The sequence below is a fragment of the Candidatus Baltobacteraceae bacterium genome, from assembly GCA_036559195.1.
Classification (GTDB): domain Bacteria; phylum Vulcanimicrobiota; class Vulcanimicrobiia; order Vulcanimicrobiales; family Vulcanimicrobiaceae; genus JALYTZ01.
In genome coordinates this window covers 1-56,636 of record DATBTN010000009.1, presented here as the reverse complement: position 1 = coordinate 56,636, position 56,636 = coordinate 1, and the positions used below count along the sequence as shown (strand labels likewise).

The following is a 56,636-nucleotide window of genomic DNA, read 5'->3' as shown; positions in this document are numbered from 1 at the left end:
TGTACGTGGTTGCGGGGCCAGGATTTGAACCTGGGACCTTCGGGTTATGAGCCCGACGAGCTACCGGACTGCTCCACCCCGCGTCGCGGTCATGTATATACGGAGAACCCCATACCGTTCTCCTGCTGCTCGTGTAAACTGCGGGAGCCGAGCAAAAGGTTGCGAAGGTGGTTTGCCGATGGCTACGAGCGAGTTCATACGCGCGCTTCCGAAGGTTCAGTTGCATTGCCACCTTGAGGGAACGCTCCAGGCTGCGACGTTTCTCGAATTGGCCGCGCGACATGGGGTGGCGACCACGTACCGGCCCGTCCTTCGACAAGCTCCTGTCCTTCGACAGGCTCAGGATGACAGCGTGTATGCGTTTGGGGATTTTTCGGAGTTTTTGTTGACGTTTGCGGCGGTGAGCCGGGCGCTGAAGGAGCCGGGCGATTATGCGCGGTTGGCGGCGGAGTACGCGCTCGATGCGGCGGCGCAGAACGTCGTGTATGGAGAGATCTTCATCTCGCCGTCGGTTTGGCTGTTCTTTCATCCCGAGCTCGACGTGCGCGCCTGCGTGCGGGAGATTCGCTCGGCGTTCGAAGCACAGCGCGAGCGTAGCGGCATCGAGTTGCGATTGATCGTCGATCTGACGCGCAACTTCGGTCTCGAGAGCGCGATGCGAACCGCAAAACTCGCGATCGGCCTCACCGATTTGGGGGCGATCGGCATCGGACTCGGCGGTGACGAAGCGCGCTTTCCGGCTGGGGATTTTGAAGAGCCGTTCGCGCTCGCGCGCGCGGCCGGGCTGCACTGCGTGGCGCACGCAGGCGAAGCGGCCGGGGCGACGAGCGTTCGCGATGCGATCGAACGTTTGCACGTCGAACGGATCGGGCACGGCGTGCGCGCGCTCGAAGATCGCGACGTCGTCGAGCTGCTGGCGCACCGGCAGATTCCGCTCGAGATTTGCCCGACCTCGAACTTTCTCACCGGCATCGCCTCGCGCGAGCACCCGCATCCGCTGCTCGAACTGGATGCCGCGGGCGTCGTCGTCACGATCGATGCCGACGATCCGGCGCTCTTTCGAACGAGCATCACGCAAGAGTACGAGTACGTCGCGTCGATCGCCGGCGAGACGACGCTCCTGCGCCTGATCGGGAACGCGATCGACGCGTCCTTTGCCGCCGATTCCCTCAAGGCGAGCATGCGCGAGTTGCTGCGGGCGGCGAGCGTGATGGAACCGGGCCGCAGCGCGTCGAACACCAGTACGCATGTCCGGCCATAGTCATTTTGCGGAGTCGACCGAGGAGTATCTCGAGGGCGTCTACCGGCTCGAACGCGAGGGTCCGGGCGTTACGACCTCGGGGCTCGCGTCCGAATTGGGCGTCGCGCCGGCTTCGGTTTCGGGCATGCTCAAGAAGCTTGCAAGCGAGGGCTACCTCGAACAGGTTACACGCGGTGAAGTGCGCCTCACGCGCAAGGGCCTCGAGGTCGCGGTCCGCGTGCTGCGCCGGCACCGGCTCGCCGAACGTCTGCTGACCGACGTGCTCGGGATGTCGTGGGACGAGGTGCACGCCGAGGCTTGCATGCTCGAGCACGCAATCTCCGACAAAGTCGAAGCCCGGCTCGTCGAGATCCTCGGCGATCCGCAAGTGTGCCCGCACGGGCACCCGATTCCGCCGAAAGATTTGAGCGACCCGATTCGGACCGGGCTTCCGCTCGCGCAACTCGACGAAGGTTCGCGCGCCGTCGTGCAAGGCGTGACCGACGAAGTGCCGGAGATTCTGCGCTACCTCGGCGAGATGGGATTGCGTCCCGGCGCCAAAGTCCGGATTCACGGGAAGGCACCGCTCGGAGGCCCGATCACCGTCGAGATCGGAAAAGCCTCGCACGCGATCTCGCTCGAACTCGCGCGCATGGTGATGGTCACCGGGAGCGAGTCCTGAGCCAACGCGCAACCGTCACGCGGGTGCTGATCATCGTCAACGTGCTCGCATTTTTGTACGAGATCGTGAGTTCGGGCGGCGGCGTGTTGAGCGGCAACATTACCAACGGCACGATCGTGCGCGATGGCGCGCTCGTACCGTTTCTCGTCACGCAGGATAACCAGTGGTGGCGTATCGTCACGAGCGGATTCTTGCACGCCAGCATCATTCACATCGGCGTGAACATGATCTCCCTCTACTCGCTCGGGCGATTCATCGAGAGCGCCGTCGGCGGCGCGAAGATGGCCCTCATTTATGCCGTCTCCTTGCTCTGCGCGGGGCTCGGCGCCGTCTATTTCTCGCAGCCGGATATTCCGACGCTCGGCGCCAGCGGCGCGATCTTCGGTCTCTTTGGGGCGCTCTTCGCAATCGGATTCAAACTCGGCAAACCCGGCATGCAGCTGATCAAAGCGAACATTGGATTGCTCGCGATCAATCTGATCATCACGTTCGCGGTGCCGATGATCTCGAAGCAAGAACATCTCGCCGGGCTGATTGCCGGATTCGTGCTGACGCTCGTGCTATTCTGGCCGCCCAAGCCCGTGCGCACGCGCGTCGTCGATGCGCGGACCGGCGCGGAACTCGAATCGCACATCGAAGCATGATCGCCATCGACGACGTCTTCGCACCGGACGGCCCGGTTGCGGGCGCCCTGGGTGGTTTTGAGGCGCGCCCCGGACAAGTGCAGATGGCGCATCTCATCGAGCGCGGGTTTCTCGAAGGGATGCACACGATCGTCGAAGCCGGAACCGGTGTCGGCAAGTCACTCGCCTACCTCATTCCGGCGCTGCGAAGCGGCAAGAAGATCGTCCTTTCGACCGGCACGATCGCGCTGCAGGAGCAGCTGTACACCAAGGATATTCCGCTTGTCGTGCGCGCGCTCGGGCTTCCGGCGCGGGTCACGCTGCTCAAGGGGCGTAGTCATTATCTCTGCCGCCAAAAGCTCGAACGTATGCGGGCGGATCGACTCGTCGCACCGTCGCGCGGAATGCAAGAGCTCTGGGAATGGGGGGCGCGCACCCGAACGGGCGATCGCTCGGAACTGCCCTTCACCCCGAGCGGCGACGATTGGGAGCAACTCGACGCCGACGCCGACGATTGCGTCGGCGAATTTTGCGAACACTTCCGCGAGTGTTACTTCTTCAAGAAGCGCGACGAGGCGAAGTACGCCGATATCGTGGTCGTCAATCACGCGCTGTTCTTTCTCGATCTCGCCATGGGCGGCGGCCTCTTACCGCCGTACGATCACGTCATCCTCGACGAGGCACATCAGTGCGAACGCTGGGCGACCGCCGCCCTAACGGCGACGCTCTCGCGCGCGACCGTCGGGCGCATGCTGCGAAAACTCCATCGAACCTACCACTTGCCCGCGCACTTCGAACGCGACTTCGACGCCGGCGTTCGCGGATTGGAATCGGCGCTCGCGCAAGTGCCCGGCGACCGGTACCCGTTGCGCGCGAACGATCACGCGTTGCCGGCGCTCGCGGATCTGCGCGACACGCTCTTCAAGCTCGAGAACTGGCTCTACGCAAACTGGCATGGAGCGCTAAAGAAAAAACCGCAGAACGATGCCGAGGCCGAGCGCCGCCGCGATCTCTCGATGCGGGCGATCCTCGCGCACGAGGCGACGATCGATCGGGCGCACATGCCCGGCGACGAAGCGATCGCGTGGGCGGAGCGCGCCGAGAACGACGGGCGCTACGAGGTCAACAGCGCGCCGCACGATGTCGCGGAGTTCCTACGCCTGCATCTCTTCGAACGCACGTCGAGCGTGGTTCTCACGAGCGCGACGATTGCCAACGGCCGATCGTTCGAATTTCTGCGGCGATCGCTCGGCGTCGTCGACGCGCAGGAATTGATCGCTCCCTCACCCTTCGACTATCCCGCGCAGGCGCGTTTGTTCGTCGCTCCGCCGCAGCTCAATCCCAAAGCCGTCAATTTCGCGCTACTTGCGGCCCCGTTGATCGAGGAATGTTTGGATCGCAGCCGCGGCCGGGCCTTCGTGCTCTTCACGTCGTACCTGCGACTTCGCGAGGTCTACGCGTTGGTGCGCGAGCGCATCCCCTATCCGATTCGCCTGCAAGGCGAACTGCCGCGCACGCGCCTGCTCGAGTGGTTTCGCGCGACACCGAACGCCGTGCTTTTTGCTACCGGAACGTTCTGGGAAGGCATCGACGTGGTCGGCGATCAGCTCTCGTGCGTCATCATCGATCGTCTGCCGTTTCCGTCGCCGGCCGATCCGCTCGTGCAAGCGCGCGTGGAAGCGCTTGAAGCACGCGGTTATAACGGCTTCGAACACTACATGATTCCCTCGGCGATCGTCCGCCTGAAACAGGGCTTCGGCCGGCTCATTCGCAGCAAGAGCGATCGCGGGTTGGTCGCGCTGCTCGACGGTCGCGCCGCCTCCTCGCGCTACGGCGCCACGATTCTCGACGCGCTGCCCCCGGCCAAACGCGTGACAAACCTCGACGAGCTAACGGAGTTCTTTTGATGGCACGACCGATATCCGCGCTGCTTGCCGGCGCGCTCGTCTGCGCGACGGCGCTACTCGCGACGAACGAACCCGCGCTCGCGTGGGGAACCAAGGGACACACGATGATCAACCGCTTGGCGGCGGCGTCGCTGCCTTCGCGCCTGCCGGCATTCATGCGAACTGCTGCGGCCGCCGACGAACTGGCGTTTCTCGGCCCGGAAGAAGACGCGCTCAAAGGCTCGGGTCGGGCGTGGGATGCGCAGTACGATCCCGGCCATTACCTCGACGTACTCGACGACGGCACTATCGCCGGCGCGCTGAAGCTGGGCGCGCTGCCCGAGACGCGAGAAGCGTACGACACGGCGCTGCGCGCTGCGGGCAGCGATCAATACAAGACGGGCTATCTGCCGTATGCGATTCTCGACGGGTGGGAGCAGTTGCGCATGGACTTCGCGTATTGGCGCGTCGATGCGTACCGCGCGACGCACGATGCGAGCGCCGCACGCCGCCGGCGCGCGGCAAGCGATCGCGCGATCGAAGAGCACCTGATCCTTCGCGACGCCGGTGTGTGGGGCCACTTCGTCGGCGATGCGTCGCAACCGCTCCACGTCACGGTGCATTTCAACGGGTGGGGCGAGTATCCCAATCCGAAGGGCTACTCGACGTCGCGCGACATCCACGCGTTTTTCGAGAGCACGTTCGTGAATCGTTACGCGCAAGAGCGAGCCGTAGCCGGCCTGATGGCAGCTCCCGCCCCACGGCAATCCGCGGCGCTCGCGACACAAGAAGAAGCGCTCGGTGCGATCGAGAGCTACCTGCAGGCCACGAACGCAACCGTCACCCAACTCTATTCGATCGACAAAACCGGCGGCTTCGTTCGCGCCACGCCGCAAGCCGTAACCTTTTGCGACGCGCGTCTCGCCGCCGGCGCCGCCGAACTGCGCGACCTCACCGCCTGGGCCTGGGACGACAGCATCAACGAAAGCGTCGGCTACCCCGCCCAACCCGTCCGCACCATCCTCAACGCCACCCACTAGCCAAAGACGCATCGCCACGCAAACCAAACGCAGATCCTAAGCGTACGTCGCCACGCAAGCAAACGTAGATCATAAGCGTGCATTGTCACGCAAACAAACGCGGAGACGAAGTTCGTTTGTCATCCTGAGCCTGTCGAAGGACGACGCATGTAGCGCACGTGTCCCGACAGGCCCGTCCTTCGACAAGCTCAGGATGACAAGAAACGTGCGCGTTGTCACGCGAACAAACGCCGAGCCGAAGTGTGCGGTTAGCTCTCTTCTTTGCTGGACTCTTGGGTGGCTCGGGTTTGGAGTTCTTTGACTACGGCGGCGTCGGCGAGGGTGGTGGTGTCGCCGAGGGTGCGGCCTTCGGCGACGTCGCGCAGGAGGCGGCGCATGATTTTGCCGCTGCGCGTTTTCGGGAGTTCTTGCGTGAACGTGATGTACTTCGGGCGCGTGAATTTGCCGATTTGTTCGGCGACGTGATCGCGTAATTCATCCGCCAGGGCCGCGCTGCCAGGATCCGCGCCGCGCAACGAAACGAAGGCGTAGATCGCTTGACCCGTGATGTCGTCGAGTTTTCCGCAGACGGCCGCTTCGGCGACCTTCGGGTGATCGACGAGCGCGCTCTCGACCTCCGTCGTCGAGATTCGGTGGCCGCTCACGTTCATGACGTCGTCGATGCGGCCCATGAACCAGTAGTTCCCTTCCGTATCGCGCCGGCAGCCGTCGCCGGCTAAATACATGTGCGGAAACTTCGACCAATACGTCTGCTTGTAACGCTCGTCGTCGCCGTAGATGCCGCGCAGCATGCCCGGCCACGGGCGCGTCACAACCACGTAGCCGCCGCCTCCGAGCGGAACGGATTCGCCCAGATCGTTGACGATATCGGCGGCGATGCCGGGTAACGGCTGCGTCGCGCTTCCCGGCGGCGTCGAGGTGATGCCCGGAAGCGGCGAGATCATGATTCCGCCGGTCTCCGTCTGCCACCACGTGTCGACCACCGGAGCGCGGTTGCCGCCGATGTGTTCGCGGTACCACATCCAGGCCTCCGGATTGATCGGTTCGCCGACCGAGCCCAAGAGACGCAGCGAACGCAAGTCGTGTTTTTGCGGATACGATTCGCCCCATTTCATAAACGTACGAATCGCGGTCGGCGCGGTATAGAGGATCGTGACCTTGTATCGCTCGACGATCGACCAGAGGCGATCCTTGTCGGGGAAATCGGGCGTGCCCTCGTAGATAACGCTGCTCGCGCCGTTGGCGAGCGGACCGTAGACGATATACGAATGCCCCGTCACCCAGCCGATGTCGGCAGCGCACCAATAGACGTCTTGGTCTTCCTTCAAATCGAAGACCAGTTTGTGGGTTGCGGTCACGTGCGTGAGATAGCCGCCGGTCGTGTGTTTGATACCCTTCGGTTTTGCCGTGGTGCCGCTCGTGTAGAGCAGGTAGAGAAGATCTTCGGCGTTCATGCGCTCGGGCTCGCACTCGGTCGGCTGACCTTCCACCACGTCCGCATACCACACGTCGCGGCCGGGTTTCATCTCGATCGGCTCGCCGACGCGCTTTGCAACGATGCAATGCTCGATCGACGGCGTCTGCTCCATCGCGATATCGCAATTGTGTTTGAGCGCAACGTGGTTGCCGCGACGCCAGCCTTGATCGGCCGTAATGAGCGCGACGCACTGCGCGTCGTTGACGCGATCGACGATCGAATCCGGCGAGAATCCGCCGAAAATGACTGAGTGAGCGGCGCCGATGCGCGAACAGGCCAGCATGGCGATCGGCAACTCGGGAATCATCGGCATGTAGATGGCGACCCGGTCGCCCTTTTTAATGCCGAGTTTGCGCAGTCCGTTTGCGAACCGGCAGACTTCATCGAGCAGGGCTCGATACGTGATCGTCCAGCGATCGCCCGGTTCGCCTTCGTAATAATAGGCGACCTTGTCGCCTTTGCCGGCGCGCACGTGACGATCGAGACAGTTCACCGAAACGTTAAGCTCGCCATCCGAAAACCATTTCGCGAACGGTTCGTTCCATTCGAGCGTCTTGGTAAACGGCGTCATCCATTCGAGCTTGCGCGCCCACGAAGCCCAGAATGCGAGGTAGTCGCGTTCGGCTTCTTCGTAAATTTCCGGTCGCGCGTTGGCGTTTTTTGCAAACTCCGCCGGGGGAGGAAAGCGACGGCTCTCTTGGGAGAGCGCTTCGATTGCATCGGCGTTCTTCATTCGGGCGATGTACCGGGGAGTGAGTATCCATGCCTGCCGAATGAGTCGGGGTGAACGTCGTCCACGTCTTACTGCTTGCGGCAAGCGCGTCGACCGGACTCGCGAACATTCATTTCGGCGCGCCGCCGCCCGCGTTCGACATCCCAACCGCGCGCGGTGCCGTTCCGCTTACGACGTTGCGCGGCCGCCCGGTGGTGATCAATTTTTGGGCAACCTGGTGTCCGCCGTGCACGACGGAGTTGCCCTACTTCGGCCGCCTCAAGCAGATCTACGGCGATCGGATCGCGCTAGTAACGATCTCGTCCGAGCCCGCCGGCGTCGCGCGCAGCTACCTTACCGGCCACCACGAGGCGCTGCCGCTGCTGGAAGACAGCACCGGCAAACTCTCCAAAGCCTACTCCATCGCCGAGGTGCCCGACACGCTGGTCCTCGACTCGGCCGGAAACGTGGCATACGTCTCGGTCGGCGGGCTCGATTGGTCCGAACTCCAAGCAGCCGTCGAGGCAGCGCTGACGCGACCGCCCAGAGGCGGCGCGTTAAAAGCTATTGGCAGTCCGGGCCGTAGATTGCTAAGATAGGCTTTGATGAAGAACGGCCCGGGCGATCTCGACAAGCGAAAGGCGTATATTCTGGCGACCGTCGTCTACGAATATATCGCCACGGCCGAGCCCGTCGGCTCGCAGAGCCTGACCCAGAAGTACAACCTGGGCGTCAGCGCGGCCACCGTGCGAAACGATATGGCGGAGCTCGAGGCTGCGGGCTATCTGGTTCAGCCGCACACCTCGGCCGGGCGCGTGCCCTCCGACAGCGGGTACCGAACCTACGTGGACGATCTCATGCAGCCGGAGCTGCTCGCGACCGAAGACCGCCACCGTATTCGCGACGAACTGCGCGACGCGAGCCGCGAACTCGACGAGATCATCGACAACACCACGCGCTTGCTTGGCCGGCTCTCGAGAAACGTGGCGTTCGTCACCAAACCCTCGCCCGATTCGCAGTCGTTCCGCCACGTGCAACTGATCTGGCTTTCCGCTCGCACCGGCGTCGCGATCGTAGTGACCTCACTCGGCGTCTCGGCTCAGAGCATGTTCGAAGTGGGCGCCGACATCTCACCCGACGACCTCACGCGACTTTCGAATGCGCTCAACGTTCGGCTGTCCAACCGGATGCTTCGCGAAATCGGCGAGGCCGATGTGGCGGGGGCCGTCGCGGAGCTCGGGCTGCACGACGACCTCAAGCACGCGGTACTCGCCGCGCTGCGAAACGCCGGCTCGGCGGAAGCGCCGACCGTCTCGGCGGCAGGCGCGCAGAACCTCCTCGATCAACCCGAGTTTCAAGATCTTCGCAAGCTGCGCTCCATTCTGCGAATCGTGGAAGAACAGAAAACGCTCTACGATCTGGTCGCCGATTCGATGGTGAGCGATGCGACCAGCGTGAAGATCGGCCACGAACTCGGCTCTGACGAAATGACGGACTTTAGCATCGTGACGGTTCCCTATCGCTTTGGCGAACATGCCATCGGCATGCTCTCGATTCTCGGGCCGCGGCGCATGCCGTACGCGCGCTTGATGGCGCTCGCGTCCGGTACTGCCGAGACGCTCTCCGAACGGCTAGCGGACGTAGAAATTAAATAACATTCATGCCCACTAAAGACTTTTATGAGATTCTCGGCATTAGCCGCGATGCGAATGCCGATGCGATCAAACAAGCCTATCGCGCACTCGCGCGCACCCACCATCCCGACGTCGCCTCCGACAAAGTGGAGGCGGAGCACCGCTTCAAAGAGATCAACGAGGCCTACGAGGTGCTCTCCGATCCCCAAAAGCGCGCCCATTACGATCGCTTCGGTTCGGCCGGTGCCAACGGCGGCTTCGGCGATTTCGGATTCGGCGCGCAGGCCGGCGGTTTCGGCGACATCTTCGACATGTTCTTCGGTGAGACGCGCTCGGGCGGTCAGCAGGCGCGCCGCAACGCGCCCACGCGCGGATCGGATCTGCGCTACGATCTCGAGGTAACGCTCGAAGAAGCGTTCGCGGGAACCACGAAGGATATTGCCTTCAATCATCTCGCGCAATGCGAGACCTGCAAGGGATCCGGCGCCGCACCCAACACCCTTATCGTACCGTGCGATCGCTGCTCGGGCAGCGGCGTCATGCGCATGGTTCGTCAGACACCGCTCGGACAATTCGTTACGCAATCGGCCTGCACCAAGTGCGGCGGCGACGGTCAAGTGATTCAAGATCCGTGTCCGTCCTGCAGTGGGCGCGGCCGGCGCGAAGTCGAGCGCAAGCTCACGGTGAAGGTGCCGGCGGGCGTCGACGACGGAAGCCGCATTCGGATCACGGGCAGCGGCGAAGCCGGGATTCGCGGCGGCCCGGCGGGCGATCTCTACGTGTACCTCAATCTCGCACGCCACCCGCTCTTTCGGCGCGAAGGCAACGACACGTTCGTCGACGTGGCGGCCAGTTTTCCGCAAGCGGCGCTCGGCGGCGTGGTCGCCGTACCCTCGCTCGACGGCGAACTCAGTCTCAACGTCCACGCGGGTACGCAAAGCGGCACGATCTATCGCATGCGCGGTCACGGCATGCCGACGGTGCGCGGCACGCAGCGCGGCGACCACGTGGTCACCGTGCACGTAGTCGTACCCTCGAAGGTGAGCAAACGCCAGCGCGAGTTGCTCGAAGAATACGCTCGCGTAAGCGCCGATCGCGTTGACGAGAAATCGTTCGTGGACAAATTCAAAGAGGCGTTCAAACCCGATTGAGCGCGCCGCGATTTTTCGTGGAAGGCGTACGCGCGCCGGGCGATATCGTTGCGTTCGGGGGTGCCGACGCACGTAAGATCGCAACGGTTTTACGCCTGCGCGAAGGCGATGCGGTCGCGGTGATCGATTCGACCGCGACGCTCTTCGCGGCCACGCTCGATCGATCGCTTCACGCGGTGCTCGGCGCGCGCGTTGCCGGCGGTGAATCGGAGCGGGGGCTGCGCGTTACCGTCGCCCAAGGCATTCCGAAGGGCCAGAAGATGGACTTCGTGGTGGAGAAACTCACCGAGCTCGGCGTAACGGCCCTATTGCCGTTCGAATCCGAACGATCGGTCGTCATCGGAGCCGGCGGCAATAAAGTCGAGCGCTGGCGCCGCCTCGCGAAGACCGCCGCCGCGCAGTGCGGGCGGCGCGAGATTCCGGCCGTCGAAAGCCCGCTTACGTTTGCGGATGTAATCGCGCGCTTCGAGGGCTACGATTGCGTGCTCTTTCCCTGGGAGCTCGCGCCGCGCGCGTTGCTGCGAGACGCGTTGCCGGCCGCCGTGGCTAACGCGCGCGACGTGCTGGTCGTGATCGGACCGGAGGGCGGTTTTTCGCATGCCGAAGCCGAGGCCGCAACCGCGGCGGGTGCGCGCGTGCTCTCCCTCGGATCGCGGATATTACGCACGGAGACCGCCGGCATCGCACTCCTAGCGATTCTAAACTACGCAACGGAAGGGGACGCATAAGCCGATGGATTTCGATACGCTGCTCCAGCACTCGGACCCAGCCTCCGATGCGCTCGTTGCGCCGATCTATCAAACGGCGACCTTCCGCGCGAGCGACGCCGCGCAATTCGACGAGATGGCTCGCCGGCCGCGTCACGAACGCTTTTACACGCGATACGGCAATCCCACGCTCGGCCAAGTCGAGAATCTGCTCGCGCAACTGGAAGGAACCGAGTCCGCCTTAGTCACCGCATCGGGCATGGCTGCAATCTCGGTGGCCGTGCTCTCGCTGGTACGCGCCGGGGATCACGTGATCGCGCAACGCAGCCTCTACGGCGGAACGACGGCGTTTCTCGAAACCTGGCTGTCGCGGTTCGGCGTGGAGACGACGTTCGTGGATCAAACGCAGCCGCAAGCGTTCGCGCAAGCGATTCGTCCCAATACGCGTGCGATCGTATTGGAGACGCCGAGCAATCCGCTGTTGCAGGTCACCGATCTACGCGCGATCGCGGGTCTCGCGCGCGAGCGCGGTATCGTGACGATCGCCGACAACACGTTCGCGACGCCGTACAATCAACGGCCCACGGAGTTCGGTATCGACCTCGTGGTGCACAGCGTGTCGAAATATCTCAACGGACATTCCGACGTCATCTGCGGCGCGATCGCGGGATCGCACGAACGCATCGAAGCGTGCTGGGAAACGTTGATCGTGATCGGTGCGGTGCTCGGACCTTTGGATGCGTTCCTGGTTCTGCGCGGTCTGCGGACCCTCGCGGTCCGCATGGAGCGGCACAACCGATCGGCGTTGCTCGTGGCGGAGATGCTCGCGCGGCATTCGGCGGTGGCCGCCGTCCACTACCCCGGACTGCCGTCGCATCCGCAACACGAGTTAGCGCGCGCGCAGATGCGAGGGTTCGGAGGCATCCTCAGCTTCGAGGTCGCCGGTGGATTCGAGGCCGCCGAGCGAGTGCTCTCGGCGGTAACGCTCCCACAGCGCGCGGCGAGCGTCGGCGGCGTCGAATCGCTCATCGTGCATCCGGCCGCGATGTGGGGCGGCATCATGAGTGCCGACGCGCTCGCGCAGGCCGGCATCTCCCCGTCGCTCGTGCGCCTCTCGGTGGGGCTGGAGAGCGAGCGGGATTTGCTCGCCGATCTGGACCGCGCGCTGCGAGCCGGCCCCAGCGGCTCTTTTGGGTAAGAAGCGGCATGGCCAAGTTACTGAGGGACCTCGATCCCGGCACGCCCGTCCGGTGCGGCCACGAGCCGGTTGGTGAAGTGCGCGCCGTTTACGCAACGGGCGACTCTCGCGTGCCGGAGTATCTCTGCATTTATTGGACGCTGCGAGGCGAGGAGACGCTCGTCGAGACCGACGAGGTGCTCAACATCGAAGACGACATCGTCGTACTGCGCAGCAGCCGGGAGGCCTACGCCGACCTCATCGCGTTCGATCCGGCGCAGGATCCGCTCCTGTGGCGCCTCCATTAGCGGACTCTGCTCCGGTCGGAGCAACCGGCGGAAAGAGGCTGCGAGGCGTCGTATAGAGCCGGGTTGGCTATGGGTAAACTGAAATTTTCAATCGTCATTCCGACCTACAATGAGGCCGGGGGCATCGAGCGTCTCATTCGCGCGCTCGACGGGGTTTTCAAAAAGAACGAACTCGACGGCGAGTTGATCGTTGTCGACGACAACTCTCCCGACGGGACCGGCGCGATCGTGGATCGGCTCGCGCTCGAGTTTCCCGTTCGCGCGCTGCATCGTTCGGGCAAGCTCGGACTTTCGAGCGGCGTTATCGAAGGGTGGCGCTTCGCGCGTCCCGACTCCGCAGCGCTCGGCGCCATGGATGCCGACTTTAGCCACGATATCGAGATTCTGCCGCGCATGGTTGCGGCGATCGAGTCGGGCGGCTACGGCCTCGCCGTGGGAAGCCGTTACGTCAAGGGCGGCGGCATCACGAATTGGCCGCTCAAGCGCAAAGTCACGTCGCGAGTTGCGTGCATGCTGGCCGCGCCGCTGACGCCGATCAAAGATTTAACCAGCGGCTATTTCCTGGTACGGCGCGAAGCGCTTGACGGAATCGAACTCGATCCGATCGGCTTCAAGATCGGGCTCGAAGTTATCGCCAAAGGTCACTACGGGCGCGCGCTCGAGGTACCGTACGTGTTCACCGATCGGGTCGCCGGCGAATCGAAGCTCAACGAGAAAGAGATCTTTAACTACCTCAAACAGCTGCGCAAACTGTACGGCGGGCGCTTCTTTCCAGGTTCGGGTAAGGCGTAAGCCATGCCGATGCCAGAATGGCTGCGCCGCCGGCGCAGCAAGACCGAGTCGAGCGAGGACGCGGCGCTCTGGACGAAATGTTCGAAGTGCGGCGAAGTGCTCTACCGGCGCGATCTCGCGGCGAACCTCTACGTGTGCACGAAATGCGGCAACCATTTCCGCATGAGTGCCTACGATCGTATCAGCACGCTCGTCGATTCCGATTTTAGCGAGATCGGCAACGAGGTTCAGCCCGGCGATCCTCTGCAGTGGGTCGACAAAAAATCCTATCCCGACAAGCTCGCGGAGTCGCGCGAAAAAACGCAGTTGAGCGAAGGCATCGTCTGCGGATTCGGGAAGCTCGGCGGGTTCGACGTGGCGCTCGGCGTGATGGATTTTCACTTTCGCGGCGGCACGATGGGTACGGTCGTCGGCGAGCGGATCGCGATGCTGCTCGAAGAGGCGCGCCGGCGACGCGTGCCCTGCATCATCTTTACCGCTAGCGGCGGTGCGCGCATGGAAGAGGGTATGCTCGCGCTCATGCAGATGGCGAAGACGACCGCTGCGGTCTCGCATTTTATGGAGGAGGGGAACTTCTTCGTAACCGTTCTCACCGATCCGACCACCGGCGGCGTCTCCGCGTCGTTTGCCTTTCAGGCCGACGTGATCGTTGCCGAGCCGAAGGCGATGATCGGTTTTGCCGGCCGGCGCGTGATCGAGCAAACGATCCGGCAGAAGCTGCCGGACAATTTTCAGACTGCCGAATTCTTACTCGAGAAAGGGCACATCGACATGGTCGTCGACCGCCACGATCTCAAACCGATGCTCGCGCGTCTGCTCGATTACGCGACCCGCGGTGAGAAGACCGCGCTCGGAGCCGCGCTGTGAACGTCATCGTCGAACGCGAAAAAGGGCTCCTCGAACTCGAGAAGCGCATTAACGAGCTTCGCGCGGTCAACGCCAATCAGCCGGTGGACATGTCCGCGGAGATTCGCGCGCTCGAAAGCAAATACGCGCAGATCCAGCAAGAAGTTTTCGGATCGATGTCGCCCTGGGAGAAGGTCAATATGGCCCGCCATCCCAGCCGGCCGACCTCGTTGGATTACATCGCGCAACTGATTCAATTCGACGAGCTGCACGGCGACCGCTATTTTCGTGACGACCCGGCGATCGTGGGCGGGTTTGCAAAGCTTGGGGATCGCGCCATCGTGGTGATCGCCGAGCAGCGCGGCCGCGATACCAAGGAGAATCTGCGCCGCAATTTCGGAATGCCTTCGCCCGAGGGCTATCGCAAAGTCAAGCGGCTTGCGCACCTGGCCGGACGGCTCGGTTTGCCGATCGTGACCTTTGTGGACACCAAGGGCGCCGATCCCGGCATCTCGTCCGAGGAACACGCACAATCCGAAGCCATCGCGTCGTGCCTCTACGAGTTCACGCAGGCTCCGGTCCCGATCGTCTCGACCGTGATCGCCGAGGGTGGCAGCGGCGGGGCGCTCGCGTTGGCGATCGCGGACCGCGTGCTGATGCTCGAGCATAGCGTGTACACGGTTGCTAGTCCGGAAGGCTGCGCGGCGATCCTGTGGAGCGATGCGACAAAAGCGGAAGAAGCGGCGTCGAGATTGAAGTTAACGAGTCAGGACCTATTGGGTTTTGGGATCGTCGATGAGATCGTTTCCGAGCCGATAGGCGGTGCGCATCGCGATCCGGTTGGAACGATCGCGCGCGTACTCGGAACAATCGAAACCTCGCTGCGAAAGTTAGCGACGCTTTCGCCGGCGGAGTTGCGTGAGGCGCGTTATCAGAAGTATCGGAAGATAGGCGCTTGGCAAGACGGGCGCCAGGAAATGGCAAGAATAAAGGCGTGAACGGGCGCAAACGGCCGAACGGGGTCGTGCGTCTATGTAGCCGTCTCGCCGTGGTTGCGTTGGGCGCCGTCGTTTTTACGCTGGTGAGCATTCAATTTGCTCGAATCGTCAACGAGAACGTCGCCATGGCGCGCAGCTTGGCGGGCGTTCAGCACGACGTTGCGGATCTGCGCACGCGCAAACGCGAAGAAGAGCGCGAGGTCAAGCGCCTGAGCGATCCGGCGGGCGCCATTCCCGAGATTCACGAGCGTCTGCACTTGGTCGGTCCCGACGAAGCGATCATCTACGTCAAACCGGGGAGCCGCTCGACCCGCCAGTGAGCGAGTTGGTCCGCGGCACGGTTCTCAATCTGCACGCGTTCGGTGGAACGGTCCGCCTCGAGTCCGGACAAGTCGCAAGCGCGCCCGCATCCGACGTCCAAACCCATCGAGCCGCCTATCAGCGCGCGATGACCGGCCGCAAAGACCTGCAATTCGTGCTCGCGCGCGACGGGCGCCATCCGATCGTGCTCTTGGCGCCGCAGATTCGCGACGATGCGTTCGAAGCCCAAATTGCCGAATATCTCAAAGAGACCCAGGAATGGGAGACGCCCGAGGTGCCACCGGCGCACGAGCGGCATTTCTTGCGCAAGAAAAAGCGCGCGGCGCTCTTCGAGTCGCGCCACTCCACCGACGACTAACGTGCATCGCGCGGTCATCTCCATCGGCACGAACTCGACGCGCGCGCTGCTCGCCGCCTTCGACGCGGACGCTTCGGCGATCGTTTGGCAACGTTCGATCGGCACGCGCATCGGCGAGGGTCTGCGCGAGTCGGGGCATCTCGGCGAACTTCCGATGCGGCGCACGCTCGACGCCGTGGGCGAATACGTGCGAGAGCTTCGGGGGCGCGCCGATTCGATCGTCGCGATTGCAACGAGCGCTCTGCGGCGTGCGGAGAACGCGCTCGCGTTTGCGGTGCGCGTCCGGGAACTCGTGGGCGCCGATCTCGTGATTCTCGACGGCCCCGACGAGGCGCGGTATTCGTTTCTCGGCGCGGTTGCGGCGTTGCCGCGAGCGGAACGTTACGGCGTGGCCGATAGCGGGGGCGGCAGCACGGAATATGCGACCGGCACGCACGATCGCGTCGAACGGACGGTTTCGTGCGAGATCGGGGCCGTGCGGTTAACCGAAGCCGTCCCGATACTCGGCGGCGATCGCGGCGCCATCGACGATGCATCGATGGCCGATGCGATGGCGCGTGCGGTCGCGATTCTCGCGCCGGTTGGGGCGCTGCCGGCCGTCGATCGATTGGTCTTCGTGGGCGGAAGCGCGACGACGGCCGCAGCCATCCTGCGCGGCAATCGCGATCCGTTCGAAAGCTTCGAACTTTCCCGCACGAATCTCCGGCTCGCGCTCGCTCAACTGCGCGCGTTGAACCTCGATGCGCGCCGGCACCTGCCGGGCATGAATCCGCAACGCGCCGACATCTTGCCGGCGGGACTCATTTTACTCGACGCGATATTCGCGCTCGCCGGACACGAGCGCGCGACCGTAAGCACCAGCGACTTACTCTACGGGTATCTGCTCGCGCAGCGCGAATCGCACGTATAACTGCCTGTAATTCTCGTCGTGGAGGTAAGAATGCTTCGGATCGCGTTGCGCGCGCCTATGCTCGCGGTGCTTCTCGCGTTGGCTGCCGCTCCCGCGCTTGCCGCCGCGCCGTTTTCGATGGATGACATTTTATCGGCACCCTTCGTCGACGACGTCACCGCGTCACCGGCTGGAACCATGCTCGTTTTCACGGCCGACGAACGCGGACGGCGCAATCTCTACCTTGATCGCGGCGGACGCGCGCGGCGCTTAACCGACTACACGCGGGACGACGGCCAGGACCTTTCCCAACCGCGGATCGCTCCCAACGAGAACGCCGTGGCGTACGTGCGGGGCGGGGGCAGCAACGATCGGGCCGAGTATCCGAATCCGCGCAATCTTCCCGATCCGCCGCGACAGAACGTGTGGGTCATCGCCGCGACGGGCGGTAAGCCGGTTCGCGTGGGTGAGGGCGACTCGCCCGCGATCTCGCCAAGCGGTGCGAGCATCGTGTGGCTGTTGCGGGGACAACCGATGATCGCCGCGCTTCGCGCCACGCGAGGCGCCGTTTCGATCGGCAAGGCGAAGCGGCTCTTTACGATTCGAGGGGACCTGGGCGATCCGCGCTGGTCGCCCGACGGCCGCCGCATCGCCTTTACCGATAGTCGCGGCAATCACGGATACGTCGTTATCTATTCGCTCGCGCGCACGACCTTGACGTACGCGGCGCCGAATTTCGCAAACGACAGTTATGCGGTGTGGTCGCCCGACGGCGCGCAGGTTGCCTTCGTGCGCCAACCGGGTCTACGCGAGGATTTTTCGGCCTACGCCGATCCGACGATTGAAGCGCCGTGGTCCATTTGGGTCGCCGATGCGGCGACCGGAACCGGGCATCAACTCTTTACCGCCGACGCCGGGATGGGATCGGTCTATTACGAAACCGACAGCCGCAGCCAACTCTTTTGGTCGAAAAACGGCTACATCGCGTTTCCGTGGGAAAAAGACGGCTGGCGCCATCTCTACGCAATCCGTGCGACCGGCGGCGCCGCGCGTTTGCTCACGCCCGGCGACGGCGAGACGGAGACCGTAACCCAAACGCTCGACGGCGCGCGCCTGGTCTACACGACCAACATCGGCGATATCGATCGCCGGCACATCGCGAGCGTCCCCTTCGCGGGCGGTGCGCCCGTGCAACTCACGCACGGTCCGCACAGCCAGTGGCAACCGAGCCCCATGGCGGGGGGAGCGCTCGCGTTCGTCGACGCCGATTACTCGCATCCGCCCGCGGTGTTCGTGCGCGGCGCGAGTGGAAGCGTCGCTGCGGCCGGCGGCCCAGAGGTGCCTCGATCGTTCCCGGCGAGGGCCGTCGTCGAGCCGCAGCTCGTTACGTTTCACTCCATCGACGGATTGCTGCTGCACGCGCAGCTCTTCGTCCCGAATCCCGACGCCGGCACGCACTGCGCGATCATCTTCGATCATGGCGGATCGCAACGCCAGATGCTGCCCGGATTTCATTACATGGAAGCCTACACGAATCTCTACGAATCGAACCAATACTACACCAACCACGGATGCGTCGTCCTCTCGATCAATTATCGCAGCGGAATCATGTACGGCCATGACTTTCGCGAGGCGAAGAACTACGGCTATCTGGGAGGGAGCGAGTATCAAGACGTACTCGCCGGCGCGAAGTACTTGCAAGCGCGCAGCGACGTCGATGCGAAGCGGCTGGGGATCTATGGGTTATCGTACGGCGGCTATTTGACCGCGCTCGGGCTCGCACGCAATTCGGATATTTTCAAAGCCGGCGTGGACATGGCCGGCGTTCATAACTGGGCCACGCTGCTCGATCACGATTACGGATCGAAGCAGGGGACGCCGCAGCAGCGCAAGGTCGCCTACGACGCATCGCCGGTCGCCGCGATCGACACGTGGCGTTCGCCCGTCTTTCTCTCGCAAGGCGACGACGATCGCAACGTCGCGTTCTCGCAAGGCGTCGATTTGGCAACGCGCCTGCGCGCCAAAGGCGTCGACGTTCGAGAGCTGGTCTTCCCCAACGAAACGCACGAGAATCTCGTCTACGCGCACATGCTTGAACTCTACAGCCGCTCGGCGGATTGGCTCTTGAAAAAGCTCTAGAGGAATCGGCTTCGCCCAATCCTCAAGGACACGCTCCGTGGGGACGGAAGATGGCGGCATGTCCGAAGGTGACGTGTATCGCTCCGTGCTCGAAGCGCGGCGCGCCTGGAACGATTATCTCGAAGCCGCCGACGAGGACGAGGACGAGGTCTACGAGGCCTATCTCGATGCCGCGGCCGACGCCGTACCGCTGGTGAGCGGGCTCGTCGAGCTCTGCGTCGAGGCGAATCTCATCGCCATCTCGGCGCGCGATCGCGAGGATCGGTACGTCGATCTCGCCGCGACCATCGCGCGCGCGCACTCCGATGCGATCATCGAAATCGTCGCCGATATCGTGCTCGGGCACTCCGAAGACTTACCTTCGTTCGAGCGCCGCGGCGGCCGCGAGGACGACGACGAGCAGCGCTTCAATCGAGCGCGCGAGATGTTTCGTGAGATGAACCGCCCCAATGTGGGACGCGCGATCGATGAATTGCGTCAGTTGCGCGAAGAATTCACTCGCGCCGGCCACGAGGCGTATGCGGACCGGCTCAAGGAGGTGCTCGGTCTCCTGCAGATTTCGCCGCCCAAACCCGGGGAATAAGTGAGTATGAAAGACGCCGACATTCACAGCCATATCGAGGAGCTGGTCGCCGAGGAGCATCGTTTGCTCGAACGGGCCGAAGCCGGTTCGCTGCCCTTGGCCGACCGCACGCGCTTGGATGAAGTAAACGTCGCCCTCGACCGGTATTGGGACCTCTTACGCCAGCGACGCGCGCGCCGCGATGCGGGACAAGATCCGGCGGCAGCGCAAATTCGCTCGGCCGATACGGTCGAGCACTACCGGCAATAGGTCGGGCGGCCTCTAGCCCGCGCGGTCCACGTCGATCTCGAAGATCTCGAGAAGGCCGGCGATGTCGAAGAGCTTGCGCATCTGCGGGCTGGGGGCGATGATGCGGATATGGCTTTGCGGGTTGTGATCGCGCATTTTCTTGCGAAGACGGATCAGACAACCGAGCGCCGTCGAGTCCATATAGGTCGTGTCGATGAAGTGCAACTGCGCGAGGTCGGCCGTGGCGGCGGGCTCGAGTGCCGCGGTCAGCTCGTCGCGGCGCGAAAGATCGAACTCCCCGTAGAGATCGATCTTCATCACCCGTTCGGTGGTATTGTCGGTCATGTGTCCTATAGGCTTAGGTTCGGCCAAAGGATAGACCTTTCGTGCCGCGCCCTCTTATCCAATATTTTGAATGCCGAGCGAACGCTCGGCAGTAATGCACCCCCTGGCGCGCTAACCTAGCCTTGGCCTGCCCGAGCGGGATGATGGTGGAATCGGCAGACACAACAGACTTAAAATCTGTCGCCCGAAAGGGCATCCGGGTTCGACCCCCGGTCATCCCAAACGTTATCGAGCGTCGGCTATTGCGGTCATGCTAGACCGCACGCCCTAGCGGGCGTGCGGGGCCATGATTTTCGCGAGCATATCCGGCTTGGACTTGACGCGAATGAGGTGCGGGTATTTGAGGCCGCCGTGATAGTCGATGCGGTAGGTGCCGAAGAAGCCGTCGTTGTCGGCGAGCACGTCGATCGCGCTCTTCGCATGTTGTGCCGTCTTTATGGCGTACTCGAGAGCGTCGGGCGACCACTCTTGCTCGTTAACCGCCGCGATTTTCATGCCGGGCGCCATGCCGGCGTTCCACGCAGGCGATCCCTCGCGCACGTCGCGCACGGCGCCGTCTTTCGCGATGGTGATTCCGAGCGAGTACCAGTCGTTGATCCCATGACCCGCCGCAATAAATGCGTTCGCCTTGTCGGTGTAGACTAATTCGTAACCGGAACGTGCGATCATGTCGGTCGGCGGATGTTCGGAGATCTGATAGACGTACCGTTCGAAGAATCCGTGCCAATCGTAGGGATAGACCTCGCCGAGCAGGTGCTCCACGTCGGCGCGCGTGTAGGTGACGGTGATCGGGCCCGTCGTGCCGCCGGCGTACAAATGCAGGAAATCGTCGAGCGATTTTTTGCCGCCCGTTCCTTCGCGAATGATCGTGTCGGCGTCGAGCCAAATCAGCTCGCCTTCGGTATAGAAGTCGCCGGCCGTGCGGCGCAGCGACGAATACGCACCGCGCGCTTGGTAGAGGTACGGCGCGGCGGTGGTCGTGTCGATGAGCGGAGTCGTGCGGCGTCCCGGTTCGGTATCCATCGCGGCGTAAATGTTCGCGAGGAATTCGGGATAGGTTTTGGCGTCGCGAATGCCGGTGCGAAACGAGAGCAGGTCGCCGAGATACTGATTCATGCCCTCGTACACCCACAGCAGATCGGTCTGCATCGGCACCTGGAAGTTCGGCGTGGTGAGATCGTCGGGGCGGCGGTATTTTCCGTTCCAGGAGTGGGAGAACTCGTGGGTTGCGAGATCGCCGCCTTCGAGCGCTTCGGTCGGATTCGTCAGGAAATCGTCGGGCGCGCGATCGTCGCTGCTTTGATGATGTTCGATGCCTTGAAAGCCGATCGCATCGCTGAGCGTGATCAGCGAATGGTAGACGTTCCAGTGGCGGCCGCCGTAGAGCGCGAAGGCTTCGAACGGCATACGTTTGTATTCGGCGAGGACTTTCGGTGCGATGTCGAGATCTTGCGGTTTGTCCGCGAAGAGATCGAGCATGTCGACGGCGTCGCCTTGCTGCCAGAGCTTGACGTGTTTGTAGAAGCGGCCCATGTCGAGGGGTGAATCGACGAGCATGTTGAGCGGCACTTCGCCGAAGTCGATGCGATCGCCGGATTGTTTGGCCTGCGGCAACGCCGTGCCGTAACTCCAGCCGTGCGGCAAGATGATGCTGGGCTTGACGAAGACTTCGTGCGAGTTCGTTTCTGCTTGGTAGAGCAGGTCGCGATTCCAGTTGACGATGGCGATGTTCTTGGTCGCCATCGTGTCGCCCGGGGCGTTGAGCGCGACGTCGAAATCGACATCGAGCGTGGAGACGCCTTGCGGAACCTCGACGTGGAACGCGTACATATCAACCTTGTCGCGACTCCAGGCGATGGCGTGGCCGCCGCCGGCGACGCGCAGCGCGACGAGATCGTTAAGGGGTCCGGTCGGGCCGTGTTCGCCCGGAATCCACTTCGGGTAGACGATCGTAAAAGGCCCCGGCTTCGCGGGAATCGTCAGGTGCGACCGCATTAGTCCGCGGGGCGCGAGGCGGGCATCGAGTACGACGGTCATCGGTGCGGCCGCCGTCGCCAGCGATGGCGCCGATGCGGCGCCCGCGGCCAATCCGGGGCCGGTAGCGAGTCCGGCCGCTCCCAGCGCCAGGCACAATGAAAAGAAGAAACGCTTCATGCATACCTCGATGAAAAGCGGTGCGGCCGCCCATGGCCCAGGGCTGTGAGGCGGGATACGCCCTGCTTCGACTTTGGACCCACGAGTATCTTTTCGGCGACGTTTCGGGGTACAACAAATGCATGAACGAACGTAAGGATGTGTTTCAAGACACGTTTACCGACAACGAGGGCGCGTCGCCGGCGAAGCGCGAGGAAGCCTCGCACGACCTGAATCTCGACGGCGATCAAGTCGACTCCCAGCAAGACGATGCCGACAACAGCGACGACACGTTCGGTGAGAACGAAAAGAAAAAACCCTAAGGGAGATGCCGGCATTCATCTTCGATCTCGACGGCACGCTGGTCGACAGCGTCTATCAGCACGTCCGGGCGTGGAATACGGCGTTGACCGAGTGCGATCTCCAACTCTCCGTCTGGCGCATTCATCGGCGGATCGGTATGAGCGGCGGACCGCTCGTCCGTGCGCTGATGCGCGAACTGGGGCGCGAAATCGACCCCGACACGACGGAACGTTTGAAGCGGCGGCATGCCGAGGAGTTTCAGAGCCTGCTTCCATCGATTCGGCCGCTGCCGGGCGCGCGCGAGCTGTTGCGCGAGCTTAGCGATCTCAATGTGAAATGGACGATCGCAACGAGCGCCGCCGCGGCTGACGCCGCGCCGATGTTCGAACTGCTTGGCGTTCCGCCGAACGTACCCGTGACGACGCGCGACGACGTCGACCGAGCCAAACCCGACCCCGACGTCTTTTTGACCGCGGCGCAGAAGCTCGGCGTCGATTCCTCGGATGCGATGGCCGTGGGCGACAGCGTTTGGGATATGCTGGCCGCGCGTCGCGCGCATTTTTTGAGTATCGGCATCCTGGCCGGCGGCTATGGAGCGACCGAACTCGAGCAGGCGGGCGCATATCGCGTCTACGCCGACCCGGACGATCTGCGCCGCCATCTCGACGAGGTTGGCGTGCGCGAGGAGGAACGAACGTGAAACGCGAGATTCAACCCAACGACCCGGCGGATGCCGATATCCCGGAACTCGATCGGGAAGCGATCGAACGCGCGCAAGCCGTCTACGGCGACACCGACCTCAATCCTAACCAAGACGACCAGCGCGACGCCCACGAAGCCGACCCCGACGAACACGTCTAGCCCGTAGTCAGTCCTTCGACAGGCTCAGGATGACAAAAAAAAACGGTCATGGCGGGCTTGTCGAACTATGGGCGGGTGCAACTTGGGGGCGGGGTTGCGGGTTTGGAGCGGCGTTATGAGTGCGTTGTTTTCACCTATTGCGTTTCGCTCGCTCGAATTGGCGAATCGGATCGTCGTTTCGCCGATGTGTCAGTATTCGGCCATCGATGGTTCGGCTAGCGACTGGCACGTCGTGAACCTCGGGCAGTTCGCGCTCTCGGGACCGGCACTCGCCTTCACGGAAGCGACCCACGTGAGTCCCGAAGGGCGGATCACGCCGCATTGTCTGGGGCTCTACAGCGACGCAAACGAAGCCGCGCTCGAACGAGTGGTGCGCTTCGTACACGAATGGACGCGCAGCGCCGTCGGCGTGCAACTCGCACATGCGGGGCGCAAAGGTTCCACGCAGCCGCCGTGGGACGGCGGGGGCCGCTACGACGGGCCGGATGCGTGGCAGCCGGTCGCGCCGAGCGCGCTTGCCTACACCGACGGTTGGCACGTGCCGCGCGAACTCGACGCGCGCGGGCTGCAAAAAGTCCGCGATGACTTCGTCGCGGCCGCGCAGCGCGCCGAGCGAATCGGCGTCGATGCGATCGAACTGCATTTCGCGCACGGCTATCTCGCCCACGAATTTCTTTCGCCACTCTCGAACCAGCGCACCGATGCGTACGGTGGCAGTCGCGAAAACCGCATGCGCTTTCCGCTCGAACTCTTCGCGGCCGTGCGCGCCGTCTGGCCGGCGCACAAACCGTTGGGCGTTCGCATTTCGGCCAGCGACTACGTGGAAGGCGGGTGGGATCTCGATGATTCGGTCGCGCTCGCGCTCGAACTGAAAAAACTCGGCTGCGACTTCATCGACTGCAGCGGCGGCGGTCTCTCGCCGCTGCAAAAGATTGCGGTCGAGCCCGGATACCAGGTGCCGTTCGCGCAGACGATTCGCGAGCGAACCGGCGTGCCGACGATGGCCGTCGGTATGATCACCGATCCGGCGCAGGCCGAAGCGATCGTTTCGCAAGGGCGCGCGGATTGCGTGGAACTGGCGCGCGGCTTCATTCGCCATCCTCGCTGGACCTGGGATGCGGCCGACGAACTCGGCGCCGAGCCGTTCGTGCCAAACCAATATCAGCGCGGGCGGGGCCGCCAACCGGCCGCACGGTAGCGCAAAAAGCAGGTTCGACACGGGAGATGCTCCAAAGGAACCGGGTTCCTCCCGGCGTTCAGCCGGGTTTCGCGCGTTTTAGGAGGCTTTTCTCCCCGTGAAGATCGTGGTCACCGTGAAGTTGGTACCCGATACCAATGCGACCAAACGGATCGATCCCTCGACGAAGCGGCTGGTTCGCACCGGTCTCGAGACGGTTCTCAATCCGTACGACGAGTACGCTCTCGAAGCGGCGCTCCAACTCAAAGAAAAGATCGGCGGCGATACGACCGTCACGGTCTTTAGCATGGTGCCCGAAACCGGCAAGGAGATCGTTCGCAAAGCGCTCGCCATGGGCGCCGACGATGCGGTCATGCTGAGCGATCCGGCTCTCGAAGGCAGCGACGTGTGGGGAACCGCCGTTGCGATGGCGGCCGCGCTAAAGAACATCGGATTCGATTTGGTCATCTGCGGCGGCCTCGCCGACGACGGCAGCACGGGCGGCGTGCCCGGCGCGCTTGCCGAATATCTCGGCGTGCCCGGCGTTACCAACGCGCGCCACCTCGATATTACCGGCGATGCGCTTAAAGCGCAGCGCGAGACCGACAGCGGCTATCAAGTCGTCAACGTTACGTTGCCGGCGCTCGTCAGCGTGACGATGGCGGTCGGCGAGCCGCGCTATCCCTCGCTCAAAGGCATCATGGGCGCGAAGAAAAAGAGCATCGTGGCCATGACCGCCGGCGAGCTCGAGCTCGACGGGAAAGTCGGCGCGAGCGGTGCGAAGACCGAATTGCTCGAAGCCGCGGCTCCTGCGGCGCGCGCGAAGGGCCAAATCGTCACGGCGGACGATGGCGCATCCGGTGCGAAAATCATCTTCGACTTCCTTAAAGAAAAGAAACTCGTCTGATGCGCAACGTCATCGTCTACGTCGAACACAAAGCCGGCCAAACGCGCAAGGTGACGTTCGAACTTGCGACCGAAGCGCGGCGGCTCGCCGATGCGCTCGGCGGGAAGGCTCACGCGGTCGCGCTCGGCGCGGGCGCGAAGAGCATCGCGGAAACGCTGAAGAACTATCCGCTCGATACCATTCACGTGAATGAAGACGGCGAGGTCGATTCGTACCTGCTCGATCCGACGATCGATTACATGGAAGCGCTTGCGAAGAGCGTGGATTCGGCGGTCGTGCTCCTTCCCAACACGATGCTCGGCCGCGACGTGGCCGGCCGTTTGGCCGCGCGTCTCGATGCGGGAATGAACTCCGACGTCACCGACATTCGGCCCGAGGCCGGACGCGTGGGATGTATAGCGCCGAAACTCGGCGGCGCACAGATCACGACGTGCGCTTTTAAAGAGGGCGCCCAGTTCGGCGTGGTAACCGTTCGTCCGAATTCCTTTGCCGCCCAAGCGGGCGGCTCGGGCGCACAGATCGTCGAGCTTGCAAAGCCGGCGGGCAAGACCTACCGGATGTCGATCGAAACCGAGGTGGAAGAAGCCTCGGGCGAAATGGGCCTCGAAGAGGCTCCCGCGGTGGTCGCGGGCGGTCGAGGCCTGGGCGGCCCCGAACCGTTCGAGACGCTCCTGCGGCCGCTGGCGAACGCGCTGGGCGGCACCGTGGGCGCTTCGCGAGCGGCGGCCGACGCGGGTTGGGTGCCCTATAGCCTGCAAATCGGTCAAACCGGCAAGACCGTGAGCCCGAACCTGTACATCGCCGCCGGGATTTCCGGGGCCATTCAACACAAAGTGGGCATGCAGACGGCGAAGACCATCGTGGCAATCAATCGGGACGCCAGCGTGCCGATCGGCGAATTTGCCGACCTGCTCGTCGTCGGCGACGCCTTCGCCATTCTCCCGGAACTGACGAAACTGGTCCAAGAGGCACGAGCGCACGCGTGACAAAAGCCGCGACCCCGGCGTTATTACCGTGTCGATCATCTAAATAAGGAAAACGTGGTACTTTGAAACGAACCCTACTCGTCGCGTCGTTTATAACCGCCGTCGTAGCCGCGTTTGCGCTACCGGGCGGGAGCGCGAGCGCCGGACTCTTCGGCGGAAAGCCGGCACCCACCGCAACGCCATCGGCCGCACCGGCGCCGATCCCAACCGCGACGCCGGAGCCGCCGGGCATCGCGATTCCGCGTCTGCAAGAGAAGCTCAAGGCCAATCCCAACGACCGCGATGCGCTCGTGGGGCTCGCCCAGCAGTATCTCGCGGTCGGCCATCCGGAACTCTCGCTGCCGCTGACGCAAAAACTGCTGCAGCTCGGTGAGAAGACCGCTCAGGTCTATTACTTCGACGGGTCGGCCCAAGCGGCGCTCGGCCGCGTGCCGCAGGCCATTGCGGATCTCGAGAGCGCGTCGAATCTCGAACCCACGAATATCGGCGTGCTCAGCACGCTTGCGGATCTGTACCTGAAGACCAATCGGCCGAAGGATGCGGAGCGCATCGCGAACCGGGCCGTGACCTTCAACAAGACCGATCCGCGCGCGTTTACGACGCTCGGCATCGTCGATGCGACCGAGAAGAAATACGACGAGGCGCGCGCGCAGTTCGAGGCCGCGTTCAAACTCGATCCCAAAGACGTGACGCCGCTGCTGCAAGAGGCGCAAACCTACGCGAATCAAAAAGCCTTGTCGTCCGCGGTTGCCGCGGTGGACCGCGCGCGAGCGATCGATCCGAGAAACGTGCAAGTCCTCGTCTTCCGCGCCGATCTCTTGGCACAGCAGAACGATATCCCGAAGGCCGCCGCGGCATTCGACGATGCCATCGCCGCCGCGACCACCGATGACGACAAGGTCGCGATCTCGATTCGCAAGGCCGCCATGTACGTTGCCGCCAAGCAAAACGCGCAAGCCGATCAGACCTTCCAAGCGGCGATCGCCGCCTATCCGAAAGTCGCTTCCGGGTACACGGCCTACGGCGAGTATCTCGCGGGTCAGCACCAGACCCCCAAGGCGCAGCAAGAGTTCTTGCAAGCGCTGCAAGTCAATAAAGACGAGCCGGGCGCGCTTCTCGACATGGCGGAGATCAAGTTGAGCAGCCACCAAACCACCGATGCGATCGGATATCTCAAGCATCTGGGCGACGTCGCTCCGACCGCGCAGGCGTTCGCACTTCTCGGCCAGGCCTATATCGCGACGCACAACTACGGAAGCGCGCGCGACGCCTGCAGCAAGTCGTTCCAAATCCAGCGCGCGCCGGAGACGCTGGGCTGCGTCGCGGGCTCGGACTATAGCCTCAAGAACTACAAAGAGGCCGCGCAGATCTTCGACGTACTCGATGCAAACGTCAAAGCCTACCTCGATCAGAACCCGCAGCTGCTCTATATGGCGGGCGTTTCGTACACGCAAGTCAATCAGAAGAGCAAAGCCATCGGTGCCTACAAACGGCTGCTCAAGGTGATGAAGCCCGGTACCAAAGAGTACAAGAACATCCAAGCATCGATCAACAGCCTCTCCAAACCCAGTCCGCACGCGTCGAAGAAGAAGCCCGGCTAAGCCGCTCTGCTCGTGACGTGAGGATCGTCTCCGACGAAACCTATGGCGACCACCTACGCGGGATTCCCCATCCGGAATCACCCGACCGCGTCGAGGTGGTCGCTTCGTATCTAACCGCTCGAGGACAGTTCGGCGAACGGGTCGCGGCGCGCGATGCCAGCGACGAAGAAATCGTGCGGGTACACGCGCCGGCGTATCTCGAGACCGTCAAGCGCGAGGTCGGATCGCTCGAAGGCGTCGCCGGCTATCTTTCCACCGGGGATACGCTGGTCGACGCGCGCTCGCTCGCCGTGGCGCGCCGCGCCGCCGGCGGCGCGATCGCCGCGATGGAGGCCGCGGTGCGCTACGACGCGCCCGTCTTCGCGCTGGTGCGCCCGCCCGGACACCACGCCGAAGGCGCGCGCGGCATGGGGTTCTGCGTCTTCAATAACGCGGCCATCGCGGCGCGCGCGTATCTCGCCGCGCACGGCGGTCGCGTGCTCGTCGTCGATTTCGATTACCATCACGGCAACGGCACGCAAGCGGCGGCGGGCGATGGACTATCCTACGTCTCGACGCACGCTTTTCCGGCATATCCCGGTACCGGGACGATTCGCGATAACTACCGCCTCGGCGCCGATGCGATTGCAAACGTCCCGCTGCCCACCCACGCGTTCGGCACCGAGCCCTTCGTCGCGCTCTGGGAACGGTTGCTGCCGGAGATCGCGCGACACACGCGGCCCGATCTCTTGATCGTCAGCGCCGGCTTCGACTACGTCGCAGGCGACCCGGTTGGAGATCTCGGCGTTGACGCGGAGGCCGCGGGACCGCTGGCCGCGCTCGTGGGATCGGTGGCCCAAGAGTATTGCAAAGGCCGCGTTGCCTACGTGCTCGAGGGCGGCTACGATGTAGACGCGCTCGCGCGATCGGTCTCGCTCGTTCTTTCAACGCACGATGCAGGCATTACCGAGCGCAGCGCCGCGCGAACGCAAGCCGTTCCGCCGCCGCAATTGGCCGCGCTCGAGCGCATTCGCGATCTACGCTAAGGAACGACGGAAGCGGCGATTTTTCCGAGTTCGGCGAGATTGAGTTCGCCGACGACGGCGAAGTGGAGCCCTTCGGCCGCCCACGCGAGCAGCGTAATCGGGCCGTCTTCGACGTATTGCGCGTCGCTCTGCGACACCTTGGTCGGATGCGACCGGTAATGACTCAAATCGACGGCGGCGCCGCGCGCGTTTTCGAAGAGCGAGACCGTTCGCACGCCGTCCGAGTAGAGCAGATGCAGCGTGCGGATACCCTTGATATCGGTAACGTCGGCCGCAACGGGCGTAAATCCGTCGGGCAGATAGCGCGGGCCGCGCGCTTTAAATCCGGCCGTGCGTACCGCGCCGGCCAAATCGTTGGAGGGAATGCCCGTAGTCGTGCCCTGCACGCGCGAGAAACCCTTGGACGGAACCGAAAAGATTCCGTCGGGAAGATCCTTAACGAAGCGGATTTGCTCGAAGCGCATCTGACGGATGACCGACCCGTTACTGCCGTACTGCTCTTTTTGTAACACGAGCTTGGTCTGCGAATCGAGCCAAATGCGCATCACCGTCTGGCCGGTGTATTTATTCACCAGCAAGATCGAGAGCGCCGGTCGCCCGGCAACGTTCTCGTCGGTGCCGGAGATCGCACGATAGTTGCGGCTCAGGAGCGCGAAGTTGTCGTCCTGCGCGACTTGATCGTCGATGGCGTCGTCTTTGGTGACGATCACGCGATTGGTCTTGACGTCGACGTTGTAGCTGGTGTCGCCGCGGCTGATGATCGAGTCGCCGTAGAGCGTCTGCGGCGCGACGTACCAGCGCCGCGTGAGGTTCGGCGAATCGTGTTCGATGCGAAAGATCGAAGCCTCGGCTTTGGACGAACCGAACTCGAGATTCTGAACTTGTCCAACGTACGAAACGGTGTTCGGCGCGTCGATCGCCTGGCGCAGCAGTTCGGTGGCGTTGCCGCCTTGCGCGCGGGCGGCGGCCGCGCTGACGAGAATCGTCAGCGCGAGCATCGCTAAGAACTTACTAACGATTTGCATCCGCCGTATATGCCACGGGCTCCACGTTCACCGCGGTTTGATCGCCCGACGCCGAGGATTGACCCTCGAGCGTTGCCGGGTTTGCGCCGGTTCGATCGCCGAACGGCACGGTCGAGTTCATCGCGGCGTGATCCTGCAGCAAGTATGCGGCATCGATCATCGGCGCCGCCGAAACCGGTTGCGTGTGCAGGCCGAAGTAGGCGGCCAACACGATGGCTGCGGCGATGGGCAGGGCGATCGCGGGGCGCATCCACGCGATCACGCGTTGGGCCGGGGATGGAGCGGCGTCGCGAATCTGCTGCCAAATCGCAGCCTTAATCGTCGAGGGCATCTCCCGTTCCTCGGCCGCGGCGTGCGTGCGAAGAAGCTCCGTGAGCGAAACTTCGGAAGCGTATTCTTCGCGACAGGCGCCGCACGTATCGATATGGGTGTGAACGAATGCATCCTCTTCGGGCGCTAGCGCCCCGTGGATGTAGTCGATGAGTTGGTCGGTTGTTGCGTGCTGCATCATTGTTGTAACTGTTTCTGTAGTAGCCTTCTGAGAAGTGCACGGGCTCGGTGTAATCTAGATCGTACGGTGCCGATCGAACATCCCATAATTTCGGCGATTTCTTGGTAGCTGTACTCCTCGATATCGGCGAGCGTTACGACTTGGCGTTGATCCGGCGAGAGCGCTTCGAGCGAACGCGCGAGCGGTTCGCTGAGTTGACCCTCGACGAGTTCTTCGATCGGCGAGACCGCAAGCGGCCGTTCTCCCCCGTACTCCTGCGGCGCGTTGTCCTCAGGTATCTCCTCTTGATAACGTCCTTTTTTGCGCCGAAGTTCATCCCGGTACAAATTGGTGACGATTCGGTAGACCCACGAGAGAAACGACGTCCCCGGTTGGAAGCTCCGCCAGGCCCGGTAGACGCGAATAAACGCGTCCTGCGTAAGGTCGCGGGCGTCGGCTTCGTTGCGGGTCAGGCGGTACGCGAAGTTATAAACCGCCTTGCCATACTGCTCGATTGCCCTCTCCAGAAAGGCAGCCTGCTCGGGCGACGGCGGCTCGATCGGTTTTCGCGGTACTCCCATTAAGAATACGGATTTTAACCCTCCGGTAGTTCCGCGCCTCTTGCCCCGTTCTCGCCGCTAGCGTAATCGAGGGTGGAGGGCGGGCTTTTGGGTGAGGGGCCGGCCTCTCTAATTCTCAGGTTAACCGTTCGGCCGGCCCCTCACCCAAAAGCCCTGGATCGAAGCGATCGTGAAACGGGGCGCCCCCGGGACGAGGCTGCATCGCGCTGTAGTTGCGATTTCTGTTCATACCGTTTACCGTTAGGCGCAGAATGAATGTACACTTCAACGCAGTTACAATAGGGGTTAGGATCCTGTCGCTCGCGGGGTGCCTTCTATCCCTCTCATGCGTGTCAAACGAGCACGCCCGTTCAAGCTCAACTGTACAGCCGATCGATTCGAAGACCGCGAAAACGCTAATTCCCGTTCATGAATCGCACCCCAGCCCGATGACGCATCTATTTGATCCGTGCCACCCGCCCGCGTGGGCTCGCCCGAGTCCAACGCCAAACCCAAAAAGAAAGTCGCGAACGTCAAAGGAGCCTTGCCCGGGCTCTAGTAGATAGAAGCCCGGGTGCCGCTGGGCGCTCCGATGTTTCCTCACCGGGTGAGAGAAAGCGACCTCTTGAAATGAGCATTCGTTTCCACAGAGCGGTCTTTTCTATTATTGCCTGCACAGCTACCCTCAGCGCGTGCATGAGCAACGGAACTTCGTCAATTCCATATAATTCTGTCGCTCCCCGAAGCTTGACCGCGTTGCTGCATGCGACACCGGCAGAACCACTTAACCCTGCCCATCCTAACATCGTTGAGCATATCAGCTTTCTCGCAATGGGCGGAAAACATGAAATGATAGTTACCGCCAATTCGCAACACTACCAAGCACAGTCCAAGTGGCTACACTCTCTTCGCACGAGCGCCTCGCAATCACGCTCGCCGATGTCCGTAAACCAAGTCTATAATGGGAGCGGACAGGCCGGATTCGTTTACGGCCAAAGCTTCGACGATATCTATGGTACAGTAGTTGCCTGGGCGCCTGGTTTAGTGTACTTACCCGCAGCGCCCCCTGGATCAGGAAGCAGCATTCAGGATGGTAACGTAGTTGCGAATACTTTCCATGCTGGCCTAAACGTTGGAGATAATACGACTGGCTGTATCGAAGGCGGGTCCGTCTACACGGATAACGACGTATTTCCAGGGACGACGGCTGCTGATTTCTACTTTGGCGACTTGTGTACGTATCCGGGAAGTGTGAGCATCGATGCTATACCTATGGATTCAAATTTCCAATCGCGTTTTGTGCGAGATCTTGGAGACGGTATTCCAGAGGTCACCGTCGAGATCTACCAACCCGTGGGTGATCCGCAGCGTGCTTGGCACGGAGCGCTCTACGATTACAGCGCTAGCGGGTGGGCGGATGAGATGATAACAATTGGCAATTTGACACCGAGCAATCCAAACTATGGCTTTGCGCAGTACGGCTACGCGCTATTTGAAACACACCTTTACCCCGGTCCGTGCCCATCACTGCCTACAATGGAAGAAAAGAACATCCAACTAGCTGTCGAGCCAGGTATTGATTCGCAGAATTACTTCCGACTCGCGCAATCTTCTGATGCGATCGGCTCGCCAGGGAATCCAACCGGCGCGGCGTGTCTGACGAACGACGCATCCGGGCAAGGTGCGGTCTACAATTGGAGTGCCACGTCATACTCAAATGCTTGGGTCGCGACCGACCCTCATCCGATGCCTTCAAATACGCCTAACCCAAGACCGACACCACCGAACCATTGCGGAACGCGCATTTGTTACGCTCCGGTGCGGCCGATTCCGACTCCGACCGCTGCGATCCCTAATCCATAAACACGTCGTCGCGCTTCCCTGAGGGTGTCGCTAGTAGAATACAGTCGTAGCGGCACTCTCCTTGCGTCCCGCGTCCTGCAGAAGTCGCGCTTGCTGCCGAAAACAAAAAAAAACACCATAGGCGAGCAGGGACCGACGGGGACCCCTGCTCGTGCTCAGCGCGAAATAATGTAGCGCGCGCCCCAACCGCCAGCCTAAGCGTTCTTCCAGAGTTTGCGGGCTACCCAGCTGAGGGTTACGAACGAGGCGGCGGCGATCAGTAAGAAGAGGACCGTTTCGAGGAGGACGACACCCGAGTATTGGCTGCCGCCGCAGAGGGCGACGACGCTTGCGATGAGGGAGAGCTGGAAGCGGCCGAGCGGACTGGAGACGAGGCCGGCGGTGTGGCGCGCTTCGGCGACCATCGAATTGGGCGACCAGCCCAGGGTGTCGACGACGTCGGCGATCGCGCCGCGTTGATCGATGAGGAAGACCTTATCGTTGTGGATGAAGTTCGCGTCGCTCACGCGCATCGACGAGATGCCGAAGCGGTTGAGCAGGTGCTGGATCTGCGCGGGCTGCCCGGTGACGAGCGACCACGATGCGGGGTTCGCGCCGAATTGTTTGCCGTAGCGCTTGAGGATCGCCGGCGAATCGTAGACCGGATCGAGGCTTACGAGCACGAGGTGAAATTTCGCCGGATCGAGCTGGCGCTGCAACTCGCCGAACTTGGCGCTCACGAGCGGGCATTCGTCTTTATCTGGACAGCGGGTGAAGACGAAGCTGATCAGCTGGACTTTGCCCGGGAACGAACTCGCGAGATCGACGAGCTTGCCGTTTTGATCGACGAGTCGCGTCTGCGGAACGTGCGAGCCGAAATCGAGCGAATTGACCTTGCCCGGGTCGGGGAGCCCCGGCGTGAATTTCGCCGCGATGGCCGCATCGTACCAGCGCCACGGAGTCGTCGAGCGGTCCAAAAAGCCGTCGATGCCGACGCCCGGTTTTAGGGGCAGCTTGGGCTCGACGTTGTAGGCGCGGGTCAGCGCGGGCACCGTTGCGGTCACGGGGTCGTTGCGGATGATAACCGTGCCATTGCTCGCCGAGCCGAGGACGGTGCCGTGAATCGGCAGCATCGCGGTCATCAGAAGGAGCGTGTGGAGAAAACCCATGCTTCTGGTAGTTTACGCCATCTGGGCGAGGCGGTCCAACAACGTTTCCCACGTTCGCACCGCCTGCTCGCTCTTACCGGCGAGGTCGGCGAGTTCTTCGTGGAGCGCCTTGACGCGCGTGCGATCGTCGTAGAGTTCGGCCTGCGTGAAGAGGACTTCGATCTCGGCTTTGCGCGCGTCGAGCCGCGCGATATCGCGCTCGATTTTGCCGATTTTGGTTTCGAGTTGCGAGCGAGCGCGCAGCGGCGTGGTCCGGGAGCCCTTCGAGCGCTCGCCATCGTCGCGAGCGCGACCGTCGTTGGCGCGTTCGCGCTGGCGCGCTTGCGCTTCGTAGGCGTCGTAACCGCCTTCGAGCAGTCCCCAGGCGCCGTTGTCGATCCAGAGAACGCGATCGGAGAGACGCGCGAGCAGATACCGGTCGTGCGAGACGACGATGAGCGAGCCGGCGTATTCGTCGAGCACATCTTCGAGCGCTTCGCGGCTCTCGATATCGAGATCGTTCGTCGGCTCGTCGAGCAGCAAAACGTCGGCTTTGCGCGCCATCAGCCGCGCGAGCATGATGCGCCGGCGTTCGCCGCCCGAGAACGCGCTCACCGGTTTGTCGGCGGCTTCGCCGCTGATGCGCATGCGGCCCAGCAGCGTGCGCGCCTCTTCGGGCGTCACCGGCGCTGCGGCCAGCACGTTGTCGACCGCGGTCGCATCCACATCGAGTTGATCGTGGGCGTTTTGGGCGAAGTAGGCGGCGCGCGCCGCGGGATTGTAGCGAACCGTTCCGCTATCGGGCGCGGCGTCGCCGGCGAGAATTCGCAGCAGCGTCGACTTGCCGGCGCCGTTCGGGCCCACGATCGCGAGACGTTCGCCGGAGGCGACGTCGACCGCGAGATCGGTGAAGAGCGGGTGCGCGTAGGCCTTGGAGAGGGCCGTCGTTTCGAAGGCGAATCCGTTGCTCGCACGGCGGGCGGCGTGCAAGCGCACGTTGATGCGCGCCCGCGGCGCCGCGGGCGGCGGTGCTTCGAGCGCCGATTCGACGCGTGCCAGCTGCTTTTCGCGGCTGCGAACCTGGCTGTAGTCGTGCGAGCCGCGCGTAGCGCGCAGGGATGCGATTTCGGTGCGCCGCTTGTCGCGTTCGCCGACGAACTGTTCGTACGCGCGGCGCTCGGCATCCAGCCGGGCGGCGCGCTGTTCGACGTACGACGTATAGGCCGGCATTGCCGGCTCGTACGCGTGCAGATGACCGCGCTCGAGTTCCCATATCTGCGTTGCGACGCGATCCAGAAAGTAGCGATCGTGCGAGACAATCAAATACGAGCGTTTGTCGTTTGCGATAAAGCTTTCGAGCCAGCGCACGGTTTCGATGTCGAGATGATTCGTCGGCTCGTCGAGAATCAAGTAGTCGGGCGCGTCGATGAGCAGATGTGCGAGCGCCGCCTTGGCGCGCTGGCCGCCGGAGAACTCGCGCAGCGGTCGCTCGTGATCCTTGGGCGCGAAGCCGAAGGCCGCGAGCATCGTACGCAGCATCTTGTTGCGCAGCCCCCATTCGCTATCGCTGGCACGTGCGAGCGCGGCGTCGATGAGTTCTTGCAGCGTCGCCTGCGTTTCGTCGGCGACGCTCTGCGCGAGGTATCCGAGTTGCGCGTCTTTCGAACGGACGAGTCGGCCGCCGTACGGCGTTTCGATGCCCGCGAGCAAGCGCAGCAGCGACGACTTGCCGGCTCCGTTGGGCCCGACGAGGCCGACGCGGTCGCCCTCGCGCAACACGCCCGAAGCGTCGGCGAAGATCTCGCGCGCACCGTAATGGCACTCGAGATCGGTAAAGCGCAGCAGTTCCTCGCTCACGATGCGAGCGCGCGCAAATCTGCGGTGAGATCGGCGATCGGCACGTCGGCGTGAAGCACTTCGCGCAGCGATCCGTTCGGATCGATCAGGTAGAGGTAGTCGCTATGCGCGATGTCGTGGAGTTGCGGCGCGATCGAGACGCCGTAGGCCTTCCATACCGGAGCCAGTTGCGCGGCGGTGCCGGTAACGCCGATAGCGCGCACGGCGGCTCGTGCGAAAAAGGCCCGCTCGGCCGCGATCGAATCCCGACGCGGATCGATGCTCGCGAAAACGAGCCGAACCGCCGGCGTCTGCGCCGCTCGGATGGCTGCGTCGACGTGGGCGAGCGTCTGCGGGCAGACGTCGGCGCAGTGCGTGAAACCAAAGTAGAGCACGACGAGGTGGCCGCGCGCTTTGGCAAGATCGAACGTCCTGCCGACGGTCGAGGGCAAGGCGAATTCGGGTGCGGGGCGCGGCGGGACGTATGCGGTTCCGTGAAGCGCCGGGCTGCTTGCGCGAGCGCAAGCCGCGAGCAGCGCGCACGAAATCAGTGCGGCGACCGCTTTTCCGAGCCGCGAGTTCGAGCGAGGGCCGATCGCCAAGAGTCTCCTCCGCGTGTTGCGTTTGAAAGGGTGCCTAGAGGAGGATACCCGATATGCGCCCCTCGGGATGCGGCACAAGTCGCCCCGGAGGCCTGCGTTAAGGCGGTCTTGAGGAGTCTTTTGAGAAGATAGGCGAATGCAATCGAGATTTCTCGCCTCACGCCTCGTCATAGCGGCGGCGGCGCTGCTCGTGACTCTGGGCACCGCGCCGGCCGGGAACGCGGCGCCGTCGGCCGCCGATCTGCACTTTCCGCGGTACGCCCATATCTTCGTTCTTATGGATGAGAATAAATCCGACGGAGAGATCGTCAACTCGCCGGACGCACCGGCGATCACCGCGTTCGCGCATGCGTACGGCTATGCGTCGCGATTCTATGCCGAATCGCATCCGAGCGAGCCGAACTACGTCGCCCTCGTTGGCGGCTCGACGTACGGAATCGTCGACGACGCACCGCACGCCATCGACGCGCCGTCGCTGGCTACGCAATTCGCGGGCGCCGGGGTAAGCTGGAAAAATTACAACGAATCGCTGCCGAAAGCGGGTTCGCTCGCGGCCTACGCAACCGATCCGCACCCGAGCGATCTGCCCGCCGATCTGTACGTCTACGCGGCGAAACACTCGGGGTTTATCGAGTTCACCTCGGTTCGGCGCGATCCCAATCGAGCCGGCCATATCGTGGGCTTCGATCGGCTGCACGCCGACCTGCATAGCGGAGCCGTCCCGGCTTTCTCGCTAATCATCCCCAATCTCTGTAACGACATGCACGGCGTCGGCGAAGGTGATTCGCCGCCCGACTGCCGCAACGGTCATCTGCTCATCCGGCGCGGCGACCGTCACGTCAAATCGCTCGTGGACGAAATCATGGCATCGCCGGTCTGGAAACAGCCCGGCAACGCGGCAATCGTGGTGACCTTCGACGAAGACGACGCCGACGGCGCGCAGGGCTGCTGCGGGACCAATCCCAAAGATCCGGCCAACGCCGGCGGCGGCCACATTTCAACGATCGTGATCACCAATCGCGGACCGCGCGCCGTCGTCGATCCGACGCCGTACAGTCACTACTCGCTCTTGCGCACGATCGACGATGCGTTCGGCATTCATCGCTATCTGCAGCACGCAAACGATGCGGGCGTCGTACCGATGACGCGCCTCTTCGCTCCAACGCGCTGATGGGGATCGTCACGCTCGTTTTGCGAATCGCGATCGCGTTGGTTCTGATCGTTGCCGGTGCTCTGAAGGTCGGCCATTTCAACGATTTGGCGGTTGCCATCACGGGTTTCCGGCTGCTGCCGGCCGCAGTCGTCGCACCGCTTGCGGTGATCCTGCCGTTCTTTGAGGTGGGAATCGGGCTCTATCTCGCCGCCGGGCTCTTCACGCGCGGCGCGGCGATCGTGGCTGCCGCGCAATTCGCCCTGTACGGGGCCGCGATCGCCTCGGCGGTGGTGCGCCACATTCCCGCGAACTGCGGGTGTTTCGGGCCGGCAGATGCGGCGCCCACGGATTGGCCGCACGTGGCGTTCGATCTCGCGCTCGCTGCGGCGTGTGCGTTCGTGGCGTGGCAAGCGCCCGGGAGCTTTGCGCTCGATCGCCGTATGAGAGCGGAATGAATCGCCGCTCCGCCCTTTACGTAACGCTCGCGATCGTGGTCGTCGCCATCGCGGCCGCCATCTATTTCGCGCGCCGGCCCTCGACCATCTCGCCGCTCGCAACGCAGACTGCCGCGCCGGTCGCGCCGAAAATCGCCGTGGGCGGGCGCGCGCCGGAGTTCCAAGCCTTGACCACGCAAGGCCTCTTCGATCTCAACAAGACGAAGAAGCCCGTGTTCCTCGAGGTCTTCGCAACGTGGTGTCCGCACTGCCAACGCGAGACGGCGGTTATCGACGAACTCTACCGCGCCAATCTCGGCAAGGTCGCGTTCGTCGCCGTCTCCGGCAGCAACGTTGGAATCGACGGCCAAACCCCCGAGACGGCGGCCGATGTCTTACGCTTCGCGCAGCAGTTTCACGTGAAGTATCCGGTTGCGTACGACGGCGAACTCACCGTCGCCAATCGTTACCTGCAAGGCGGCTTCCCGACGATCGTCATCATCGATCGCTCGAAACACATCACCTACGTCAACTCCGGCGAAGTCCCCGCCGACCAATTGAACGCCGAACTGCAAAAAGTATTGTAGCTTCCGTCCTTCGACAAGCTCGTCCGACAGGCTCGTCCTTCGACAGGCTCGTCCTTCGACAGGCTCGTCCTTCGACAGGCTCAGGATGACAAGGGAGGTGCTTTGTCATGCTGAGCTTGTCGAAGCACGAAGCGCGAAGCTACTGTAGCCGCGTTGTTCGAAAGCTCGTCGTTCGACAGGCTCGTCCTTCGACAGGCCGTCCTTCGACAGGCTCAGGATGACATGGGAGGTGCTTTGTCATGCTGAGCTTGTCGAAGCACGAAGCGCGAAGCTACTGTAACCGCGTCGTTCGAAAGCTCGTCGTTCGACAGGCTCGTCCTTCGACAGGCTCCGTCCTTCGACGGGCTCAGGATGACAAGGGAGGTGCTTTGTCATGCTGAGCTTGTCGAAGCACGAAGCGCGAAGCGCGAAGCGCGCGGGGTTAGTCGTTGGGCGGGAAGATGTAATAGGGCGGCGGGACGAGCGGTTTGCCGACCTCGAGCGTGATTTCTTGATGGGCGAGTAGTGCGATCGCATGGAGGTCGCCGTCGTAGGGGGCGCCGTTAACGTAGGCGGTTACGGGGCCTTTGAACGGGCCGACTTGCGACTTCGAGAGCGGCGTTCCCCAGATATCGAACATCATGCCGAGCGTGAACGGACCGCCGCTGGGCGGATGCAGCTGCGGCGACTCGATGTGAACGATGCCGTCGGTGCCGTGCGTGTGAATCCAATACAGACACGCGCCGCTGGGCGATGTGAGGTCGGGTGCGATACCGATCGACTGCGGGATCTGCATCTGTACGCCGTTGACGAAGAGCGAAAGATGCGCGTGCACGTGCAGGCGTACGCCCTCGGTCGTTTCGCACGCGATGCCGTCGACGGCCGAGCCCAACCCGCCGGTTTTTGAATCGGCGGTGGCGCCCTTATTGTGCTCGAAGGGTTTGCCGATCGGCTGCAGGTCGGCCAATTGAATTGGCTTGGCGGAGGCGTCCGGTCCCGGCGTCGGCGTCGCGATCGCGACGGCATATTGGTGGTCTTGCACCTGGCGCGCGATGAAAAATGCCAGAAAGATCGCGACGAGAACGACCAAGAAACCGAGGTATATCGGTATCATCGGGTCGCGGCGGCGTGGGCCATCGGTATTCGATCCGCGCGTTTGGCGCCGGCGGTCGGCGCGTGTCGGTTGTCCCATTGCGCCGCTATTTGACTGCGGCGGTTGCGGGTGCCTGCGCCGGGTCGAGCCGGGCGTCGCTTACGAGGTAGTTGCGGACGTAGTCGTCGACCGCCGTTTCCAGCGGCTGGATCGGCCGATCGTACCCGGCGGCGCGCAGCCGCTCGATTCGCGCGCACGTAAAATATTGATATTTCTCGCGCAACTCCGGCGGCATCGGCACGAATTCGATGCGCTCGGGCAGATCGAGGGCGCGGAAGATCGGCCGCACCAAATCCAGCCACGTATGGGCGCTGCCCGACCCGATGTTGAAAAGACCGTACGCCGGTGCGGAGGCCAGATGCAGGCTCATCTCTACGGCATCCTTGACGTAGAGAAAATCGCGCCGCTGCTCGCCGTCGCGGAACTCGGGGCGGTAACTGCGAAAGAGCTCGACCACGCCGCGTTCGCGAATTTGACGATAGGCCTTGTCGACGAGGCTGCGCATGCCGCCCTTGTGCTGTTCGTTGGGACCGAAGACGTTGAAGTATTTAAGCCCGGTGATGTGATCGAGCAATCCGCTGCGCCGCGCGTAGAGATCGAAGCGATGCTTCGAATAGGCGTACATGTTGAGCGGGCGCAGGCTTTGGAGATCGCACTCGTCGGAGAGGTTTTCCTCGAGAGGGCCGTAGGTCGCCGCCGAGGACGCATAGACGAACCGCACGCCGCGCTCGGCCGCCCAATGCGCGAGATGCTTCGTGTACGCATAGTTATTGCGCATCAAATAGGCCGAGTCGGTCTCCGTGGTTGCCGAGCACGCGCCGAGATGGAAGACGGCCGCGACGCCGTCGAAGGCGCCGGGCGATTCGAGAACGCGCCGTTCGAACTCGTCGGCGTCGAGATAGTCGGCGTAACGCAACGGAACCAAATTGCGCCACTTCTCGCTGCTGTCGAGGCGGTCGACCACGAGGATGTCGTCGAGCCCGCGGCGATTGAGCGCCCATACGAGCGCCGAGCCGATTAGGCCGGCGCCACCGGTAACGACGAGTTGTCCGCGTGAGAGGTCGTGCATGCTGTCCCTTCGGTCGAGCGACTCTCGGAGTTCAAGGTGGGAAATGCCCGAGTCCTTCGTGAAGAATCTGATCCGTGAACGTGGGACACCGCTCCATCGTCGCGGTCGCCTTGATCGCGGCCCTTGCAGGCGCTCTACCATATACGGGTGCGACGGCCCACGCATCGGGTATTCGCGATCGCATCCGGCGCCACCAGGAGCAGATCCACCAGACGCACCTGCGCTTGGAACGCAAGAAAGATCAGCTGCAATTCGAGCGGATGCGCGAGCGGGATCTGCGCGATCAACTCGACCGAACCAACGGTGCGATCGCCGGCGTCAACGTTCGAATAGCCGGATTGCAGAGCCTCGCCGAGGCCAACCGGCACCGGATCGCGTTCGCCCAGACGCAGCTCGCAGCCGCCCAGCGCTCGCTGCAGCTCCACGACGACCTCTACAAGAAGCGTCTGGTTCAAATTTACGAACACGGCAGCCAAAACTATCTCGACGTACTCTTGAGTTCGCGCTCCTTTTCGGAGTTTGTGGAGCACTGGCACGACGTGCAGCTCTTGCTCAAGGCGAATAGCCGCGCGATCGCCGTGCGGCAAGTTGCGGTGAAGAACGTCTCGCGCGCGAAACAACGGCTCGACGAGCGGCTGGTCCAGCTGGAAAACGAGCAGCAGCAACAGGCGCAGGCACGATCGCAGCTGGCCGGCTTGGCCCAAGAACGCGTCGCGCTGGTCTCCGCTGCCGACGTGCAACGCGTTTCCGTCGCGGGCGAAGTGCACCAGCTCGAGGAGATTTCGGCGCAGGAAGAAGCACAGTTGGAAGCCGACATTCGCGCGCAACAGGAAGAGATCGCGCGTGAGAATGCGGCGAAAGGCATCGTCCCGCAAGTCCCGCCGGGCGCCGGCGAATTCATGTGGCCCGTCAACGGACCGATCACGTCGCCCTTTGGCTGGCGCCCCAATCCGTACGGCGGCGGCGGTGGCGAAATGCATCCTGGGATCGATATCGGCGTTCCATCCGGAACGACCGTGCAGGCCGCAGCCGGCGGGCGCGTTATCATCGCGGGCTGGGTGAGCGGGTACGGTAACTACGTCGCGATCGATCACGGCGGCGGGATCTCGACCGGGTACGGCCACATGTCGCAGATTTTCGTAAGCGTCGGCCAAGAAGTGCAAAAAGGTCAGGCGATTGGAGCCTCCGGCTGCACCGGCCGCTGCACCGGCCCGCACGTGCACTTCGAAGTTCGCAAGAACGGCTCGCCGGTCGACCCGAACCCCTATCTACACTAGCGCTACGAACTTCTCGCCGTCAGCGTCCACGACGCGACGTAGTTGCGCTCGCCGCCCCGAAACTGCAGCCAGAACTTGTAGGCTCCCGCGCGCGGCGCCGCAATAAGGAATTGCAGCTTCGGCGAAACCGGCGCGTCGGGCGGAATCGGCGCCATCATCGACATGACCGCATCGCCGCAATCGTCGGTACCCATCATCTCCATCATCATCGCGTCCATCGCGTGCACGTGCAGATATGAAAGGTCGGCTGCCCCGATCAACACGCCGTGCCCCATCGCGCCGAGGTACGGGTGCAGGCCGGTCGCGAGTTTGCCGTTTTTTCTGATCTCAACGTGAAAGAGCGCCGGTTCGCCGACCGGAATCGTCAGGCGGCTTATCCGAACCGTATAGGGACCCGCCCGCACGAGATTCGAGGTCGGCGCCAACGGTCGCGCCGCCAACGCGACCGCCGGCCGCGCGACCGGCAGATCGAAGCGAAAGATCTGCCGCCCCAAACCATGCGCGACGCCGTCGTAGTACAAATGATAGAGACCGGCGTGCGGCAGCCGCAGCCGCAGCCGGAAATGTCCGTCTGCCCCCAACACCGGATGCACGTGCATGAACGCGTGCAGATCGTCGCTCACGACGATCAAGTGCACGCGTTTGGTCATATCCCAATCGTATGCGCGTACGACGCGCGTCCCGTCGCGCGCGACCTCGTTCAAATTCACGACGAGCGGATCGCGTTCGGGCTTCGCGATCAGGTGTGCCCGAATCGCCGGGCTGCCGCCCCGCGCTCCGGTGACGAGCACCGGAACGCCCGGGACGAGCAGCCCTAGCGCGACCGCCAGGTTGACGAGCGCGAGCGAGAGTTGGACTAAAACGGCGCGGTCACTCGCAGCAACACGTTACGGCCGCTCGCGACTTGCGTGGTGTTGAAGCCGTTGGCGATCTTGATGATGTATTGATGATCGAGCACGTTGGTAACGTCGAGGTCGAAGCCGAGCGAGCGCGATCCGTTCTTACCGGCCTCTTTGCCCAAAGCCAGATCGAAGGTGAGGTGCGCCGGCAGCCGGTCGGGGCCGCTCTGGAATTGCACCGGATACCCGGTGCCGTACTCGCCTTGCAGCGTCGCAAAGAAGGTACGATCGGTCCCGAAACGGTGCGTATACGCGCCGTTGGCCTCGTACGTTTGATCGTGATCCTCCGGCTGGTACGACGCCGCCGTGATCGGCCCGGGCGGGTTGGGATTGGGGCCGAAGAGGAACGTCGAGCCCGAAACGCCGGCCGCCTCGGCGTGCGAGATCGTGCCGGAGAGGAAGAACGAATCGGCGATCCCGGCGCTGCCCGCAAGTCGAAACTCGACGCCCTCGTCGCGCCCGATGGCGTTGTTGAAGACCGCGAAGAGGGGCGTGTTGAGCAGCTGCGTCGTGTCGAGCACGTTGGAGGCGCGACGATCGAAGAAGTTCACGTAGCCGTTAAGACGCGGCGAGAACGTGTGCGCGACGCCCATCTCGAAGTACGAATCGGTCTCCGGCTTAAGATCGTAGACCGGAATCGCCGGGCAGCCCGAAAGCGCCACGCAGGCTTGGCGCACGTCCTCGAGTTGCGGCGCCGCATAAAAGCGGCCGTAGTAGAAGTGTACGACGTTCTTGGAGTCCGGCGCGACGTTTACGCCGATGCGCGGGCTCAGTTGATTGCCGCCGGTAAAGCCGGTCGAGTGATCGTATCGCAGCCCGTAGCTCACGGAGAGCGCGCGGGACGGCGACCACTTATCTTCGGCGTAAACGCCGATCTGGGAGCCAGGTTGAGAAACATTCTCGTTGACGTTGGGCTGGCCGCCCTGTGCGAAGGTTTGCACCGCGTTGAAATATTCGTGGGTGAGATCGATGCCGACCTTGATCGAGTGATGCGCGAGCGCCCGGAAATCGGAGACGCGCAATCCGGCGTAGCTGGCCCGGCGGTCTTGCCGCAGCCCGACCAGATTCGTGGGCGTGCCCGTGCTCGGATCGGGCTGCGTGGCGAGCACGTCGTTGTGTAGATCCCCTTCGTAGGCGATGCGCGTGTAGCGGGCCCAGGGGATGAATTGAAAGACGCCGTTTCCATCTTTCGAGACGGCCGTGAAATTGAGGTTCGCATACCGGTCGTACTCACGCTGCACGTCATCGGTCCCCGGCAGGCTCACCTGCGGGTCGGTCGGATTGTTGGCGCTCGTGTTGATCGGAATTTGGAACTGCGCGAGCTGGTTTGAGAAGTCGAACCCGAGCGAGTCGCGCGCGCCGATCGGCGCGATCACGCGCAGGAATTGATCGGATTGCGAACTGTTGTCGTGGATCGGATTGAACGTGGGCGTGTCGAGACCGCGCGTGCTACGCTGACTGTTGGCATTGAAGAAGAGTTCGGTCTTCCCGAACTTGGATGCCGTGTCGAAACTGGCGAGCGTTTGACCGTAGTTTCCTACCCCGCCGGAGATCGAACCGGCAAACGGCTGCGTGAGATCGTTGATGCGCGAGGTCACGATGTTCACGACCGCGCCTTCGCGGTTTCCGCCGTATTCGGCCGGAAACGCGCCGGTGAGGATTTCGACCGAGTCGATATTCTTCGGGTCGATCAGCTCGGCAAAGTTGGAACTGGTGGCCTGCGGAATCGGAGCGCCGTCGATCTCGTAGCTCAATCCGTGAAATCCGTGCGCGACGGGCTCACCGTACGAGAACTTTACGATGCCCGGCACGGTCTGTACCACGCTGTTGAGGCTGTTGTTGGTGGGCAGCGCGGCGAGTTCTTGACGGCCGATCGCATTGACCGAGACGGGATTCCCCGAGGCCCCGGCCCGCGCGGAAACCGCCGCGCTGCCGATGATCTTCAGATCGCCGAGCGCGAGATTGACCGTGGAGACCGAGTCCGAACTCACATCGAGGGAGACTCGCTTATCGGGCACTCCCGAATAGTGCGCCACCAGCGTGTACGTGCCGAACGGAACGAGCGCGAAGATGTAGTTGCCCGCGGCATCGGAGGTCGTTTGGAGCAGGGTCCCGTCGGCCTTGAGCGTGAGTTCGACGCCGGCTTTGGGCGCGTTGTTGACGATCACATTCCCGCGCACGACGCCGGTGGTGGCTGCAATCGCGGGTAGACCCGTACAGCAGAAGAGTGCGGCCATGAGTGCCGCAGCAAAATATCGCATAAAACCTTCCTGAAAACGCAAAGACGGAGTGGAGTCTTGGCGCCGAAGCGCCGGATGCGTTACGCGAAGGCCGGAGGCGGACGAGCGAAGCGGCGGGTATGCGCGAGGCGCGAGGTGGCCCTCGGCGCACGGTGCTCCGTGAGGCTGACGGGAGCCGGTTCGCGCTTGCGCGTCTGCAGCGCGGTAAACCGCAGGGTGATCGCTGCGAACGTTCGCACGAAGGCGCGGGCGAGCAGCGTGAGCAGGAGCGCGCAGAGAACCGCGGCGGCGAGACCCGCGAGTCCGATTCCGCGGCCCTCAAGCGCTTCGAGGGATGTAAACCAGCACAATGCGGCGAGCGCGAGCGCGAGCGGACCTGGCAGGTATGCCGTGGCGCAGGCGGCGAGGATCGAGCCGCTCTGGACGCGTCGCGTTCCCAGCAGACAGCCGACGGCAATGGTGACGGCGACGGCCGCGGCGAGCGACGAGGCGGATTCAACGACTTCGTTGTGATGAATACCGGCCAGGACGTGGGCATGACCGAAAAGCGCCGCGTGCGCCAAAACGGCGGCGGGCAAACCGAGCAGCAGCGCGCCGGCTAGCTTCGCGATCCGCTTCATTAGGGATCATCATAGGCACACCTGACGGGGAATTCAACTAGGTAGGTCGGCGAAAGGATACTCCTTTCGACCAGATTTCGGAACCCGGCCCTGGGCGGGCGGGTATTAGGTCGTGAATCCACAAGGGGGGACGTTGAGGCCGCGTCTAAGAGACGGCCCCCACCCGGAGCTCACCCCGAACCGGCCACTGCGAAGGAAGCGTGCCATTCTATGAACGCCAGATTACCCGTCGAAAATTCCGACACGGTCAGCCTGATCTGTGCGTTGCTCGTGCGCTTTCCCGAGATCGCATCGTTGCGCTCGACGCCGGGCGAAGGCACCGTGCGCGTGAGCTTCGCGGTCCGCGCGCGTCTCGATCGCCGGGCGCAGACAGCCGTTGCGGCCAGCGTGGAGGAGCACGTTGCCGGATTCCTCGCCCTCGACGGTCTCGCGGACGGGCGCGTGATCGCGGTCGAGTCCGAATCCGACCGCGCGATGACCTTCGTCCACGTCACCCGCGACCTCGAGAGCTTTACCAAAGACGAGCTCGTCATGGTGACCGCACTGATGACGGAGCGCTTCGGCGAAACGCTGGTGCGCAATCCGGTGCAAGACGAACATCCCGACGAGGATCCCGCGGCGCAAGAAGAAGCGGTCGAGTACGCGATCGAAGCGATGCGCGATCCGACGCAGTCGAAGAGTTTGGTGGGGTTCCGCGAAGAGAAGCGCGTACTGGTGTATTTCTTGAAATCACAAAAGAAAGCGAAGGCATCGGCTCGCCGCTAGCTACTCTCACCCTGCTCGTGATCGGGGACGTCGTTGGATCTCCCGGTCGCGACACCCTCAAGCGCTGCATTCCCTTTGCGCGCGATCAATATAACGTAGACGCCTGCATCGCCAACGGCGAGAACGCCGCGGGCGGTTTCGGCTTGACCGCGCAGACCGCCGAAGAAATGTTCGAGACCGGCGTCGATTTCATCACCAGCGGAAACCACATCTTCGATAAGCGCGACTTCAAAGCGTACCTGGAGACGAGCGAGCGGGTGATTCGGCCGGCGAATTATCCGCCCGGTCTGCCCGGCCGCGGTTCGGGCACGTTTGTGGCAAACGGCGTGACCGTCGGCGTGCTTAACGTGATGGGCCGCACCTTCATGCCGCCGGTCGACGACCCGTTTCGCGTGGTCGACGCGGAGTTGGCGGACCTCGGACGCTTGACGAAGATCATCGTGGTCGACATTCACGCCGAGGCTACGAGCGAGAAAGTGGCCCTCGGACGCTACCTGGATGGGCGCGTCTCCGCGATCTACGGAACCCACACCCACGTCCAGACGGCGGACGAGCACATTCTCCCTGGGGGAACCGCCTATTTGACCGACGTGGGCATGACCGGTCCCACCGATGGGGTCATCGGGATGGAGGCGGGCCCCGTGCTGGACCGGTTTACGACCGGATTCTCCGAGCGGTTTTCCGTTCAAAAAACCGGAACCAAACAGTTTTGCGCCGCGGTTGTAAGGATCGACGTTGAGACGGGTCGGGCGACTGAGATCAAACGCATCTTTCAACGAGGCATAGCATGATCGGCAATCCAGCAAAGCATGTTACCACCAGCGTCCTGAAAGTCTCCGCGAAGAGCAATCCGAACTCCGTGGCCGGCGCATTGGCGGCGGTGCTGCGCGAGCGCGAGTCGGCCGAACTGCAAGCCGTCGGCGCCGGTGCGATCAACCAGGCGGTCAAGGCGATCGCCATCGCGCGTACGTATCTGCGCGGCGGCGAGATCGATCTCGCGTGCGTCCCTTCATTTATAGACGTCGAGATCGAGGGCAACGAACGTACCGGCATCTCGCTAGCCATCGAACGCCGCCCACACGTAGCCGGTTGATCGTAGACTTTCACTCTCACACGCTCGAGAGCGACGGGAGTCTGAAACCACAGGCGCTCGCCGATCTTATGGTCGAGCGCGGCGTCACGGTCTTTTCGATATCCGATCACGACACGCTGGCCGCATACGGCCAATTCGAACTCCCCAAACACGTTCGCTTGGTGACCGGGATCGAGATCAACACGACCTACAACGCAAACGAAGTGCACATCCTCGGATATCGACTGCCGCTTGGCGATTCAACGCTGGTCGGAATCTTGGAGCGCAACCGCGCGGAGCGGCGCAAACGAATGGAACGCATGGTCGGCGCGCTGACGGCCTCGGGCTATCCGATCACGATGGCCGAGGTCGAGGCCGAGGCCGACGGCGGTGCCGTGCTCGGTCGCCCGCACGTTGGGAAAGCGTTGATACGCAAAGGGCTCGTCGGCGATATCGAGAGCGCGTTTCGCACGCTCTTGCGGCGCGGCAAACCCGGGTACGTTCCGGCCGACCACATCGGTCCGCACGAGGCCATCGAGGCGATCGTTGCGGTTGGCGGGGTTCCGGTGCTCGCGCATCCGGGGCGGCTTCACGATTACGAGATCATCGACGAGCTTGCGGAGCACGGACTGCGCGGGCTCGAAGTCTTTTACCCCTCACACGAACCCGCGCAGGTGCATCACTTTCGCGAAAAGGCGGCGCGCCACGGGCTCGTGATGAGCGGCGGCTCGGATTTTCACGACATCCGCTATAACAAACGGGGCGTCGGCATGGATGTCGAACCCGACGACATCGCCCCCTTCTTGGAGCTCGTTTCGTGAAACTGTTGGCAGCCGGTCTTCTCGCCGGCCTCTTGCTATCTCCGGCGCGGGCGGGCGCGCAACCAAATTCGTCGGCGACGGTGCAGGCGACGCTCTCCAACGGGCTGCACGTCGTTTTGCTGCCCAACAAACTCGCGCCGGTCGCGACGACGATCGTAACCTACGGCGTCGGCTCCGACGACGACCCGCTGCCGGGCGTCGCGCACGCGACCGAACACATGATGTTCCGCGGCACGAAAGATGTCTCGGCTGGCCAGCTCTCGGACATGGCGGCTCGCGCGGGCGCGCAATACGACGCGTCGACGACCAACGAATACACGCAATACTATTTTAAAGTGCCGTCGTCGTACGTGGGGCTCGCGCTCCGCCTCGAGGCCGACCGCATGACCGGTGCGCTGGATCGAGCCTCCGATTGGAAGAGCGAGCGCGGCGCGATCGAGCAGGAGATCCGCGCCGACGACAGCGTTCCGGGCGCGAGCATCGGCGTAAAATTGCGCCGCGCATTTTTCGGCGATTCGCCGTTTGCAAACGATGCGGGCGGCACGGTCGCGAGCTTCGAGACGATGACCGCCGCCGATATCGCCGCGTTCTACCACGCCTGGTATCACCCGAACAACGCGACCGTCACGGTCGCGGGCGACATCGATCCGCAAACGACCTTGGCGCGGATTAAGACGCTTTTCGGCGGTATTCCCGCCGTGCCGTTACCCGCGCATAAAACGATCGTCTTGCAGCCGATTGCGAACACCGTCATCGACGACAAGATCGATCTGCCGGTGCCCGCGACGGCGCTCGGTTATCGCATGCCGGGCAGCGGAAGCGCCGACGAAGCGGCCGTGCGCGTGCTGATCGAGGCGCTCAATAACGGTCGCGGCCCGCTGGTCGATCTGGTCGCGCAAGGCAAAGTATACATCGCGCTCGCACTCGAGAGCGCGTATCCCGAAGTCGGGATCGGCGAAGTGCTCGCCGTCGCTGCGCCCGGAACGGATCCTAAGACGACGCAAGCCGCGCTTGCGGATATTATCGAAACGTATCGCAAGAATGGCGTTCCGGCCGATTTGGTGCAGGCGGCGAAGACGCGCCTGCTCGCGTCGGCCGATTATCGCGAGGCCTCGATTTCGGGCCTCGCCTTCAGCTGGGCGGCCGCGCTCGCCGAACACCGGACCTCGCCCGACACGATCTATGCGGCGATCGACAAGGTGAGCGAAGCCGACGTCAATCGCGTCCTCGCGACCTATTTCGATCCCACCCATCAAGTGTCGCTGCTGCTGCACCCCAAGCCGATGAGCTCGATCCCGAAGGTCGATCCCAACGCCGGGGTTGAGAACGTGAAATATACGGCAACGGTGCACGAACCGTTACCCGCTTGGGCGCTCGCGTATTTCAAGGCGCCGCTTCGGGCACCCCACGATGCGGGGCGCGTCGTAACGATGCACCTTCGCAACGGCATCACGCTGACCGTTCTGCCGGAAGTCTCGTCCCCGACGGTCGTTCTTTCGGGCGTGATTCGAACGAGTCCGGAGCTTTACGAGCCGCGCGGCAAAGACGGCGTGGCGACGCTCGTTGAAGGCTTGCTTCCCTACGGCACCACGACGTACGATCGCAAGGAGTATCAGGCCCAACTCGATGCGATCGCGTCGAACGAATCGCTGGGCTCGGGCTTCGACCTGACCGTGCAGGCGCAAAATTTCGATCGCGGCATCGCGTTGCTGGCCGACGGTCTGCTGCACCCGGCGTTTCCCGCGGCATCGTTTCAAATTCTCAAAGCCCAAAACGTATCGGCACTCGCCGCGTCGATGAAGCTGCCGCAGACGCAAGCCTCGATCGCACAACGCAACGCGCTCTATCCGGTCGGCGATCCGCGCCGGCGACGGGCGACGCCGGCGACCGTTTCGGCGATAACGCTCGACGACGTGAAGCGTTACTACGCGTTTGCCTACCGCCCCGACCTCACGACGATCGCGATCGTTGGAGATATTACGCCGGCTCAAGCGCGGGAGACCGTGAATAAATATTTCTCCTCGTGGCGCGCCGCAGGCAAGCCGCCGAATTTCAAGCTCCCACAACTCAAGAGCAGCAGCGAAAAGGCGGAGTCGGTAACGGTAACCTCGCCGACGAATCAGCAATCGCAGGTTACGCTCACGCAGACCCTCGACGTGCGGCGAACCGATGCGGATTACATCCCGCTCGAACTGGCCAACACGATCCTCTCCGACGAGGGCACGGGCTCGCTCTTTTTCGAGGATTTGCGCAAACGCAAGGGCTACGTTTATTCGGTCGACTCTTCGATGTCGATCGGCCGCAGCGAATCGAGCTTTACGATTAATTTCGCATCGGATCCCAAAAACGTCGATCGGGCTCAGGCCGCAGCCTTTGCCGATTTGCGCGCGCTCTCGCGAACGCCGCTCCCCTCGGTGGACGTGCAGCGTGCGAAAGCGCTCTTACTCGCGCAGCGAATTCTGCCGCTCGATAGCTACGGCGGCGTCGCCTCCAATATTTTGGACAACGCGCGCTACGGGCTCACCACCCGCGACGCCGATGCGTTTTGGACGCGGCTGCTGGCAACCACGCCGCTGCAGATTCGCAACGCGATGCGGCGCTGGATTCATCCGAATCATTTCGTACGCGTGATCGTCGCCCCCGGGCGCTGATCACGCGCGCGGCCGCAGCAATTCGTTTACGGCCGTTCGGACGCCGGCGAGGGTTGCATTAGCTTCGCGTTCGTATCGTCCGATCGTTTCGCTCTGCAGCGCGATGAGTTCGGTGTCTTTCATGAAGCGGTGGTTGATGCGCACGTTGTACGCGCACGCGGCAGCGCCGGCGTGCGCGAATTCGGCCGCGCAGCCGACGTCGCTCGCTAGGTTGGCATTGCGGATCTCGAGCATCTCGACCGTCAGCCGGAGAACCGCGACCGCTTGCTTTGCCGCGCCGAGCGGCTCCGCCGCGGCGCCGTGCAGCGCGTGCTCCAGCGACCGGGCGCGCGCGGCTTTTTCCGCGTCGGTCGAGCGCGGCAGGGCCGTTGCGGCGACGACGCGATCGAAGGCGGCCTCGTCGCGGATGCGCCGCTCGAGCAGATCGGCGCGCAGCCCATCGGCTCGCTCGATGAGCGAGCGAGCCAAGTCGTGCTGGCCGGCGTATTTGGGATTGGTCGAGCAGATACGCGCGACCATCGCTACGAGCGAGGCGCCAGTAGCTGCGACGATTATCGCAGCGCTGCCGCCTCCCGGCGTGGGCCATTCCGAAGCGAGGGCGGTCAGGTACGCATCGATGCTCTGCACCCGAGATTCATTAGCTGGCGGGGGTGCGAACTCTTGTGGACGAATAGAGCGCGGTTCACCGCTTTTCCGTGAGGATCGAATGACCGTAGCCGAACAGACTGCCGCCACGTGCGGCGATGTCAAAGACCGCAATTTGGCCGAGCAAGGGCGCTCGCGTATCGCTTGGGCGGCTTCGTACATGCCCGTGCTCGCGCAGATTCGCGAACGCTTTGCGCGCGAGAAACCGCTCGCCGGCGTACGCATCGGCGCCTGTCTGCACGTGACCACCGAAACCGCTAATTTGATGTTAGCCCTGCAAGCCGGCGGTGCCGAGATCGCGCTCTGCGCGTCGAACCCGCTCTCGACGCAGGACGACGTCGCGGCCGCGCTCTGCGAGTACGGCATTCCCACGTTCGCAATTAAGGGCGAAGACGAGGCAGTCTATTACAGTCACATCGAGGCCGTCATCGCGACCAAGCCGCAGATGTCGATGGACGACGGCTGCGATCTCGTCACGACGATCTACACCAAGCATAACGCGCTGCTCGCCGACATGATCGGCGGCTGCGAAGAGACCACGACCGGCGTGATTCGTCTCAAAGCGATGCAGAAGGACGGCGTCTTGCCGTATCCGGTCATCGCGGTCAACAACGCGCTCACCAAGCACATGTTCGACAACCGCTACGGAACGGGTCAATCGACGCTCGACGGCATCATCCGCGCGACCAACGTGCTGCTCGCGGGCCGCACGCTCGTCGTGGTCGGCTACGGTTGGTGCGGCCGCGGTGTCGCATCGCGAGCGACCGGTATGGGCGCGCACGTCGTAGTCTGCGAAGTCGATCCGCGCAAGGCGCTCGAAGCCGTCATGGACGGCCATCGCGTAATGCCGATGTCCGATGCGGCCAAGCTCGGCGACGTCTTCGTGACGGTGACCGGCAATTATCACGTCATTCGCGAAGAACATTTCAGCGTGATGAAAGACGGCGCGCTGGTCTGCAATTCGGGACACTTCAACGACGAGCTCGACCTCGACTCGATCGAAAAGCTGGGCCAGGGCCGCAAGACCAAACCGCGCGAGTTCGTGGAGCAGTACGAATATCACGACGGCCGCAAGGTGTGCATTCTCGGCCAAGGCCGCTTGATCAACCTCGCCGCCGGCGAAGGCCATCCGGCCTCCGTCATGGACATGTCGTTTGCCAACCAGGGTATGTCGGCCGCGTATCTCGCGCAGAATTACAAGTCGCTCGAGAAGCAAGTCTACGACGTTCCCGAGGCGATCGACGAAGAAGTTGCGGAACTCAAACTCGCTTCGATGAATATCGAAGTCGACGTACTGACGCCCGCACAAGTTAAATATATGGCTTCATGGTCGGAGGGAACCTAATCTCGATGGCATACCGTCGTTTATTCACCAGCGAATCGGTGACCGAGGGTCATCCCGATAAACTCGCCGATCAAATCTCCGATGCCGTGCTCGATGCGATCCTCAAAGACGATCCCAACGGGCGCGTCGCGGTGGAGACCTTCGCGATCACGGGGCAGATTCACATCGCGGGCGAGGTGACCACCACGACGTATATCGATATCCCCGGCATCGTGCGCGACACGATCAAGGCCGTGGGATACGATCATTCGTCGGTGGGATTCGATTACGAAACCTGCGGCGTGAGCGTCTCGATCGACGAGCAGTCGCCCGACATCGCAATGGGCGTGGATAACTCGCTCGAGGCCAAAGACGGCGACAAGGATCAATACGACAAGATCGGCGCCGGCGATCAGGGCATGATGTTCGGTTACGCGTGCCGCGAGACCGACGAGTTGATGCCGCTGCCGATCGTCCTCGCGCACAACCTCACGCGCCGCCTCTCCGAGTTGCGCAAGACCGGCGAGCTGAAATACCTGCGCCCCGACGGAAAATCGCAAGTCACCGTGGAGTACGTTGACGATAAACCCGTGCGCGTGGATGCGGTCGTCATCTCGACGCAGCACGATCCCGACGTCTCGCTCGAACAGATTCGCGCGGACGTCACCGAAAAGATCATCAACCAAGTTATTCCGCAGAAGCTGCGCGACGAGAACACCCGCATCTACGTCAATCCGACGGGACGCTTCGTGATCGGCGGCCCCAAAGGCGACGCCGGTCTGACCGGCCGCAAGATCATCGCCGATACCTACGGCGGGATGGCGCGCCACGGCGGCGGCGCTTTCTCGGGTAAGGATCCCACGAAGGTCGATCGCTCGGCGGCCTACGCCGCCCGTCACGTGGCCAAGAACCTGGTGGCGGCGGGACTCGCGGATCGCTGCGAAGTGCAGGTTGCCTATGCAATCGGCGTGGCGCATCCCATGAGCGTGCTGGTGGAAACCTTCGGGACCGGCAAGCTGCCCGAAGCCCAACTCGCCGAACTGGTGAAGACCACGTTCGACTTGCGGCCGGCAGCGATCATCGCCAACCTCAACCTGCGCCGTCCGATCTATTTGCAGACCGCTGCGTACGGCCACTTTGGACGCCCGGACCTCGACCTGCCCTGGGAGCGCCTCGACAAGGTCGACGCCCTCAAGGCGGCCGTAAAGGCCGGGGGCGAGGCCCTCAAGGTTCCCGACTTCGCGTAATCTACGCTCGGTCGCCCACCAAAACAAACGAGCCTTCTCATTGAGAAGGCTCGTTCACTAGGTGAAGTAGTTCCGCCGGGGCAAGCAATTATGACGCGCCCGCGGCTTCACAAAAGGAGATCTGATGAGCTTTCGGAGCAAATTCTCGGCACTCGCCATCGCAGCGGCATTGGGGGCAACGGCCTTCGCGTCCGCGCCGCTGACGGCCCAGGCCGCCTACTCGATCACGCTTTCAAAGGGCGATTCCGTCAACGCCGTGATGAACGGCTCGCTCGACAGCGGCACCGCCCAAGTCGGCGACCGGTTCACCATGCGCGTGGTTTCGCCATACCCGGAAGACGATCAAGATTTGGCCAACGCCGTAATCAACGGCGAAGTGATCAAGGTCACCCCGGCCGGTCAGGGACGCAATCCCGAACTCGATCTTTCGTTCAATACGATCACGCTCCAAAACGGCACATCGTATCCGCTCGAAGCGCAGATGACGGGCGGCGGACCGAAGCAGCAAACGCGTAACGGCGGGCACGTGGCGCTCACGACCATCGGCGGCATGGTGCTGGGCAATATCCTCGGCAAAACGATTCTTCACACGAACGTGGGCGGCGCCGCGGGTGCCGCGGGCGGATTCCTCATCGGCTACAACAAGAAGTCGAACGTGGCGCTCACGCAGGGTACGAGCGTTTCGCTAACGCTGACTCGTCCGCTCGTGGTGCGTCGTCAGGCCAGTCACTACTAACTCCGGCAAGAACGCTCCGCTTGCGCGACTACGGCGCCCGAGTATCTCGGGCGCCGTAGTGCGTTTAGGCTGAAAATGCGGCCGATTCAGTGCGCGGGCGACCCAAGCAGCTGCTCCGCTTGTTCTTTGGTCAGCTCCTTGAGGTAGCGGTCGGTATTGGGCTGTTGAAGGCGTCCCTCGTTGAGCGTTCCGGCATCGACCGGAACGAAGCCGCAATCCGCGATCAGCCCGGCGACGGTGTTTTTCGCGATCGGGTCGTCACCGCAGTAGAAGACGGCGATGCCTTGCTCCGTTCGATCGAGCAGCGTTTGCGCTTTAAGGGTATTGAACGCCTTCACCACGCTGGACTGCGGAATCTTTTTCGCGACGATTTCGCTCGACGACTCGTTTTCGGGCAGTTCCTGGATCGTGAAATCCGGATTGTACGGGTTGGTGGTATCGATCACGACCTTGCCCGAGATATCGCCGGCCTTCGCCAGCGCTTCGTCGATTTGCGTCCAAGGAGGCGAAAGCACGATGACGTCGGCGCAGAGCACCGCGTCGTACGGCGTCGCGGCTTTAGATTCGTTGCCGGCATCGCGCGCGAGATTTTCGAGTTTGGCCTCGTCGTGCGAGAAACTGTAATAGAGCTTGTGACCTTTTCGCGCCAGCAGTTTCCCGAGATTTCCGCCAATGTGGCCTGAGCCTATTATCCCGATATTCATGGCTTCATCGTACCCAGAAATGGGCGAGGGGCCGGTCTCTGGGGCCGGCAAGAAGGGCCAAATCCGCGTTCGCAGAATCATCGACGCCGACCACCTGTTCCGGATTAGCTCAGTTGGTAGAGCAGCTGACTGTTAATCAGCGGGTCGCTGGTTCGAGTCCAGCATCCGGAGCCATGTGAAACCCCGCCAAGTCTAAAATTTGGCGGGGTTTTTCTTTTTTTTCGGTGAGCTCGTTTGGACGTGCGGCCAGCTATCGACGGCCCGATATTGGGTCGAAAATGCGACGTATCCCGCCGACGAAATTGCTGTGCGGTTTAGTCACCGCCTCGTTGCAATTCGTCCCTACCCCAACGATCCAAATCCACGAACATGCCGATGTCCTCGCGACTCCGTCGACGGGCACTAGGTTCTTGGTCACACGAAGCGGAACGCTCGCTTTCGAAGGAAAGCCGGCCGCGGGGAGCCCAGGCGCGATCGTTCTTAAAACCTCGGTTCGGTGTCCATACGGGCGGCTCTGGTCAGGATGACCGCTTTGCTAGCACTTTCCACCCAGGAGGGGACCCATGTTCACGGCGTTTCTTGTAGCCGCAGCCATCGTTATTGCCATGTCGACCGGGGGCGGATCGGG

Annotated in this window: 57 protein-coding genes and 3 tRNA genes; 43 read left to right on the top strand and 17 right to left on the bottom strand. The window is 63.0% G+C overall.

All coding sequences use genetic code 11. The features are described 5' to 3' along the window. Positions 1-6: 6 nt before the first annotated feature. Positions 7-83, bottom strand: a tRNA-Met gene (locus VIG32_01390). On the opposite strand from VIG32_01390, the gene add reads away from it, so the two are divergent. From add to VIG32_01365, 5 genes are read left to right on the top strand one after another with little or no spacing between them, the layout of a single operon-like run. Further along, complete coding sequence (add, locus tag VIG32_01385; protein HEY8296662.1) at positions 47-1,261, top strand: adenosine deaminase; 1,215 nt, start codon at positions 47-49, stop codon at positions 1,259-1,261. The genes VIG32_01390 and add overlap by 37 nt on opposite strands. Further along, the gene (locus tag VIG32_01380; GenBank protein ID HEY8296661.1) at positions 1,248-1,922 is read left to right on the top strand and encodes a metal-dependent transcriptional regulator; all 675 of its coding nucleotides are present in this window, start codon (positions 1,248-1,250) and stop codon (positions 1,920-1,922) included. Before add ends, VIG32_01380 begins: the two co-directional genes overlap by 14 nt. A gap of 23 nt (positions 1,923-1,945) precedes the next feature. Further along, positions 1,946-2,566: a rhomboid family intramembrane serine protease gene (locus VIG32_01375; GenBank protein ID HEY8296660.1), complete on the top strand. Its 621-nt coding sequence runs from the start codon at positions 1,946-1,948 to the stop codon at positions 2,564-2,566. Continuing rightward, entirely contained in the window at positions 2,563-4,452 is a 1,890-nt protein-coding gene (locus tag VIG32_01370; protein ID HEY8296659.1) for an ATP-dependent DNA helicase, read from the top strand. Before VIG32_01375 ends, VIG32_01370 begins: the two co-directional genes overlap by 4 nt. Beyond that, a complete protein-coding gene (locus VIG32_01365; GenBank protein HEY8296658.1) occupies positions 4,452-5,471 on the top strand; it encodes a hypothetical protein in 1,020 nt (339 codons plus the stop codon). The genes VIG32_01370 and VIG32_01365 overlap by 1 nt, the downstream gene beginning before the upstream one ends. A gap of 248 nt (positions 5,472-5,719) precedes the next feature. Here VIG32_01365 and acs read toward each other — a convergent pair whose 3' ends face one another. Next, positions 5,720-7,681, bottom strand: a complete 1,962-nt coding sequence (acs, locus tag VIG32_01360) for an acetate--CoA ligase (GenBank protein HEY8296657.1) — start codon at positions 7,679-7,681, stop codon at positions 5,720-5,722. Positions 7,682-7,731: 50 nt separating this feature from the next. Here acs and VIG32_01355 point away from each other — a divergent pair, with 50 nt between their 5' ends. The 15 genes from VIG32_01355 (at position 7,732) to VIG32_01285 (ending at position 19,812) form a co-directional block, all read left to right on the top strand. Beyond that, positions 7,732-8,259, top strand: a complete 528-nt coding sequence (locus VIG32_01355) for a TlpA disulfide reductase family protein (GenBank protein ID HEY8296656.1) — start codon at positions 7,732-7,734, stop codon at positions 8,257-8,259. A 6-nt stretch (positions 8,260-8,265) separates the two neighbouring features. Then, positions 8,266-9,315: a heat-inducible transcriptional repressor HrcA gene (gene hrcA, locus VIG32_01350; GenBank protein HEY8296655.1), complete on the top strand. Its 1,050-nt coding sequence runs from the start codon at positions 8,266-8,268 to the stop codon at positions 9,313-9,315. 5 nt (positions 9,316-9,320) lie between these two features. Continuing rightward, positions 9,321-10,445, top strand: coding sequence for a molecular chaperone DnaJ (gene dnaJ, locus VIG32_01345; GenBank protein HEY8296654.1), 1,125 nt, complete (start codon positions 9,321-9,323; stop codon positions 10,443-10,445). Between the two features lie 17 nt (positions 10,446-10,462). Next, positions 10,463-11,173 (top strand): 16S rRNA (uracil(1498)-N(3))-methyltransferase, encoded by a 711-nt coding sequence (locus VIG32_01340; protein HEY8296653.1) that lies wholly within the window; start codon positions 10,463-10,465, stop codon positions 11,171-11,173. A 4-nt stretch (positions 11,174-11,177) separates the two neighbouring features. Continuing rightward, positions 11,178-12,350 (top strand): aminotransferase class I/II-fold pyridoxal phosphate-dependent enzyme, encoded by a 1,173-nt coding sequence (locus VIG32_01335; protein ID HEY8296652.1) that lies wholly within the window; start codon positions 11,178-11,180, stop codon positions 12,348-12,350. 8 nt (positions 12,351-12,358) lie between these two features. Then, on the top strand, positions 12,359-12,637 hold the full coding sequence (locus tag VIG32_01330; GenBank protein ID HEY8296651.1) for a hypothetical protein: 279 nt from the start codon (positions 12,359-12,361) through the stop codon (positions 12,635-12,637). Positions 12,638-12,706: 69 nt separating this feature from the next. Then, positions 12,707-13,429 (top strand): polyprenol monophosphomannose synthase, encoded by a 723-nt coding sequence (locus tag VIG32_01325; protein HEY8296650.1) that lies wholly within the window; start codon positions 12,707-12,709, stop codon positions 13,427-13,429. Between the two features lie 3 nt (positions 13,430-13,432). After that, complete coding sequence (gene accD, locus VIG32_01320) at positions 13,433-14,296, top strand: acetyl-CoA carboxylase, carboxyltransferase subunit beta (GenBank protein HEY8296649.1); 864 nt, start codon at positions 13,433-13,435, stop codon at positions 14,294-14,296. Next, positions 14,293-15,273 (top strand): acetyl-CoA carboxylase carboxyltransferase subunit alpha, encoded by a 981-nt coding sequence (locus VIG32_01315; GenBank protein HEY8296648.1) that lies wholly within the window; start codon positions 14,293-14,295, stop codon positions 15,271-15,273. Before accD ends, VIG32_01315 begins: the two co-directional genes overlap by 4 nt. A 50-nt stretch (positions 15,274-15,323) precedes the next feature. Next, a complete protein-coding gene (locus VIG32_01310; GenBank protein ID HEY8296647.1) occupies positions 15,324-15,593 on the top strand; it encodes a hypothetical protein in 270 nt (89 codons plus the stop codon). Next, positions 15,590-15,952 (top strand): hypothetical protein, encoded by a 363-nt coding sequence (locus tag VIG32_01305; protein HEY8296646.1) that lies wholly within the window; start codon positions 15,590-15,592, stop codon positions 15,950-15,952. Before VIG32_01310 ends, VIG32_01305 begins: the two co-directional genes overlap by 4 nt. A 1-nt stretch (position 15,953) precedes the next feature. Then, on the top strand, positions 15,954-16,862 hold the full coding sequence (locus tag VIG32_01300; protein HEY8296645.1) for a hypothetical protein: 909 nt from the start codon (positions 15,954-15,956) through the stop codon (positions 16,860-16,862). 30 nt (positions 16,863-16,892) lie between these two features. Next, the gene (locus tag VIG32_01295; protein ID HEY8296644.1) at positions 16,893-18,980 is read left to right on the top strand and encodes a prolyl oligopeptidase family serine peptidase; all 2,088 of its coding nucleotides are present in this window, start codon (positions 16,893-16,895) and stop codon (positions 18,978-18,980) included. 58 nt (positions 18,981-19,038) lie between these two features. After that, on the top strand, positions 19,039-19,563 hold the full coding sequence (locus tag VIG32_01290) for a hypothetical protein (protein ID HEY8296643.1): 525 nt from the start codon (positions 19,039-19,041) through the stop codon (positions 19,561-19,563). 6 nt (positions 19,564-19,569) lie between these two features. Then, positions 19,570-19,812: a DUF2630 family protein gene (locus VIG32_01285; GenBank protein HEY8296642.1), complete on the top strand. Its 243-nt coding sequence runs from the start codon at positions 19,570-19,572 to the stop codon at positions 19,810-19,812. A gap of 12 nt (positions 19,813-19,824) precedes the next feature. Here the strand turns inward: VIG32_01285 and VIG32_01280 are convergent, their stop codons facing one another. Then, a complete protein-coding gene (locus VIG32_01280) occupies positions 19,825-20,136 on the bottom strand; it encodes an STAS domain-containing protein (protein HEY8296641.1) in 312 nt (103 codons plus the stop codon). Between the two features lie 137 nt (positions 20,137-20,273). Between VIG32_01280 and VIG32_01275 the strand changes: the two genes are divergently transcribed. Further along, positions 20,274-20,357 (top strand) — tRNA-Leu (locus VIG32_01275). A 46-nt stretch (positions 20,358-20,403) separates the two neighbouring features. On the opposite strand, the gene VIG32_01270 is transcribed toward VIG32_01275, so the two are convergent. Next, positions 20,404-22,290: a hypothetical protein gene (locus VIG32_01270; protein HEY8296640.1), complete on the bottom strand. Its 1,887-nt coding sequence runs from the start codon at positions 22,288-22,290 to the stop codon at positions 20,404-20,406. A 122-nt stretch (positions 22,291-22,412) separates the two neighbouring features. On the opposite strand from VIG32_01270, the gene VIG32_01265 reads away from it, so the two are divergent. The 8 genes from VIG32_01265 to VIG32_01230 all read left to right on the top strand — a co-directional run bounded on the left by VIG32_01265 (position 22,413) and on the right by VIG32_01230 (position 29,129). Beyond that, the gene (locus VIG32_01265; protein ID HEY8296639.1) at positions 22,413-22,592 is read left to right on the top strand and encodes a hypothetical protein; all 180 of its coding nucleotides are present in this window, start codon (positions 22,413-22,415) and stop codon (positions 22,590-22,592) included. A gap of 5 nt (positions 22,593-22,597) precedes the next feature. Then, a complete protein-coding gene (locus tag VIG32_01260) occupies positions 22,598-23,272 on the top strand; it encodes an HAD family hydrolase (protein HEY8296638.1) in 675 nt (224 codons plus the stop codon). Then, positions 23,269-23,433: a hypothetical protein gene (locus VIG32_01255; GenBank protein ID HEY8296637.1), complete on the top strand. Its 165-nt coding sequence runs from the start codon at positions 23,269-23,271 to the stop codon at positions 23,431-23,433. Before VIG32_01260 ends, VIG32_01255 begins: the two co-directional genes overlap by 4 nt. 115 nt (positions 23,434-23,548) lie before the next feature. Continuing rightward, positions 23,549-24,631, top strand: a complete 1,083-nt coding sequence (locus VIG32_01250) for an NADH:flavin oxidoreductase/NADH oxidase (GenBank protein ID HEY8296636.1) — start codon at positions 23,549-23,551, stop codon at positions 24,629-24,631. Positions 24,632-24,728: 97 nt separating this feature from the next. Further along, complete coding sequence (locus tag VIG32_01245) at positions 24,729-25,517, top strand: electron transfer flavoprotein subunit beta/FixA family protein (protein HEY8296635.1); 789 nt, start codon at positions 24,729-24,731, stop codon at positions 25,515-25,517. Then, positions 25,517-26,503, top strand: a complete 987-nt coding sequence (locus VIG32_01240) for an electron transfer flavoprotein subunit alpha/FixB family protein (GenBank protein ID HEY8296634.1) — start codon at positions 25,517-25,519, stop codon at positions 26,501-26,503. The genes VIG32_01245 and VIG32_01240 overlap by 1 nt, the downstream gene beginning before the upstream one ends. 62 nt (positions 26,504-26,565) lie before the next feature. Further along, positions 26,566-28,104, top strand: coding sequence for a tetratricopeptide repeat protein (locus tag VIG32_01235; GenBank protein HEY8296633.1), 1,539 nt, complete (start codon positions 26,566-26,568; stop codon positions 28,102-28,104). A gap of 17 nt (positions 28,105-28,121) precedes the next feature. Further along, positions 28,122-29,129: a histone deacetylase gene (locus VIG32_01230; GenBank protein HEY8296632.1), complete on the top strand. Its 1,008-nt coding sequence runs from the start codon at positions 28,122-28,124 to the stop codon at positions 29,127-29,129. On the opposite strand, the gene VIG32_01225 is transcribed toward VIG32_01230, so the two are convergent. From VIG32_01225 to VIG32_01215, 3 genes are read right to left on the bottom strand one after another with little or no spacing between them, the layout of a single operon-like run. Then, on the bottom strand, positions 29,126-30,154 hold the full coding sequence (locus VIG32_01225; protein ID HEY8296631.1) for a sigma-E factor regulatory protein RseB domain-containing protein: 1,029 nt from the start codon (positions 30,152-30,154) through the stop codon (positions 29,126-29,128). The genes VIG32_01230 and VIG32_01225 overlap by 4 nt on opposite strands. After that, a complete protein-coding gene (locus tag VIG32_01220) occupies positions 30,141-30,662 on the bottom strand; it encodes an anti-sigma factor (GenBank protein HEY8296630.1) in 522 nt (173 codons plus the stop codon). Before VIG32_01220 ends, VIG32_01225 begins: the two co-directional genes overlap by 14 nt. Next, a complete protein-coding gene (locus VIG32_01215; GenBank protein HEY8296629.1) occupies positions 30,662-31,225 on the bottom strand; it encodes a sigma-70 family RNA polymerase sigma factor in 564 nt (187 codons plus the stop codon). Before VIG32_01215 ends, VIG32_01220 begins: the two co-directional genes overlap by 1 nt. Positions 31,226-31,951: 726 nt before the next feature. Between VIG32_01215 and VIG32_01210 the strand changes: the two genes are divergently transcribed. Beyond that, positions 31,952-33,067 (top strand): hypothetical protein, encoded by a 1,116-nt coding sequence (locus VIG32_01210; protein ID HEY8296628.1) that lies wholly within the window; start codon positions 31,952-31,954, stop codon positions 33,065-33,067. A 194-nt stretch (positions 33,068-33,261) separates the two neighbouring features. Here VIG32_01210 and VIG32_01205 read toward each other — a convergent pair whose 3' ends face one another. Genes VIG32_01205 through VIG32_01195 form a run of 3 tightly spaced genes read right to left on the bottom strand, consistent with a single transcriptional unit; the run spans position 33,262 to position 36,632 of the window. Then, complete coding sequence (locus VIG32_01205; GenBank protein ID HEY8296627.1) at positions 33,262-34,215, bottom strand: SCO family protein; 954 nt, start codon at positions 34,213-34,215, stop codon at positions 33,262-33,264. A gap of 12 nt (positions 34,216-34,227) precedes the next feature. Continuing rightward, positions 34,228-36,051, bottom strand: a complete 1,824-nt coding sequence (locus VIG32_01200) for an ABC-F family ATP-binding cassette domain-containing protein (GenBank protein HEY8296626.1) — start codon at positions 36,049-36,051, stop codon at positions 34,228-34,230. Then, positions 36,048-36,632: an SCO family protein gene (locus tag VIG32_01195; protein HEY8296625.1), complete on the bottom strand. Its 585-nt coding sequence runs from the start codon at positions 36,630-36,632 to the stop codon at positions 36,048-36,050. The genes VIG32_01200 and VIG32_01195 overlap by 4 nt, the downstream gene beginning before the upstream one ends. Before the next feature lie 136 nt (positions 36,633-36,768). On the opposite strand from VIG32_01195, the gene VIG32_01190 reads away from it, so the two are divergent. From VIG32_01190 to VIG32_01180, 3 genes are read left to right on the top strand one after another with little or no spacing between them, the layout of a single operon-like run. Next, on the top strand, positions 36,769-37,803 hold the full coding sequence (locus VIG32_01190; protein HEY8296624.1) for an alkaline phosphatase family protein: 1,035 nt from the start codon (positions 36,769-36,771) through the stop codon (positions 37,801-37,803). Then, positions 37,803-38,240 (top strand): MauE/DoxX family redox-associated membrane protein, encoded by a 438-nt coding sequence (locus VIG32_01185; GenBank protein ID HEY8296623.1) that lies wholly within the window; start codon positions 37,803-37,805, stop codon positions 38,238-38,240. Before VIG32_01190 ends, VIG32_01185 begins: the two co-directional genes overlap by 1 nt. Then, the gene (locus VIG32_01180) at positions 38,237-38,806 is read left to right on the top strand and encodes a TlpA disulfide reductase family protein (GenBank protein ID HEY8296622.1); all 570 of its coding nucleotides are present in this window, start codon (positions 38,237-38,239) and stop codon (positions 38,804-38,806) included. The genes VIG32_01185 and VIG32_01180 overlap by 4 nt, the downstream gene beginning before the upstream one ends. Positions 38,807-39,227: 421 nt before the next feature. Here VIG32_01180 and VIG32_01175 read toward each other — a convergent pair whose 3' ends face one another. Together VIG32_01175 and rfaD are read right to left on the bottom strand one after the other, a co-directional pair. Next, positions 39,228-39,899, bottom strand: coding sequence for a hypothetical protein (locus VIG32_01175; protein HEY8296621.1), 672 nt, complete (start codon positions 39,897-39,899; stop codon positions 39,228-39,230). Between the two features lie 85 nt (positions 39,900-39,984). Next, a complete protein-coding gene (gene rfaD, locus VIG32_01170; GenBank protein ID HEY8296620.1) occupies positions 39,985-41,007 on the bottom strand; it encodes an ADP-glyceromanno-heptose 6-epimerase in 1,023 nt (340 codons plus the stop codon). 80 nt (positions 41,008-41,087) lie between these two features. On the opposite strand from rfaD, the gene VIG32_01165 reads away from it, so the two are divergent. After that, positions 41,088-42,284, top strand: coding sequence for a peptidoglycan DD-metalloendopeptidase family protein (locus VIG32_01165; GenBank protein HEY8296619.1), 1,197 nt, complete (start codon positions 41,088-41,090; stop codon positions 42,282-42,284). A 2-nt stretch (positions 42,285-42,286) separates the two neighbouring features. On the opposite strand, the gene VIG32_01160 is transcribed toward VIG32_01165, so the two are convergent. The 3 genes from VIG32_01160 to VIG32_01150 form a co-directional block, all read right to left on the bottom strand. Then, entirely contained in the window at positions 42,287-43,075 is a 789-nt protein-coding gene (locus VIG32_01160) for a hypothetical protein (GenBank protein HEY8296618.1), read from the bottom strand. A gap of 65 nt (positions 43,076-43,140) precedes the next feature. Continuing rightward, complete coding sequence (locus VIG32_01155; protein HEY8296617.1) at positions 43,141-45,444, bottom strand: TonB-dependent receptor; 2,304 nt, start codon at positions 45,442-45,444, stop codon at positions 43,141-43,143. Positions 45,445-45,503: 59 nt separating this feature from the next. Continuing rightward, positions 45,504-46,043 (bottom strand): hypothetical protein, encoded by a 540-nt coding sequence (locus tag VIG32_01150; protein ID HEY8296616.1) that lies wholly within the window; start codon positions 46,041-46,043, stop codon positions 45,504-45,506. 210 nt (positions 46,044-46,253) lie between these two features. Here VIG32_01150 and VIG32_01145 point away from each other — a divergent pair, with 210 nt between their 5' ends. From VIG32_01145 to VIG32_01125, 5 genes are read left to right on the top strand one after another with little or no spacing between them, the layout of a single operon-like run. Beyond that, positions 46,254-46,808, top strand: coding sequence for a hypothetical protein (locus VIG32_01145; GenBank protein HEY8296615.1), 555 nt, complete (start codon positions 46,254-46,256; stop codon positions 46,806-46,808). A 17-nt stretch (positions 46,809-46,825) separates the two neighbouring features. Continuing rightward, a complete protein-coding gene (locus tag VIG32_01140) occupies positions 46,826-47,599 on the top strand; it encodes a TIGR00282 family metallophosphoesterase (GenBank protein ID HEY8296614.1) in 774 nt (257 codons plus the stop codon). Next, positions 47,596-47,901: a stage V sporulation protein S gene (locus tag VIG32_01135; GenBank protein HEY8296613.1), complete on the top strand. Its 306-nt coding sequence runs from the start codon at positions 47,596-47,598 to the stop codon at positions 47,899-47,901. The genes VIG32_01140 and VIG32_01135 overlap by 4 nt, the downstream gene beginning before the upstream one ends. Continuing rightward, positions 47,898-48,701 (top strand): PHP domain-containing protein, encoded by an 804-nt coding sequence (locus tag VIG32_01130; protein HEY8296612.1) that lies wholly within the window; start codon positions 47,898-47,900, stop codon positions 48,699-48,701. The genes VIG32_01135 and VIG32_01130 overlap by 4 nt, the downstream gene beginning before the upstream one ends. Further along, positions 48,698-51,352: a pitrilysin family protein gene (locus VIG32_01125; GenBank protein HEY8296611.1), complete on the top strand. Its 2,655-nt coding sequence runs from the start codon at positions 48,698-48,700 to the stop codon at positions 51,350-51,352. Before VIG32_01130 ends, VIG32_01125 begins: the two co-directional genes overlap by 4 nt. Here VIG32_01125 and VIG32_01120 read toward each other — a convergent pair whose 3' ends face one another. Next, entirely contained in the window at positions 51,353-51,979 is a 627-nt protein-coding gene (locus VIG32_01120) for a cyclodeaminase/cyclohydrolase family protein (GenBank protein HEY8296610.1), read from the bottom strand. 79 nt (positions 51,980-52,058) lie between these two features. Between VIG32_01120 and VIG32_01115 the strand changes: the two genes are divergently transcribed. The 3 genes from VIG32_01115 to VIG32_01105 all read left to right on the top strand — a co-directional run bounded on the left by VIG32_01115 (position 52,059) and on the right by VIG32_01105 (position 55,304). Beyond that, complete coding sequence (locus tag VIG32_01115; GenBank protein ID HEY8296609.1) at positions 52,059-53,342, top strand: adenosylhomocysteinase; 1,284 nt, start codon at positions 52,059-52,061, stop codon at positions 53,340-53,342. A 5-nt stretch (positions 53,343-53,347) separates the two neighbouring features. Next, on the top strand, positions 53,348-54,568 hold the full coding sequence (gene metK / locus VIG32_01110; protein HEY8296608.1) for a methionine adenosyltransferase: 1,221 nt from the start codon (positions 53,348-53,350) through the stop codon (positions 54,566-54,568). Between the two features lie 124 nt (positions 54,569-54,692). Continuing rightward, positions 54,693-55,304 (top strand): hypothetical protein, encoded by a 612-nt coding sequence (locus VIG32_01105; GenBank protein ID HEY8296607.1) that lies wholly within the window; start codon positions 54,693-54,695, stop codon positions 55,302-55,304. 86 nt (positions 55,305-55,390) lie between these two features. Here VIG32_01105 and VIG32_01100 read toward each other — a convergent pair whose 3' ends face one another. Further along, positions 55,391-56,008, bottom strand: coding sequence for an NAD(P)-binding domain-containing protein (locus VIG32_01100; GenBank protein HEY8296606.1), 618 nt, complete (start codon positions 56,006-56,008; stop codon positions 55,391-55,393). Between the two features lie 98 nt (positions 56,009-56,106). Between VIG32_01100 and VIG32_01095 the strand changes: the two genes are divergently transcribed. Further along, positions 56,107-56,182: transfer RNA gene (locus VIG32_01095), tRNA-Asn, on the top strand. Positions 56,183-56,636 lie beyond the last annotated feature (454 nt).

Bases quoted from the DNA above. Each gene is read 5' to 3' on its own strand.
- add (HEY8296662.1), top strand. From the start codon at position 47: ATGAGCCCGACGAGCTACCGGACTGCTCCACCCCGCGTCGCGGTCATG.
- VIG32_01380 (HEY8296661.1), top strand. From the start codon at position 1,248: ATGTCCGGCCATAGTCATTTTGCGGAGTCGACCGAGGAGTATCTCGAG.
- VIG32_01370 (HEY8296659.1), top strand. From the start codon at position 2,563: ATGATCGCCATCGACGACGTCTTCGCACCGGACGGCCCGGTTGCGGGC.
- VIG32_01365 (HEY8296658.1), top strand. From the start codon at position 4,452: ATGGCACGACCGATATCCGCGCTGCTTGCCGGCGCGCTCGTCTGCGCG.
- acs (HEY8296657.1), bottom strand. From the start codon at position 7,681: ATGAAGAACGCCGATGCAATCGAAGCGCTCTCCCAAGAGAGCCGTCGC.
- hrcA (HEY8296655.1), top strand. From the start codon at position 8,266: ATGAAGAACGGCCCGGGCGATCTCGACAAGCGAAAGGCGTATATTCTG.
- dnaJ (HEY8296654.1), top strand. From the start codon at position 9,321: ATGCCCACTAAAGACTTTTATGAGATTCTCGGCATTAGCCGCGATGCG.
- VIG32_01335 (HEY8296652.1), top strand. From the start codon at position 11,178: ATGGATTTCGATACGCTGCTCCAGCACTCGGACCCAGCCTCCGATGCG.
- VIG32_01330 (HEY8296651.1), top strand. From the start codon at position 12,359: ATGGCCAAGTTACTGAGGGACCTCGATCCCGGCACGCCCGTCCGGTGC.
- VIG32_01325 (HEY8296650.1), top strand. From the start codon at position 12,707: ATGGGTAAACTGAAATTTTCAATCGTCATTCCGACCTACAATGAGGCC.
- accD (HEY8296649.1), top strand. From the start codon at position 13,433: ATGCCGATGCCAGAATGGCTGCGCCGCCGGCGCAGCAAGACCGAGTCG.
- VIG32_01295 (HEY8296644.1), top strand. From the start codon at position 16,893: ATGCTTCGGATCGCGTTGCGCGCGCCTATGCTCGCGGTGCTTCTCGCG.
- VIG32_01290 (HEY8296643.1), top strand. From the start codon at position 19,039: ATGTCCGAAGGTGACGTGTATCGCTCCGTGCTCGAAGCGCGGCGCGCC.
- VIG32_01285 (HEY8296642.1), top strand. From the start codon at position 19,570: ATGAAAGACGCCGACATTCACAGCCATATCGAGGAGCTGGTCGCCGAG.
- VIG32_01280 (HEY8296641.1), bottom strand. From the start codon at position 20,136: ATGACCGACAATACCACCGAACGGGTGATGAAGATCGATCTCTACGGG.
- VIG32_01270 (HEY8296640.1), bottom strand. From the start codon at position 22,290: ATGAAGCGTTTCTTCTTTTCATTGTGCCTGGCGCTGGGAGCGGCCGGA.
- VIG32_01265 (HEY8296639.1), top strand. From the start codon at position 22,413: ATGAACGAACGTAAGGATGTGTTTCAAGACACGTTTACCGACAACGAG.
- VIG32_01260 (HEY8296638.1), top strand. From the start codon at position 22,598: ATGCCGGCATTCATCTTCGATCTCGACGGCACGCTGGTCGACAGCGTC.
- VIG32_01250 (HEY8296636.1), top strand. From the start codon at position 23,549: ATGAGTGCGTTGTTTTCACCTATTGCGTTTCGCTCGCTCGAATTGGCG.
- VIG32_01240 (HEY8296634.1), top strand. From the start codon at position 25,517: ATGCGCAACGTCATCGTCTACGTCGAACACAAAGCCGGCCAAACGCGC.
- VIG32_01225 (HEY8296631.1), bottom strand. From the start codon at position 30,154: ATGCAAATCGTTAGTAAGTTCTTAGCGATGCTCGCGCTGACGATTCTC.
- VIG32_01220 (HEY8296630.1), bottom strand. From the start codon at position 30,662: ATGCAGCACGCAACAACCGACCAACTCATCGACTACATCCACGGGGCG.
- VIG32_01215 (HEY8296629.1), bottom strand. From the start codon at position 31,225: ATGGGAGTACCGCGAAAACCGATCGAGCCGCCGTCGCCCGAGCAGGCT.
- VIG32_01205 (HEY8296627.1), bottom strand. From the start codon at position 34,215: ATGGGTTTTCTCCACACGCTCCTTCTGATGACCGCGATGCTGCCGATT.
- VIG32_01190 (HEY8296624.1), top strand. From the start codon at position 36,769: ATGCAATCGAGATTTCTCGCCTCACGCCTCGTCATAGCGGCGGCGGCG.
- VIG32_01185 (HEY8296623.1), top strand. From the start codon at position 37,803: ATGGGGATCGTCACGCTCGTTTTGCGAATCGCGATCGCGTTGGTTCTG.
- VIG32_01180 (HEY8296622.1), top strand. From the start codon at position 38,237: ATGAATCGCCGCTCCGCCCTTTACGTAACGCTCGCGATCGTGGTCGTC.
- VIG32_01175 (HEY8296621.1), bottom strand. From the start codon at position 39,899: ATGATACCGATATACCTCGGTTTCTTGGTCGTTCTCGTCGCGATCTTT.
- rfaD (HEY8296620.1), bottom strand. From the start codon at position 41,007: ATGCACGACCTCTCACGCGGACAACTCGTCGTTACCGGTGGCGCCGGC.
- VIG32_01155 (HEY8296617.1), bottom strand. From the start codon at position 45,444: ATGCGATATTTTGCTGCGGCACTCATGGCCGCACTCTTCTGCTGTACG.
- VIG32_01150 (HEY8296616.1), bottom strand. From the start codon at position 46,043: ATGAAGCGGATCGCGAAGCTAGCCGGCGCGCTGCTGCTCGGTTTGCCC.
- VIG32_01145 (HEY8296615.1), top strand. From the start codon at position 46,254: ATGAACGCCAGATTACCCGTCGAAAATTCCGACACGGTCAGCCTGATC.
- VIG32_01135 (HEY8296613.1), top strand. From the start codon at position 47,596: ATGATCGGCAATCCAGCAAAGCATGTTACCACCAGCGTCCTGAAAGTC.
- VIG32_01115 (HEY8296609.1), top strand. From the start codon at position 52,059: ATGACCGTAGCCGAACAGACTGCCGCCACGTGCGGCGATGTCAAAGAC.
- metK (HEY8296608.1), top strand. From the start codon at position 53,348: ATGGCATACCGTCGTTTATTCACCAGCGAATCGGTGACCGAGGGTCAT.
- VIG32_01105 (HEY8296607.1), top strand. From the start codon at position 54,693: ATGAGCTTTCGGAGCAAATTCTCGGCACTCGCCATCGCAGCGGCATTG.
- VIG32_01100 (HEY8296606.1), bottom strand. From the start codon at position 56,008: ATGAATATCGGGATAATAGGCTCAGGCCACATTGGCGGAAATCTCGGG.